Annotated in this window: 58 protein-coding genes and 1 pseudogene (1 of these 59 cut by a window edge); 34 read left to right on the forward strand and 25 right to left on the reverse strand. The window is 42.3% G+C overall.

What is annotated here, in order from left to right:
* Positions 1–274, forward strand: the 3' portion of a protein-coding gene (locus tag LEP1GSC192_RS13080) for a hypothetical protein (RefSeq protein WP_020770322.1). The gene continues 83 nt to the left of window position 1, outside the view; 274 of the gene's 357 nt are visible here — the last part of the coding sequence; its start codon lies off the left edge, out of view; its stop codon occupies positions 272–274.
* A complete protein-coding gene (locus tag LEP1GSC192_RS13085) occupies positions 271–981 on the forward strand; it encodes a lysophospholipid acyltransferase family protein (RefSeq protein WP_020770375.1) in 711 nt (236 codons plus the stop codon). Before LEP1GSC192_RS13080 ends, LEP1GSC192_RS13085 begins: the two co-directional genes overlap by 4 nt.
* Positions 982–997: 16 nt before the next feature.
* On the opposite strand, the gene LEP1GSC192_RS13090 is transcribed toward LEP1GSC192_RS13085, so the two are convergent.
* The 3 genes from LEP1GSC192_RS13090 to LEP1GSC192_RS13105 form a co-directional block, all read right to left on the reverse strand.
* Entirely contained in the window at positions 998–1,630 is a 633-nt protein-coding gene (locus LEP1GSC192_RS13090) for a hypothetical protein (protein WP_036090161.1), read from the reverse strand.
* A gap of 164 nt (positions 1,631–1,794) precedes the next feature.
* Positions 1,795–2,412, reverse strand: a complete 618-nt coding sequence (locus LEP1GSC192_RS13095) for a response regulator transcription factor (protein ID WP_020770395.1) — start codon at positions 2,410–2,412, stop codon at positions 1,795–1,797.
* A 340-nt stretch (positions 2,413–2,752) separates the two neighbouring features.
* Positions 2,753–3,625 (reverse strand): alpha/beta fold hydrolase, encoded by an 873-nt coding sequence (locus LEP1GSC192_RS13105; RefSeq protein WP_036090099.1) that lies wholly within the window; start codon positions 3,623–3,625, stop codon positions 2,753–2,755.
* 90 nt (positions 3,626–3,715) lie between these two features.
* On the opposite strand from LEP1GSC192_RS13105, the gene LEP1GSC192_RS13110 reads away from it, so the two are divergent.
* From LEP1GSC192_RS13110 to LEP1GSC192_RS13135, 6 genes and pseudogenes are all read left to right on the forward strand, one after another.
* Positions 3,716–6,058, forward strand: coding sequence for an ATP-binding protein (locus tag LEP1GSC192_RS13110; protein WP_020770417.1), 2,343 nt, complete (start codon positions 3,716–3,718; stop codon positions 6,056–6,058).
* 22 nt (positions 6,059–6,080) lie between these two features.
* Positions 6,081–7,592: pseudogene (locus LEP1GSC192_RS13115) on the forward strand (response regulator).
* 18 nt (positions 7,593–7,610) lie between these two features.
* Complete coding sequence (locus LEP1GSC192_RS13120) at positions 7,611–8,600, forward strand: phosphotransferase (RefSeq protein ID WP_020770458.1); 990 nt, start codon at positions 7,611–7,613, stop codon at positions 8,598–8,600.
* Position 8,601: 1 nt separating this feature from the next.
* Positions 8,602–9,327 carry an NTP transferase domain-containing protein gene (locus tag LEP1GSC192_RS13125; RefSeq protein ID WP_020770442.1) on the forward strand — a complete coding sequence of 242 codons (726 nt, stop codon included), beginning with the start codon at positions 8,602–8,604 and terminating at the stop codon, positions 9,325–9,327.
* 393 nt (positions 9,328–9,720) lie between these two features.
* On the forward strand, positions 9,721–10,287 hold the full coding sequence (locus LEP1GSC192_RS13130) for an RNA polymerase sigma factor (protein WP_020770498.1): 567 nt from the start codon (positions 9,721–9,723) through the stop codon (positions 10,285–10,287).
* A gap of 12 nt (positions 10,288–10,299) precedes the next feature.
* Positions 10,300–10,878, forward strand: a complete 579-nt coding sequence (locus LEP1GSC192_RS13135) for a ClpP family protease (protein WP_020770366.1) — start codon at positions 10,300–10,302, stop codon at positions 10,876–10,878.
* Positions 10,879–10,881: 3 nt separating this feature from the next.
* Here LEP1GSC192_RS13135 and LEP1GSC192_RS13140 read toward each other — a convergent pair whose 3' ends face one another.
* Positions 10,882–11,781, reverse strand: a complete 900-nt coding sequence (locus LEP1GSC192_RS13140) for a hypothetical protein (protein WP_020770306.1) — start codon at positions 11,779–11,781, stop codon at positions 10,882–10,884.
* A 669-nt stretch (positions 11,782–12,450) separates the two neighbouring features.
* Complete coding sequence (locus LEP1GSC192_RS13150) at positions 12,451–13,791, reverse strand: glucose-6-phosphate isomerase (RefSeq protein ID WP_020770409.1); 1,341 nt, start codon at positions 13,789–13,791, stop codon at positions 12,451–12,453.
* A 135-nt stretch (positions 13,792–13,926) separates the two neighbouring features.
* Here LEP1GSC192_RS13150 and galK point away from each other — a divergent pair, with 135 nt between their 5' ends.
* The 3 genes from galK (at position 13,927) to LEP1GSC192_RS13165 (ending at position 16,376) form a co-directional block, all read left to right on the forward strand.
* The gene (gene galK / locus LEP1GSC192_RS13155; protein ID WP_020770348.1) at positions 13,927–15,105 is read left to right on the forward strand and encodes a galactokinase; all 1,179 of its coding nucleotides are present in this window, start codon (positions 13,927–13,929) and stop codon (positions 15,103–15,105) included.
* A gap of 202 nt (positions 15,106–15,307) precedes the next feature.
* Positions 15,308–15,727, forward strand: coding sequence for an STAS domain-containing protein (locus tag LEP1GSC192_RS13160; RefSeq protein WP_020770403.1), 420 nt, complete (start codon positions 15,308–15,310; stop codon positions 15,725–15,727).
* Positions 15,728–15,737: 10 nt separating this feature from the next.
* Positions 15,738–16,376, forward strand: a complete 639-nt coding sequence (locus LEP1GSC192_RS13165) for a uracil-DNA glycosylase family protein (RefSeq protein ID WP_020770292.1) — start codon at positions 15,738–15,740, stop codon at positions 16,374–16,376.
* Here the strand turns inward: LEP1GSC192_RS13165 and LEP1GSC192_RS13170 are convergent.
* The 6 genes from LEP1GSC192_RS13170 to LEP1GSC192_RS13195 all read right to left on the reverse strand — a co-directional run bounded on the left by LEP1GSC192_RS13170 (position 16,348) and on the right by LEP1GSC192_RS13195 (position 21,459).
* On the reverse strand, positions 16,348–17,106 hold the full coding sequence (locus LEP1GSC192_RS13170) for an AraC family transcriptional regulator (protein ID WP_020770490.1): 759 nt from the start codon (positions 17,104–17,106) through the stop codon (positions 16,348–16,350). The genes LEP1GSC192_RS13165 and LEP1GSC192_RS13170 overlap by 29 nt on opposite strands.
* On the reverse strand, positions 17,099–17,269 hold the full coding sequence (locus LEP1GSC192_RS13175; protein WP_020770350.1) for a pathogenicity locus domain protein: 171 nt from the start codon (positions 17,267–17,269) through the stop codon (positions 17,099–17,101). The genes LEP1GSC192_RS13170 and LEP1GSC192_RS13175 overlap by 8 nt, the downstream gene beginning before the upstream one ends.
* 72 nt (positions 17,270–17,341) lie before the next feature.
* Positions 17,342–17,917, reverse strand: a complete 576-nt coding sequence (locus LEP1GSC192_RS13180) for a hemerythrin domain-containing protein (protein ID WP_020770430.1) — start codon at positions 17,915–17,917, stop codon at positions 17,342–17,344.
* A gap of 134 nt (positions 17,918–18,051) precedes the next feature.
* Positions 18,052–19,965, reverse strand: coding sequence for a B12-binding domain-containing radical SAM protein (locus LEP1GSC192_RS13185; RefSeq protein WP_020770379.1), 1,914 nt, complete (start codon positions 19,963–19,965; stop codon positions 18,052–18,054).
* Between the two features lie 74 nt (positions 19,966–20,039).
* Positions 20,040–20,411 carry a LipL41-expression chaperone Lep gene (lep, locus tag LEP1GSC192_RS13190; protein WP_020770331.1) on the reverse strand — a complete coding sequence of 124 codons (372 nt, stop codon included), beginning with the start codon at positions 20,409–20,411 and terminating at the stop codon, positions 20,040–20,042.
* Positions 20,395–21,459, reverse strand: a complete 1,065-nt coding sequence (locus tag LEP1GSC192_RS13195; protein ID WP_020770427.1) for a lipoprotein LipL41 — start codon at positions 21,457–21,459, stop codon at positions 20,395–20,397. Before LEP1GSC192_RS13195 ends, lep begins: the two co-directional genes overlap by 17 nt.
* 276 nt (positions 21,460–21,735) lie before the next feature.
* On the opposite strand from LEP1GSC192_RS13195, the gene nadA reads away from it, so the two are divergent.
* The 3 genes from nadA to LEP1GSC192_RS13210 are packed head-to-tail and all read left to right on the forward strand — an operon-like array spanning position 21,736 to position 23,658.
* A complete protein-coding gene (nadA, locus tag LEP1GSC192_RS13200; RefSeq protein WP_020770445.1) occupies positions 21,736–22,707 on the forward strand; it encodes a quinolinate synthase NadA in 972 nt (323 codons plus the stop codon).
* A gap of 4 nt (positions 22,708–22,711) precedes the next feature.
* On the forward strand, positions 22,712–23,194 hold the full coding sequence (gene ispF, locus LEP1GSC192_RS13205; RefSeq protein WP_020770496.1) for a 2-C-methyl-D-erythritol 2,4-cyclodiphosphate synthase: 483 nt from the start codon (positions 22,712–22,714) through the stop codon (positions 23,192–23,194).
* Entirely contained in the window at positions 23,167–23,658 is a 492-nt protein-coding gene (locus LEP1GSC192_RS13210; protein WP_020770378.1) for a hypothetical protein, read from the forward strand. Before ispF ends, LEP1GSC192_RS13210 begins: the two co-directional genes overlap by 28 nt.
* Here LEP1GSC192_RS13210 and LEP1GSC192_RS13215 read toward each other — a convergent pair.
* Entirely contained in the window at positions 23,655–24,086 is a 432-nt protein-coding gene (locus tag LEP1GSC192_RS13215; protein WP_020770385.1) for a GNAT family N-acetyltransferase, read from the reverse strand. The two genes, LEP1GSC192_RS13210 and LEP1GSC192_RS13215, sit on opposite strands and share 4 nt — an antisense overlap.
* Positions 24,087–24,180: 94 nt before the next feature.
* On the opposite strand from LEP1GSC192_RS13215, the gene LEP1GSC192_RS13220 reads away from it, so the two are divergent.
* The 9 genes from LEP1GSC192_RS13220 (at position 24,181) to LEP1GSC192_RS13260 (ending at position 36,074) form a co-directional block, all read left to right on the forward strand.
* Positions 24,181–24,528, forward strand: coding sequence for a hypothetical protein (locus tag LEP1GSC192_RS13220; RefSeq protein WP_020770517.1), 348 nt, complete (start codon positions 24,181–24,183; stop codon positions 24,526–24,528).
* A gap of 157 nt (positions 24,529–24,685) precedes the next feature.
* Positions 24,686–25,546: a lipopolysaccharide assembly protein LapB gene (locus LEP1GSC192_RS13225; protein WP_020770509.1), complete on the forward strand. Its 861-nt coding sequence runs from the start codon at positions 24,686–24,688 to the stop codon at positions 25,544–25,546.
* Positions 25,547–25,561: 15 nt separating this feature from the next.
* Complete coding sequence (locus tag LEP1GSC192_RS13230) at positions 25,562–26,518, forward strand: DNA-processing protein DprA (protein ID WP_020770365.1); 957 nt, start codon at positions 25,562–25,564, stop codon at positions 26,516–26,518.
* A 19-nt stretch (positions 26,519–26,537) separates the two neighbouring features.
* Positions 26,538–28,028, forward strand: coding sequence for an HTTM domain-containing protein (locus LEP1GSC192_RS13235; RefSeq protein WP_020770436.1), 1,491 nt, complete (start codon positions 26,538–26,540; stop codon positions 28,026–28,028).
* A 475-nt stretch (positions 28,029–28,503) separates the two neighbouring features.
* The gene (locus tag LEP1GSC192_RS13240) at positions 28,504–34,293 is read left to right on the forward strand and encodes an Ig-like domain-containing protein (RefSeq protein ID WP_020770398.1); all 5,790 of its coding nucleotides are present in this window, start codon (positions 28,504–28,506) and stop codon (positions 34,291–34,293) included.
* Positions 34,290–34,775 (forward strand): hypothetical protein, encoded by a 486-nt coding sequence (locus LEP1GSC192_RS13245; protein WP_020770345.1) that lies wholly within the window; start codon positions 34,290–34,292, stop codon positions 34,773–34,775. Before LEP1GSC192_RS13240 ends, LEP1GSC192_RS13245 begins: the two co-directional genes overlap by 4 nt.
* Positions 34,762–35,142 carry a Bor/Iss family lipoprotein gene (locus LEP1GSC192_RS13250; RefSeq protein WP_020770510.1) on the forward strand — a complete coding sequence of 127 codons (381 nt, stop codon included), beginning with the start codon at positions 34,762–34,764 and terminating at the stop codon, positions 35,140–35,142. The genes LEP1GSC192_RS13245 and LEP1GSC192_RS13250 overlap by 14 nt, the downstream gene beginning before the upstream one ends.
* Positions 35,130–35,444, forward strand: a complete 315-nt coding sequence (locus LEP1GSC192_RS13255) for a hypothetical protein (RefSeq protein WP_020770368.1) — start codon at positions 35,130–35,132, stop codon at positions 35,442–35,444. The genes LEP1GSC192_RS13250 and LEP1GSC192_RS13255 overlap by 13 nt, the downstream gene beginning before the upstream one ends.
* Positions 35,445–35,483: 39 nt before the next feature.
* Positions 35,484–36,074: a DUF2179 domain-containing protein gene (locus LEP1GSC192_RS13260; RefSeq protein ID WP_020770390.1), complete on the forward strand. Its 591-nt coding sequence runs from the start codon at positions 35,484–35,486 to the stop codon at positions 36,072–36,074.
* A 27-nt stretch (positions 36,075–36,101) separates the two neighbouring features.
* On the opposite strand, the gene LEP1GSC192_RS13265 is transcribed toward LEP1GSC192_RS13260, so the two are convergent.
* On the reverse strand, positions 36,102–36,632 hold the full coding sequence (locus tag LEP1GSC192_RS13265; protein ID WP_020770497.1) for an SET domain-containing protein: 531 nt from the start codon (positions 36,630–36,632) through the stop codon (positions 36,102–36,104).
* Positions 36,633–36,790: 158 nt separating this feature from the next.
* Positions 36,791–37,372, reverse strand: a complete 582-nt coding sequence (locus tag LEP1GSC192_RS13270) for a hypothetical protein (RefSeq protein WP_020770329.1) — start codon at positions 37,370–37,372, stop codon at positions 36,791–36,793.
* Positions 37,373–37,554: 182 nt separating this feature from the next.
* Between LEP1GSC192_RS13270 and LEP1GSC192_RS13275 the strand changes: the two genes are divergently transcribed.
* Positions 37,555–37,962, forward strand: a complete 408-nt coding sequence (locus LEP1GSC192_RS13275) for a GreA/GreB family elongation factor (RefSeq protein WP_020770412.1) — start codon at positions 37,555–37,557, stop codon at positions 37,960–37,962.
* Here the strand turns inward: LEP1GSC192_RS13275 and LEP1GSC192_RS13280 are convergent.
* A complete protein-coding gene (locus tag LEP1GSC192_RS13280; RefSeq protein ID WP_020770478.1) occupies positions 37,955–40,186 on the reverse strand; it encodes a SulP family inorganic anion transporter in 2,232 nt (743 codons plus the stop codon). The genes LEP1GSC192_RS13275 and LEP1GSC192_RS13280 overlap by 8 nt on opposite strands.
* Positions 40,187–40,415: 229 nt before the next feature.
* Here LEP1GSC192_RS13280 and msrA point away from each other — a divergent pair, with 229 nt between their 5' ends.
* On the forward strand, positions 40,416–41,048 hold the full coding sequence (msrA, locus tag LEP1GSC192_RS13285; RefSeq protein WP_020770300.1) for a peptide-methionine (S)-S-oxide reductase MsrA: 633 nt from the start codon (positions 40,416–40,418) through the stop codon (positions 41,046–41,048).
* Positions 41,049–41,171: 123 nt separating this feature from the next.
* On the opposite strand, the gene LEP1GSC192_RS13290 is transcribed toward msrA, so the two are convergent.
* Positions 41,172–42,212 carry a PAS domain-containing protein gene (locus LEP1GSC192_RS13290; RefSeq protein ID WP_232421021.1) on the reverse strand — a complete coding sequence of 347 codons (1,041 nt, stop codon included), beginning with the start codon at positions 42,210–42,212 and terminating at the stop codon, positions 41,172–41,174.
* A gap of 406 nt (positions 42,213–42,618) precedes the next feature.
* Here LEP1GSC192_RS13290 and LEP1GSC192_RS13295 point away from each other — a divergent pair, with 406 nt between their 5' ends.
* From LEP1GSC192_RS13295 to LEP1GSC192_RS13310, 4 genes are all read left to right on the forward strand, one after another.
* Positions 42,619–43,248: a glutathione S-transferase family protein gene (locus LEP1GSC192_RS13295; protein ID WP_020770391.1), complete on the forward strand. Its 630-nt coding sequence runs from the start codon at positions 42,619–42,621 to the stop codon at positions 43,246–43,248.
* 77 nt (positions 43,249–43,325) lie between these two features.
* Positions 43,326–44,408, forward strand: a complete 1,083-nt coding sequence (locus LEP1GSC192_RS13300) for a PA0069 family radical SAM protein (protein ID WP_020770457.1) — start codon at positions 43,326–43,328, stop codon at positions 44,406–44,408.
* Between the two features lie 111 nt (positions 44,409–44,519).
* Complete coding sequence (locus LEP1GSC192_RS13305; RefSeq protein WP_020770522.1) at positions 44,520–45,386, forward strand: alpha/beta hydrolase; 867 nt, start codon at positions 44,520–44,522, stop codon at positions 45,384–45,386.
* A gap of 85 nt (positions 45,387–45,471) precedes the next feature.
* Positions 45,472–46,029: a dihydrofolate reductase family protein gene (locus LEP1GSC192_RS13310; RefSeq protein ID WP_020770363.1), complete on the forward strand. Its 558-nt coding sequence runs from the start codon at positions 45,472–45,474 to the stop codon at positions 46,027–46,029.
* 74 nt (positions 46,030–46,103) lie between these two features.
* Here LEP1GSC192_RS13310 and LEP1GSC192_RS13315 read toward each other — a convergent pair whose 3' ends face one another.
* The 3 genes from LEP1GSC192_RS13315 to LEP1GSC192_RS13325 are packed head-to-tail and all read right to left on the reverse strand — an operon-like array spanning position 46,104 to position 47,316.
* The gene (locus LEP1GSC192_RS13315) at positions 46,104–46,520 is read right to left on the reverse strand and encodes a GFA family protein (protein WP_036090105.1); all 417 of its coding nucleotides are present in this window, start codon (positions 46,518–46,520) and stop codon (positions 46,104–46,106) included.
* Positions 46,517–46,999 carry an SRPBCC family protein gene (locus LEP1GSC192_RS13320; RefSeq protein ID WP_036090108.1) on the reverse strand — a complete coding sequence of 161 codons (483 nt, stop codon included), beginning with the start codon at positions 46,997–46,999 and terminating at the stop codon, positions 46,517–46,519. The genes LEP1GSC192_RS13315 and LEP1GSC192_RS13320 overlap by 4 nt, the downstream gene beginning before the upstream one ends.
* On the reverse strand, positions 46,996–47,316 hold the full coding sequence (locus LEP1GSC192_RS13325) for a helix-turn-helix transcriptional regulator (RefSeq protein WP_036090111.1): 321 nt from the start codon (positions 47,314–47,316) through the stop codon (positions 46,996–46,998). Before LEP1GSC192_RS13325 ends, LEP1GSC192_RS13320 begins: the two co-directional genes overlap by 4 nt.
* A 142-nt stretch (positions 47,317–47,458) precedes the next feature.
* Here LEP1GSC192_RS13325 and LEP1GSC192_RS13330 point away from each other — a divergent pair, with 142 nt between their 5' ends.
* Positions 47,459–47,899, forward strand: coding sequence for a VOC family protein (locus tag LEP1GSC192_RS13330; RefSeq protein ID WP_020770516.1), 441 nt, complete (start codon positions 47,459–47,461; stop codon positions 47,897–47,899).
* Positions 47,900–47,948: 49 nt separating this feature from the next.
* Complete coding sequence (locus LEP1GSC192_RS13335) at positions 47,949–48,308, forward strand: DUF2200 domain-containing protein (RefSeq protein WP_020770344.1); 360 nt, start codon at positions 47,949–47,951, stop codon at positions 48,306–48,308.
* 196 nt (positions 48,309–48,504) lie between these two features.
* Here LEP1GSC192_RS13335 and LEP1GSC192_RS13340 read toward each other — a convergent pair whose 3' ends face one another.
* The 4 genes from LEP1GSC192_RS13340 to LEP1GSC192_RS13355 form a co-directional block, all read right to left on the reverse strand.
* Complete coding sequence (locus LEP1GSC192_RS13340; RefSeq protein ID WP_020770394.1) at positions 48,505–49,017, reverse strand: SRPBCC domain-containing protein; 513 nt, start codon at positions 49,015–49,017, stop codon at positions 48,505–48,507.
* Between the two features lie 2 nt (positions 49,018–49,019).
* Positions 49,020–49,358, reverse strand: coding sequence for a helix-turn-helix transcriptional regulator (locus LEP1GSC192_RS13345; protein WP_036090112.1), 339 nt, complete (start codon positions 49,356–49,358; stop codon positions 49,020–49,022).
* 72 nt (positions 49,359–49,430) lie between these two features.
* Positions 49,431–50,768, reverse strand: coding sequence for an adenylate/guanylate cyclase domain-containing protein (locus tag LEP1GSC192_RS13350; protein ID WP_020770295.1), 1,338 nt, complete (start codon positions 50,766–50,768; stop codon positions 49,431–49,433).
* Positions 50,769–50,846: 78 nt separating this feature from the next.
* Positions 50,847–52,052 (reverse strand): hypothetical protein, encoded by a 1,206-nt coding sequence (locus tag LEP1GSC192_RS13355; RefSeq protein WP_036090168.1) that lies wholly within the window; start codon positions 52,050–52,052, stop codon positions 50,847–50,849.
* A 422-nt stretch (positions 52,053–52,474) separates the two neighbouring features.
* Between LEP1GSC192_RS13355 and LEP1GSC192_RS13360 the strand changes: the two genes are divergently transcribed.
* Complete coding sequence (locus LEP1GSC192_RS13360; protein WP_020770419.1) at positions 52,475–53,293, forward strand: hypothetical protein; 819 nt, start codon at positions 52,475–52,477, stop codon at positions 53,291–53,293.
* Positions 53,294–53,338: 45 nt separating this feature from the next.
* Entirely contained in the window at positions 53,339–54,232 is an 894-nt protein-coding gene (locus LEP1GSC192_RS13365; RefSeq protein ID WP_020770397.1) for a hypothetical protein, read from the forward strand.
* A 6-nt stretch (positions 54,233–54,238) separates the two neighbouring features.
* Here the strand turns inward: LEP1GSC192_RS13365 and LEP1GSC192_RS13370 are convergent, their stop codons facing one another.
* Positions 54,239–54,892, reverse strand: a complete 654-nt coding sequence (locus LEP1GSC192_RS13370; protein WP_020770382.1) for a DedA family protein — start codon at positions 54,890–54,892, stop codon at positions 54,239–54,241.
* Between the two features lie 41 nt (positions 54,893–54,933).
* Complete coding sequence (locus LEP1GSC192_RS13375; RefSeq protein WP_020770506.1) at positions 54,934–55,278, reverse strand: hypothetical protein; 345 nt, start codon at positions 55,276–55,278, stop codon at positions 54,934–54,936.
* 142 nt (positions 55,279–55,420) lie between these two features.
* Here LEP1GSC192_RS13375 and LEP1GSC192_RS13380 point away from each other — a divergent pair, with 142 nt between their 5' ends.
* Positions 55,421–56,320, forward strand: a complete 900-nt coding sequence (locus LEP1GSC192_RS13380; RefSeq protein WP_020770474.1) for a prohibitin family protein — start codon at positions 55,421–55,423, stop codon at positions 56,318–56,320.
* Positions 56,321–56,336 lie beyond the last annotated feature (16 nt).

A 56,336-nucleotide genomic window follows, 5' to 3' on the forward strand; every position in this document is an offset into this window, starting at 1 on the left:
GGAACCCGAAGTCTGGATCCCGACTTATCTAACAGTCAGTCTGTTGTATTCCACGGAATGGTATTCCTTTTTTCACGATCAGGGTAGGAGAATATTAATCGCCGGATTAGGAAAATCGGTCGGCATTGGATACTTTGTCTGGGGATTCTACAATTTTTTAGACAATCCTAAGCCGGACCTATATTCCGAAACTTTCAAAAATAGTATAGGACTTGCGTTATCAGCCATCTGGCTTTTTTTATTACCTGTTTTTCAGGGGAAAAATCGAGCATGAAGATCGCAATCTCCTCATTCCTCGCTACGTTAATATTAAAATTTATTTATATGACTGTCCGATGGACCAAGATCCATGTTCCGAAGAAGTCGGAAGAGTTACTTTTACAAAAAAGAGGATTTGTTCTCGCACTTTGGCACAATCAAATTCCATTCATTATAGATTTCACGTATAAATTTTACGTGAAACGTTACGGTTTGGAAGTAATCCCTATGGCGTCCCAATCCAAGGATGGAGAATTGATAACCAGAGTGATAGCTCATTTCGGGATGAAACCAAAAAGAGGTTCCAGTAAAAAAGGAGGGGCCGCCGCATTAAAGGCTTTGGTCCAAGACGCAAGGAAAGGAAGTATTAGTCTAATCACTCCCGACGGTCCTACCGGTCCGGTTTATACTCTTAAACCAGGGATCGTTCAATTGGCGTCCATGACAGGGTTTCCAATACTATCCTACTTCGCTAAATACGATCATTATAGGATCGTACAAAGTTGGGACAGGACGCCTGTTCCAAAATTATTCTCAAAAGCGGAGTTTTTTATATCGGAACCTTTTTATGTTCCGAAATTAAAGGGAGAAAAAGAACTGGAAGTTTGGAGAAAAAAACTCGAAACGTTTATGTTGGATCAAGTAGGTATCTCCCGACAATATGCGGAAAGTTTAAGGGAAGAAGTGAAACTTGCTGCGGAAAATAAAAGAAAGGCAAAGTAAAATTATAAATTCTTAATTAAGCAGCCCTTAATCTGTAAAAACTCCAATGAACTATAAAGATCCTGGACATTAATAAATATAAAGCCTTCCCGTTTTGCTTGGATTCCACTGCCGATTCGAAAGCGGAGATCAATTCCTTTAAAATTTCCCTTTCACCTAAATCCGAAACCTGTGCCAAATCGATAGAAGATAAATTTTCATCTTCGGGAAATCTAAGGTCGTTCGACTCTAAAAGTATTTCTAAAAGTTTTTCCGCCTCTATGAGTATGGATTCTACGGTCTTATCCGGCTCTTCCGGTCCATTCAATAATGAATAGATTCCGTCCGATAATTCTAAAATCAAATCGCCGATCGCAGAATCCTCTCCGTTCTCGAACGTATGATTGACCTCGTCCAGTTTAGCTCTTAATAAGGATCTTACTTGTGAGAAGGAGTTTGCAGCATATTTCATTTCTCCTTCGTCCATAGATTCCTCGAAACCCTGTAGCCAATCAGGCCCAGTAGGCTCGAAGTCGTCCCAATCCGCCCATAATGACTCGCAAGCCAAAAAAACTTGATCCGTAGTACTTCCAACATGTTTATAAGTGGATACTACTACTGCGAGACGAGCCAGAGCTTCGGACCATTCCGTTTCTCGGATCTCCATCATGCCGTATACCATACACTAGTAACAATCCGATGAAAGCAAGTTTCCCTATTATTCCGTATTAACTAACTTTTTATTCCAAGCTCTTAAAAAACTAAACTTTCCGTGTCACAAAAACTAATGCGTATTGTCGCAGTAAAATTAGACCATTCGGATTAGTTATCTTTTTAGAAACGCGAATACTTACGTACCAGGTCCACTCTTGAGTTTACTTGTAACTTTTTGAAAATACTTTTGATCTGTATCCGCACAGTACCTTCTTTCGTTCCAAAGTTACGCGCGATTTCCTTGGTCCTATAACCGTTGATGATATGATTCAGAATCTCCTTTTCTCTCGGAGTTAACGAATGGGTTTCCTTTGTCGGAGATTTCCTGAAAAAAGAAATCACTTTGGCTGCCGCACCTGGAGAAAGTATCCCGCCTTCTCTCATCACCATTCTCGCTACTTCTTTTATATCTTTCAGATCTTTTTTCAAAACAAATCCTACTGCGCCAGCTTTCATTGCCTGTATCAAAGCATCGTCCGTATCTAACGTAGAAAGCATAATGTATTTGGGATCGTTGTCAAAATCGGATCTCTCTTTAATATAATCGATCCCGGATTTACCCGGAAGGATCACATCCATAAATACAAGATCAAATTTTTTTTGGTGACTTTGTGATAAGTCCTCGGTAGAAGAAAAAACTTCCACTTTGTCCACCTCTTCCATCACTGAGAGAGTGTTTGCGCAGTTCAGAGCAAACTCGGAATTGTCTTCAACTATAGCGATTTTTACTTTTTCCATTTTTATCCGCCAACCGGCCCCTTGTATTACGGTTTTTGATTCTAATTTCTATATTCGTTTTTCAAAAAACTCGGACGAAGTTAGGTAGATTTTTTTTAATTTTATAGAATGTGATAAGGAGCAAGAGTTGATCCTTATTTTCCGGAACGATATTATCCGGAATTTTTTTAAATTTTTTCGAATTATAGTGTCTGTCTTTTGTATTTGAGAGATAAATTTTCCAAACGTTAAAACAGCAATAGATCTCATTAGTTAATAATTTATTTCTAAACAAACTTCCTTTTTGACACTACAATCCTTCTCCCCTATTTAAAGAGATGAAGGTCAGGAGTATTAATTTTTAAAGCCAAGAATTGATCTTTTCCGCGACTTCTTTAGGTCTTTCCATATGGAGAGCGTGTTTCGAATGCGGGATCCACACCAATTTACTTTTCTTTAAATATGAATGTAACTTTTTAATCATAGGAGGATCGGTGATCGGGTCTTCCGTTCCGGAGATGATCAAGGTCTTTTGGGAAACTGCAGAAAGTTTTTTACCTAGAAAAATTTCCTTCTCCCTATCCAGAGTATTCTCCGTTAAATATCGGTGAGCCAGATTATTCCACTGACTTAAGAGCGCTCTTTTTGCGAAACCTCCTAACTCCGGAACATTCTCCTGATATAATGCGGTAAGAAGTCTTTCTATTTCTTCCGTTTTAGAAGGGAAAAGTAATTTCCTCATTTCGTCTCTTTGCGGATGAGGGATACCGCCGGGAGAAAGTAGCACAAGTCTCTGCACCCTTTTTTCTTTTTCCGAATCACGTATGGCGATCATCATCGCGATCAGAGATCCCATGGAATGTCCGGAAAGTACCAGATCGTTTAACGCCAGTTTGCGGATCGAACTGTAAAGAAGGTCCGCGAATATGTCCACTTGGTACAAATATTTCACTTTAGGAAGAGGGCTGAATCCGAAACCTGGAATATCCGGTACCAAAAGATTGAAGTCATTTCGTAAAAATGGAGCCAGTCTCCTAAAACCTGTGGCAGAATCTAGAAGTCCGTGGATGAAAAAAAGAGTTTTATCGGAACCTTGGGCAGAAGGCCTCTTCAAAAAGAAAATTTTGTGTCCGCCGAGGTCTACATGGAGGCGCTGAAAACCCAGCTCCTTCTCCATAAATCGAATTTTTTGCCTGGTATAATTTCGAAGAAAAAGTTCGTATACAAAATCCATAGATTGGGCCAATGATTCCATCTCTAGTCGAATCTAGCAAGGAATCCAAATCAATTTTATGATCTGGAATTCCGATATTATATACAATTCATGAAGAATCGGGAATTAGTTCTACTGTTAGAGAAGGCCTTCTTTCCCGCCCAGGAAGGGATTCTAATTTTAGAACCCGGCAGTTACAGTATACTCGGTTCCAATCCAAAGGCTTGTTCCATCTTGGGTTACGATCCTGATGGACTAAAAAAACTAAGCCTCAGTAATTTACTCGCTCGACCGGATAGTATCGGAAGTTACGGGAACGGAGCGGAGGAATTAGGCATCTCTCTTCTCTGGAATTTAAGAAAAAGGGACGGCACACTTCTTCTTGCCGATTTTACGATCAACGCTTTTTCCCAATCCCCTAACTCACCGTTAATTTTTCATATCTACCAAAGATCGGAGATCAGAGAGATAGAACTTCGATTGTATTATCTACAGAGTATCTTGCGAAGTCTCCGGCTTTTAAAACTGAATTTACGATCTCTCCGCTTAAGTTCCGAGAGTACATTATTTCAAAAAATCTGCGATACTCTGAAAGAAAATCCTCATTATAGTTTGGTTTGGGGTTTTTATAGGAAAGAAGACGGATCGGATCAAATACTGATTCAATCCGATCTGGATTCTAAGTGGAGAAAAAATTTAGAGATCGCTTGGGAAGAAAAAAAATCCAAATCTCCATTCGAAACTCTTTTAGACGGAAAGGAACAATTCCATATTCATGAATTCGGTTCTAATCTGTATCCTGAATGGGAAGAAGCGTTAGTCGCCAAAGATTTCAGAAGGTCCTTAAGTTTGATTATTCGCGAAGAAGGTAAAATTATAGGCGGGATCCAGATCATTTCAAGGGAGAACATGGCTTTCGATTCCGGAGAGAACTATTTGTATTTCGAGATAGTGGAAGATCTACTCTCTTCTCTGCAATATTTGCGGATCGAAAAACAAAGAAGAGAAACGGCAAAAATCCTACAATTCCAAGGGGCCCTATTAAATTCGCTGGAAGTCCCTCTTTTGTCGACGGATGACGAAGGATTTATCACTTATGTGAATAATAACATCAGTACCTTATTAGGTATTTCTAAAGAAGAAATCATAGGTGTCCAGGTAAGAGAACTTCTGAAATTGGAACCGGAAGCGATGGATATGATCCTTTTAGGTTCCAGAGCGGAGACCAGGATCACGATCCGAGGCAGACATGAAGTTCCCTTTTTATTAGCTTCTTCTTCCCTAAAAGACGATTATGGGAATAGGATCGGAACCATATTGCTTCTTTTGGATATTTCCGAGCAGAAGAAGAACGAAGAACTGATCCGAGCTTCCGAGATGAAACTCAGGAACTTATTCGCCTCCATGAATAATGGGATCGTAATATTGGATCCACAAGGCAAAGTGTTGGAAGTAGCCCCGATTCTGAAATTTTTCTTATTTCAATTCTTGAACGTTGATGTGGATGACGAATTTCCCTCTCTATTCCCGGAAGAGGCTCAAAAAGGGATCATGATAAAATTAGAGGAATGTATTCGCACTCAAAGAGCGGCCTATTTCGACTTCTCCATGGTATTATTAGGAGAGGAAGAAAATTACTTTTCTATAAAGTTCCTTCCGCTCAAAAAATACCAGGACTTCCCTGTTGCCGCAATGTTAATATTCTCCGACGTGACACAGACCAAAATTTTGGATAGGCAATTGTACGAAACCGCAAAATTCGCATCAATCGGTGAGATCGCTGCGGGAATCGCTCACGAAGTAAATAATCCTCTACAATCCAGTTTATTATATCTGGAAGATCTATTAGAACATGAGGATCCGGATCCTATAGAAAGAAAAAAAGTATACAAAAGAATAGAAGGTGCCGCCTTGCGGATCAGAGATCTGATCAAAGGACTTTTGGATCTAGGAAGAAGGGCTCCGAGAAAAAAGGAACTGGTCTCTCCTTATTTTATTCTCCTGAGAGCATGCGAACTCATCGAGGTAAGTTGTAAAAAGAATGGAATCGAATTGAAACGAGTTACTAATCCGGAACTTCCTCAAATCCATGTAGCTTGGCAAGAGATCGAACAGGTATTGATCAACTGTCTAGTAAATGCAGTTAACGCGATTTCCGAAATGGAACATAAACCGGCAGTTCCGTTGATACAAGTTTCCGCACGAAAAGAATTATATTTGAACGGAGAGATGGTGAGTTTTACCATTCAAGATAACGGCCCCGGAATGAACGCCGAAGTCGCAGAAAAGGCTTTTTTACCTTTGTATACGACTAGGAGAACCAAACAGGGAACGGGACTCGGATTGACTATCTCTCAACGGATCATCACCGATCACGGCGGAACCATTCACTTGGAATCCAATCCTGGACAAGGCACCAAGGTCACCGTCCGAGTACCCGTAGGAAAGATATGATGAACCTATTCATTAAAAATATATGACAAGGGAAAAAAATCCCAACGTCCTGATCATTGACGACGAAGCGGAAATCAGGACCGCTTTGGAACGTGTGATCTCCAGAGAAGGATATCATGTTTTTCTTGCCGAAGATTTCGAATCCGCAATGAGGATCGTAAGGGATTATGCGGTGGATATCGTAATTTCCGATATCCTAATGGGCGGCAAAGACGGGATCGAAGTCGCAAGAGAGATAAAAAAGTATAATTCCAATATTCCGGTCATTCTTATCACAGGCAATCCTCAACTGCATACTGCGGAAGAAGCTCTTAGAAATAAAGTATTCGATTATATTTCCAAACCGGTAAGTAGGCAAAATATCTTAGCGGCGTTGGAGAATGCACGCAAAGAAAAAGAAGACAGAGATAGAAAATCCAAAAAGATCATAAAGGCAGTTCGGGAGAAGACCCATCTCGCACAACAATCTAAAGATTTAAATTATCGTAATAGTTTGATTTTAGAAACTACGGGGGATTGTGTGATCACTCTGGACGAGGATCTACTCATCCGAGGTGCAAACGAAGCTACGATCCGAAATTTCGGATATGATGAAAATGAGATCGTAGGACAAAAGATCACACTTCTAATCTCCGAGGAAAACACGGATGCGTATCTGGAAAGGATCGCACACTTAATGAGCCGTAAATCCGACCATAATATCGCCAGATTACATAACGCGGAATTGGTGAGCAGAAGCGGAGAAAAATTCAATTTTGATATTTCCGTATGTAGATACGAACTAAACGGTAAAACTTATTACACAGGTATAGCAAGAGATATCACTCAAAAGAATATTATCTCCTAAAAATTGATCGATGCGGAGAGAAGAGCATTTTTAACTACGATCGCCTCAAGCATTGGACATGAAATAAATAACGCACTTACTGCTATCCAAGGTTTTATAGAAGTTGCGAGACTTCCCGACGCGGATGAACCGATCAAAGATAAGGCGATCTCCGTTACCTGGAATCAGATCACTAAATTAAAGAACCTGACTTTCAACCTGCTTCAACTCGGAAAACCGGGAGATACAGGCAGAGACAAAGAAACCTTAGACCTGAATGAAGTAGTGGAATCCGTAATTGAAGTTTTTAGAAAGACCACTCGTTTAAAATATTGTGAAATAATTTTTAACAGAAATCCCGACAAAACACCCGTTCATTCTAACGCGGACCAGTTAAGCCTTTTATTCTCTAATATCTTTTTAAATTCTGCGGATGCGACAGATAATAAAGGAAGAATAGAGATCTCCGTGGGAGAAAAAAATCATCATCCAATGGTCAAGATCAAGGATAACGGAGTCGGAATGAGCAAGGATATTTTGAATAAGATCTTCCAACCTTACTTTACGACTAAAAAAACAGGCCAAGGAACAGGCCTCGGAATGTTCGTGGCAAAAGAAATTGCCGACGTATTCGGCATCCGAATAGAAATCGATTCGGAGCCGGAAAAAGGTACCGAATTCCGCTTGGTCTTTCCGGACAAATTGTAGAACTAGCCATACGCGGCTATGAATGAAGTTTTAAGTGAGATAGATTTTCGTTTCCTCTCGATCGAAGGAAACTTTCCGGAAAAAATCGACTCACTTACTCCGGAAGCCTCTGCACGTAGATATTATCGTGCAACATATCCAGATGGAACCACTAAGATCCTGTGCAAGGACCAAGTCTTTCAACACGACTTCCAAGAAGTGGGCCATTTTTTAGAACACCACGGATTTAAGGTCCCTAAAATATATAAGACGGATGTGTTTAACAAGCTCATGCTTCTTTCCGACGAAGGAGATTTGGACTTAAGTTCCGTACAAGACGATGCGGAATATAGGAATTTTTTAGTAAAATCTTTGGAATTATTGGTTTCTCTCCAAAAAACCAGGCCTGAACCTCCCGTTTCGACTCGTGAATTCGATTATGAAAAACTGAATTTCGAGAATAAGTTTACGTATTCTTCATATACCAATTTTTCCGAGATGTTCCGACTGAAGACCAAACTCAGACCGGAGGTCGTTTTTTTCCTGGAAGAATCTTCCGGATTTTTAGCGGAATATAAAGAGAAGGTTTTCTGCCATCGGGATTTTCACGCTAGAAACATCATGCTTTCCCCATCAGGAGAATTGACGTTGATCGATTTCCAAGACGCGAGAATGGGGACCCCGTTTTATGATCTTTCCAGTCTGTTATACGACGCTTATAGACCGATCCCGTTTGCCATGAGACAGGGACTCTTTCTTCTTTTTTTAAAACTGAGCGAGAATAGATTCAAAAAGCCTAAAGAATGTTATTATTTACAATGTTTACAAAGATCCTACAAGGCTCTTGGATCTTATTTCATGTTGGTGGCGGAGAAAAAACAGGACAAGTATAGAAAGAGTATATTCAATTGCTTGGATAATCTACTGGAGATCGTGCAAGTGGGACTATTTCCGGATCAACTCTTCCTATTCTTTCATCTCTTAAAAAAAGAATTATCAAACAATACACTATTCTTGGAAAAACTCTAAGATGAAGGCATTTTTTCCATGCGCAGGTTTCGGGACCAGGATGGGAGAATGGACCGAGTCTCTTCCTAAACCACTATTAAAAATCAATAATATTCCTCTCATTTATTATTCTCTGTTTCACGCCAAATCTTGGGGAGTAGACGACGCGATCCTTAACATACATTATTTGGGAGAAAAAGTAAAAGAAGAGCTAATAGGTTTTAAAAACTTCCAACTACACTTCTCCACGGAATTTCCTGAAATATTAGGAACAGGAGGCGGAATTCGAACAGGAATCGAAAAATTTTGGAACTTACAAGATGACTTTTTAGTTTTAAATCCTGATTTCATTCTGTTCCCGGAACCCGGATTTAATCCTTGGCCGAATCCGGAAGAACAAAAAACATTCGATTGTATATTATATTTATCTAAAATTCCCGAAAATTCGAATTATACCGGTCTGAGTTTAAAGGACGATATGATCCGATTCGAAGCGGGAGGATATTTTTATCTGGGACTTTGTTGGATGAAGGCAGAATGTCTTTCCGATCTGGAGCCGAACCGACCTTATGACCTAGCGGATACGTTCCGTCAACTTTCCGCTGAAAATCGCCTAGGCGGAAAAATTTTCCCCGGAACATTTTTGGATCTGGGAGAAAAGCAGTTTTACGAGAAATACAAGGATACCGATTTTTCGGACAGGCTTTCCAGTGATTGGAAAAAGTTTAGGAAGAGAATTTCTTCTTAAACTTTTTCGAGCTCGCTAATTCAGCCTATTCATTATTTTCGCACGGAGAACACAAAGCACACAGAGTTTTTAATACTTTATTAATCCTCTGTGATCTCAGTGCCCTCTGTGCGAACTTAACCTTTGCGTCTTCGCGGCTCTGCGTGAGTTTATAAAGCACCAAATCGGGTCCGGGGGTTCGCAGGAAAAATATTCCCCGGAGAGGGGGAAGCGAAAGACGAGTGTAACTCGGCTGAAGCGAGGGGGAGACCTCCCCCGCCACATGTAGGAGTTCCAACACCTCGTTCAACACCACATTAACATCCTATCTAGACCAAGGTCAAGAGTCCCGAAAATGCAAAAATAGTTTAGATCCGTACACCCCAAAATGGAAACTGGGACCCTCTAACAGATATGCGCGATTTTAAAGTACTAGTCACAGAAGCTTCCAAAGGAGAAGAACCGGCTTGGACGGAGTTAATGACCCGTTTCGAAAAATACGTAAGTAGCCAAGCCGTCAAAAGAATCCGGGACCAATCCAAAGCGGAGGATCTAAGCCAAGAAGTATTTTTAGAAGCTTGGAAAGTCCTCCCAACGCTGCGGCAGCCGGAAGCGTTTCCGTTCTTACTCAGAAGGTTGGTACTGAAACATTCGGATCGTATCTTAAGAAAAAAAGATCTGCTTGGGACCGAATTAAATCCGGAAATCACCAAGGCCGCACCTCGTTCCGGAGATAGCTGGAGAACGGAAGTGTTAGATGCATTAGAAGAACTTCCTAACGAAGAGAAACAACTTTTGAACCTGAGATATTTCGGCGAGTTGAGCTACGAAGAGATCACCGAAAAAACAGGGATCCCGATCGGCAATTTGAAAAACCGTTTGAGAAGAAGTAGGGAATTATTACGCAGACAACTTTTGAATAAATCGGATAGAAAAGATTGGTTGGAAGTCCTACATGGACCTATGGCAATCGCTTCTTGATTGGAGAGTAGAATGACAGACACTTTAGTTGAACCGATCCAATTTCCGGGACTTCGCCTGGAGGACAACCAGCTCAAAGAGAGGAAAATTTTTCTTTGGGGACAAGTGGACGATCTTTCCGCAAAACATGTGGTGGAGCGTCTATTATATCTTTCTAATCAAGATCCGGAAAAGGATATTACTCTTGTAATCAACAGTCCGGGAGGTGCAAACACTTCCGGTATGTCCATTCTAGATACTATGGATCTGATCCCGAATGATGTGAGTACCGTTTGTATGGGACTTGCTGCAAGTTTCGGTGCATTACTTCTTCTTTCCGGGACAAAAGGAAAAAGGTTCGCGTTCCCACATAGCAGGATCATGCTACACCAACCTCATGTTCCGGGAACCTACCAAGCAAAGGCCACCGATATCGGGATCTTTGCTTCCATGATTGAAAGAGATAAAAAGGAGATCAATCGTATCGTTTCCGAAAGAACAGGTCAACCCTTGGAAGTTGTGGAAAGGGATACCGATCGGGATTTGTGGCTCACACCTTCGGAAGCAAAAATATACGGTGTGATCGACGGGGTATTGGAGAACTGGAAATAGGCATTATAATTTTAAATAGCCTGACAAACACCAAGCACAGACATCTTCCGTAAATGGAAGGTCTTTTGCCTTTGCTACTACGTCGTGTGGGACCGTATGGAAGAAGATCCGATCGTCGACCGACCTTCCGCAGATCTTACAAACCGAAATTTTCCAAGGGGAGATAGTTTCCCCGTCCTTCTCCGCTTGGGAATGGAATCGAAAAGGTCTTATATCCTCGTCGTTTTCCAACTTAGTTCTAAGAGAAAGATATTCTCCATCGAATCCGATCTCTAATCGGAAGACATGTTCTCCTTCCGCCGTATCGAATCTCAGAAGGTTCGGATCCAATCCTATTTCCTTAAATTGTAATATAGCTAATGCGATCCCTATCTCTCGCCCTTCTTCGTCGAAAGGATAATCTTCATAATATTCGGAAAGATCTCGGTAGGATTTTGCTCTGGAAAGATATTCCGTTAGAGCTTCTTCCGCTTCCGACGTAATAGGAGCCAGATTTGCGATCTCTAAAGAAACTCCTGAACCGGAATGGTAGATCGTAGTCCTAAGTATGGAACCTTCTTCTTTTAACCGATCCCTTAATTTTAACGGATTGGAGAAGTCCCAATTGGTCTCGAATTCAGCCTCTCTTTCGGTTAAGGATTCCGAACTGAGAGGATCCCAGCCTTTTTCCAAATAGTAGGAATTCCTACAATTCTCTTTGAAGGCCATTTCCAGGAGTGAATAAATAAGGGAAAGAGAAGGAGGAAGAATGTCCGTCTTTCGGTAATATTCCAAGCAGAACCGTAGATAATTCTCCACATTGGATTTATAATATTGCGAAAGTACCACTCCATGAAGGACGATCTTTTTTCCGAGTTCCATTCCTCGGATCAAACGTTCCTTTTTGGCTAATTCTATTTCCATCCGCTTACGGAGTTTTAGCTCCCCGCAAAAAGTATCGGGAGATTGGGGCCTCTGTCTGCCTTTTTTTATCGATCTATACCTGAAAAAGGAACCGATCCCAGGAAGGGCCTAGGGCCCAAAACCTGGGACCGGTTAAATTGGTGCTATATTGGATGGGAAAATATTGCGAAAACGGATCTCCGAAAATTCTATTTTGAGCGTGAAACTCATGCAACGCTTGGTTGAAAGCAAAGCACGGCTAGAGCCATTTCTCGGCTTTCGAATCTTAGATTAGGAGTTAGAAGGTGGAGGAATATTCAGCAGATGCTGAGATAATAATTTATTGTGTTGGAATTGAAACCTATCCTGTCGGGAAATATCTGAGTTAGAGAGACCTGGGGTGTTTATTTCAGAAGTTAAAAAATCTCCCCAAACCATTTCCGAAGGATCGGTGGTTTCAACGAGATCGCTTAATTCTTCTATATCGGTCTCTTGTCCGATGATTGTCTGTGATTGTTCGGACTTCTTCCCGGGATAAGGGCTGTTGGATGATCCGGAATGCAGAAAAAATAATAGAGTAAATAGGGCTAAGGAAGCCGAAACGAACCTTAGTTTTTTTCCTCTTAGGACCATACTGATCTAATCCGAAACCTAAACGAATCTCTGTCAAGCGTTTAGAGATCCTTTTTCTTAGACCCCTTTTTTGCGAAGAGATTCCCTTAAATTTTCAAACCCTGGTTTTCCGAGTAATGCGAACATATTTTTTTTATACGCTTCCACTCCAGGTTGATCGAATGGATTTACACCCAATACATTTCCTGAAACTCCGCATGCTAATTCGAAAAAATACATCATTTGGCCTAAACTATTCGGGCCTGTGTCTGAAAATAAGATCTCCAAACAAGGTATTCCCCCTTCCGAGTGCGCCACAAGAGTACCAAGAAATGCCTGTAAGTTCACTTCTTCCAAATTTTTGGAAGCTAAAAAATTCAGACCATCCAGATCGTCGCCGTCTTTAGGAATTAAAACTTTTGCTGCGGTGTTTTTGGAATACAGTACCGTCTCGAAAATATTTCGTTCTCCTTCTTGCAGATATTGGCCAAGAGAATGTAGATCCGTAGTCAGTTCTACGGAAGCGGGAAAAATTCCCTTACCTTCTTTACCTTCGCTTTCTCCGAATAATTGTTTCCACCATTCTGTTAGAGTACGGATAGAAGGATTATAATTTGCGATTACTTCTATCTTCTTTCCGGAATTATAAAATAGATTTCTGTAAGCTGAATAAATGCAGGCGGTATTTTTATGAGGAGAACTTTCCGAGATCAAAAAGTCGGCAGCTTCCGAAAACCCTTCCCAAAAAGCGAATATGTCCACTCCGGCGGCTGCGATCGGAAAAAGTCCGACAGGAGTTAAAACGGAATATCGTCCGCCTACATTATCCGGAATTGAGAAGGTGGTAAACCCCAACTCATCGGACATTTTACGTAATGCACCTTTAGAACTGTCGGTTGTTGCTACGATTCTATCTTTCGCCTTTGCACCGTATTTTTTTTTAGCAAGATCCCAAAGTAAACGAAATGCCAAAGCAGGTTCGGTAGTGGTCCCGGACTTGGAAACCACATTGATGGAAAATTCCCTTTTCTCTAGATATTCTAAAAGTTCAAAATGATAACGTGCATCTAAATGATGTCCCGCATAAACGATCTCGGGTGATCCCAAACTAGGAGATTTGAAATACGGTTTGGAAGCCTCTATCACTGCCTTGGTTCCCAGATAAGAACCTCCGATCCCGATCACTACGATCGTTTCGGATTGTTTTCTGAATCTTTGTGCCTCGGAATGAATTCGTTCTAATTCTGATTTTTGGATCTGTTGGGGAAGTCGCATCCAGCCTAAAAATTCGGAACCTGGAGATTTGCCGGACAAAAGATTTTGTAACGCAGAACCCGACTCTTTTAATAAGAGTTCGAAAGATTGGGGATCCGCAAACTCCGAGGCAAATCTATCGTTTATTTCTAAAGAAAAAGCCATCGGTATTCCTCAAAATCGGACATCCGAGACAAATTACTTATGTTAATTGGAATAGCAAGGAAAAACGAAATAATTCAACCTTCTAATTTTCCAAAATCCCTTGTAAGTATTTAGTCTTAGATTTTATTTTCCAGAATGACTCTTTCTATCCGAGAGAATCTTTCTTCTTCTCTTTCCCGTATTTTTACCGATACCCCTGACCTTGGTCCCATTCGTTTTTTCTCCGCCCCGGGTAGGGTGAATATCATAGGAGAACATGTGGACTATGCGGGAGGTCTGGTCTTTCCTGCGGCAATCGATTTCAGAACCCACTTCGCGATCCGAACGAATCAACTCGGACTTTTCCGATTGTATTCTTTGGATTTCCAATCCGAATTTGTAACAAAAGATGTAACCTATTCCGAAGAAAGACCTTGGGCAAATTATATCCTAGGAGTTGTTTCAGAGGCACGTAAATTAGGTTTAAATGTAGAAGGTTTCGATCTTACCTTTACGGGAAATATTCCCCAAGGTGCGGGACTTTCTTCTTCTGCGGCGTTAGAAGTTGGGGTGGCATTTGCACTTTCTAAAATTTTTCACTGGGACATCACCCTAGAAAAGATCGCATTACTTTCGCAAGCCGCGGAAAATCATTTTGTAGGTGTTAACTGCGGGATCATGGATCAGTTTGTGATCGCTGTGGCGAAACCTTCTTCTTGTATTTCTCTGAATACGGAAAGTTTGGAATATTCTTATCACAGTTTGGATCTTCCCGGTTACGAATTCTATCTGATCGATTCTCAGGTCCCGCACAGTCTAAAGGAAAGTGCGTACAATGACAGAAGAAAAGAAGTAGAATCCGCGACTTCGAAATGTAATAAACTCTCTCCCGACGTGCGGACTTTAAGCCAGGCGGACTTCTCCCTTATAGAAAAAGCAGGACTGACTCCCAACGAATACAAAAGAGCAACTCATATACTGGGCGAAAGATCCAGGGCTCAAAACGTTATCCGCTCCTTAAAGGATAAAGACGCGGAGAAGGTCGGAAAAGAATTGTTCTCTTGCCATGAATCACTTTCCAAAAACTTCCAAGTCTCCTGCGAAGAAACGGATTTTATCGTAGAATGGTTCCGTTCTGAAAACGTATTAGGAGCCAGAATGATAGGGGGAGGTTTCGGAGGTTGTGTCCTAGTTTTGGACAAAGAAGGCAGATCTTCTTCCTTATTCTCTAAATTCGAAAAGGAATATTTCCAAAAATTCGGACTAAATGCTAAGCTCTATAAATTCTCTATCTCGGAAGGTGTAAGAGAAGACACTTACGTTCCGCTCCAATAATTAGACCTCATTAAAATATTTAGTCGGGGCCTCAAGAGTATAGGCCTTTGGGGACAGGCTCTTAAGAGATATATTCTTTGGTGTTAGAAACCGGGATAATGCATTCATCTCGCGAGAGCGTGCAAAAAACGGGATAAAATCCTTGCAGAAACCGCTAGTACTTCGATAGTCTTCGCATTCGGTAAAAATAAGCGACCACACTATGGCAGATACTCCTTGGAACCTGGACAGTAAAGATTTCGATCATGACGCACCTGAGTTAGGTGTATTTCTAGACCAGGACAATATTCCGGACGGTCTTCCCAAAGAAGCAGTGGTGGTAAAAATTTCGGGTGAGATCAATTTATATTCAGCCCAGATCATGAAAGAAAGATTCTTTCATCTACTCGATCGTGGATTCATTTATCTTTTAGTGAATATGGAAAGTGTGAAGTACATAGATTCTTCCGGACTGGGAGTTTTTATGGCAACACATTCCAGACTAGTCAAAAGCGGCAAGGGTGGAATTGCGGTGTTCTCCCCTTCTTCCCAAGTGAATAAAATTTTAGAACTTACCAAATTAAAAAGTCTGATCCGAGTCGGCAGTACTTCCAACGAAGCATGGAAACTTTTAGCGCCTTGACCCGTTGGCGATGAACGATTCCAAAAAATTCAAAAACCATTTAGATACATTAATTCATTGCAGACTCTGTCCTGACATGGTGGGCAAACCTGTGCATGGCGGTATTCCCGGGGCAAAAATTATGAGCATAGGCCAGGCTCCGGGCATCCATGAAGAAAAATTCGGAAGACCATTCGCTTATACGGCCGGAAAAACCTTATTCAAATGGTTTTCTTCCATAGGAATAGAAGAAGAGATATACAGATCTAAAGTGAATATGGCTGCGGTTTGTAGATGTTTTCCTGGCAAAGCAAAAAGTGGAGATAGAAAACCGAATCCATTCGAAGTGAAAAATTGTTCCAGATATATTCGTTTCGAAGTGGAATTTAATCGACCTGAATTGATTATCCCGATAGGAAAATTAGCGATCGATCAATTAATGGAGGATCAAAAATACAAACTCGACGATGTCATCGGTAAAAAGTTTAAGAAAAACTTTTATGGAGTGGAATTAGATTGGATCCCTTTGCCTCATCCTTCCGGATTAAATGTTTGGAATCATTCCGCGGAAGCAAAGATACTGATCGCAAAATCCTTGGATTTGATCCGAAAACACCCCGCAATCAAAAGGGAATTTTTTTCTAAAAAGAAAGATCTAAGCCCGAATTAGCGTTTCGGCGAAACCATTGTTTTGGACTGAATCCTGTCTTCTTCTTAAATTCACGGATAAAATGGGCCTGATCGTAATATCCGGCCTCTAACGCAAGTTCAGTCAAGCTGGAAGAAGAATTATAAAATTTGAATATATTCCTAAAACGTATAAGTCCGGTATATTCCTTGGGACTTAAACCGACCCTGGACCTGAAACCTCGTTCTAAACTGCTTTGACTTATTCCCAAATCTTCCGCTAAACCTTTGATCCCGATCTCTCCCAGCGAGGATTTGATCCTAAGAACCGCCTCCCTTATGAATTTTTCCTTTTCTTCTTTTACAGGAAGAAGATGCCGAAATTTTTCCAAGGTCCGAGAAACATCCAGCCCTTTGTAATCCGCCTCTTCACAGTCCGCCATCAATCTAAAGATTACTTCTTTGGGAAACAGATCTTCTAAAGACAAACTTGAATCACTAATCTGGTCCATCGGCACAGTGATCATTCTTGAAAGTAATAAAGGAGAAATATAAACTAAAAGTGATTTTGTATTTTTTTCGGAGAAGAATGTCCTTGGGCCTCTTAAGATCCCTGTGATCCCCGCCTTCGAAAGATTCTTAGACTGTTTTCCTGAATGTAAAAAAATCCTCCCCTTTGTCTGGACACCAATTACACATTCTTCCCCCGGCAGAACCGTATAGGTTTCGGGAGATTCTTTATTGCTCCAAAAAATTCGGATCAGATCAGACAAGCTCTTTGTCCTTCCAGAACCGCCATTTCATTTTTTCCGGTTCTAATTTTGCATGTTCCGCTTTGCTACGAACTCCCAGATCCCAAAGATCCTCCGCAATTACCTTGCCCACCCCGGGAAGAGCGCGAAATTCCTTTAATACCTCGGATTTATCCGACTTCATACACAGAGCTTATAGGAAGTCGACCCAAAAATCAAGCGACTTACTCGGTTTAAAAGAAACCAATCCCGCAGTTCAAGAATAGGTCTTTAACATTTCTTCGAACCTATTTTTGATCGGTGTTGGCACGTTCGGGATCAAATATTTGGCCCAAATTTTTAACTCCTCTCCTTGTAAAGAATTCATGATCTCTTTTTGGTGATCCTCCAATTCCGGATCTGAAAAGTACAAATGTAATCTTACTTGAGTTTCCTCTTCTTCCCTAGTCATATGAGAAAAATAATCCGTTTGGAACCGAATTAGTTTTGTGTAAAATTCCTCCGAGTGGAACTGAACCTGTTCTATTTCCGCTTGGAAGCGATCTAAAAGAGATTCCAGTTTTTCTATCTTTTCTTCCAGATATCTGTGCTCTTCTTTATCTTTGAGAGAAGTTTGAGGATCCTTTTTTTCCAAATGTCTGAGACTGACTCCTTCTTCGTCTCTTGCGTGTATTTTTAACATTTGAAAAACTTCTTTTCCTAATTCGATAAGTTGGAGTGCATCTTTTGGATCGGAATAATCGGTCCTTCCCGATTCTTGTACTAATTTTGAGATCCCATAGCGGATGGCTTTATGAGGGAAATCGTATACTTTTTTACGGTTGGTTTGCATTTTACTCTCCGGTAATGAAGAGATACTAAACGCAATTCAAAGGGAAAAATTGTATAAAATCGTCAGGATCGGATTTTTCTCAGCATCATCCGATTTTTTTTAAAAGAAAATTCGACCTTATTTTCCGAGCAGGTTTATTTCTCCGAATATCCTAAAACTTCCCAACACCAACGTTTTTCTAACGTTCTGTCTGAAAACGTTACCGATTCAGGGTCGGAGTTTTCTTTTAGGATTTTCCAAGCGGCATAGTTCTCGTTTTTAGAAATGATCCTTGCTCCAGGAAATTCTCCTCCGAGTTCCTCGGACTTATTCACCGCCTCTTCCCATTCCATCTCCTGGAAGACGGGGATATATTCTCTGATCTCCGAAACCCATTCTAAAGGAAAAGAAACTCCATAAGGGAGAACAAGAACGATCCTATGCAACATATTCTCCCCTCTATGGGCGAGTGTGCGAGAAAGATAAGACGCAGGGACCTTGGAAAATTCTTCCATTATCTCGGTGACCAGTTCGGGATCGAAAGTAGATCTAGGATATAATACCAGGTCCGTGACTGCAAAAGGATCTTTGTTAAATCTGAAATTTAGTCTATCAAAGAATTCTTTTTTAGATTTTTCTAAATTGTTTCCTCTCCACCAAATCGAAACATGTCTGGCTCCGGAAACGGAAAAATCCTCTAATCCGAATTTTTCGGATAACCCCGGAGAAAAGGAAAATATATCGGGAGCAGCGGGGTCAGGATCGGATAATAAACTGCGGGGAGTTTCATCCAACCTTCTATCCAATCTCTCCTCCGAGCGGAACAAAGTGGAGCTAAGCGCTTCCGGAGTAAAATTGGGAGTTCGGATCACTCTGTAAGGAGGTTTAGGAAGATATATCAATCCTTCGGACTCGGCATCTTTTCTCATCGCAGTTCCGGGTAGAATGGACAATGGAAATACCTGGACCCATTCTCCCAGTCCATGTCCGTAAAAGAATTCGATTCCTTCCATCACATCGTCAGGAGTATCTCCCGGAAGTCCGATGATCAGATCTAGTAAAAGTTCGATCCCTCGATCGGCCAACATTCTAGCGGCTTCCGCTACCTTTTCAGGACTCCCGAAACGTTTTACACGTTTTAAGGTTTCCTTATTGATGGATTGCATGCCGAGTTCTATCCGATTAAAACCGGCTAATGCGAGTTTGTCGGCAATCTTTTCGGTAATACCTTCGGATCTCAATTCTCCGAACATTGTCATAGATCTGTCGGAATTCACATCTATGATCGCGTCTAAAAAATCCTCAAAGCCAGGCCTATGATTGAAGGTCGGATCTAAGAATACCAACTCTTTGGCTCCCTTGTCCTTCAAGCTGGAAAGAAGTTTGATCGTTTCAGGTATATCCAAAGTCCGTAATACATTGCTGCTCTTCGGATAAAAACAATAGGTGCATTGGGATCTGCACCCTCTTACCGTTTCTAAGTACGTAGATCTTGCAGGATCCACAGGCACGAACCCTTGCAGATAGGGAGAAGGATAACTCGTAAGAGGAAAGGAAGCATTCTCTTCTTTGGAAAATATTCCCATCTTTCCATCGAGTTCTCTAACGGCGATATTCGGTAATTTTCTAGGATCTTCTTTTTTGAGAAGAGTCTCCATTAGGGCGAAGAATGTATGCTCCGCTTCTCCCGAGACTGCGATATCGTATCCTGTTTCCGAAAGAACGAACGGATTGTCCGGATTTACTTCAGGCCCACCGATCAGGATTTTAGTGGATGGTGATCTACGTTTTACTTCTTTTGCGAGATGAAGACTTCTTTCGGTATTCCAAAGATAAAGTGAGAAGCCCAAGAACTCAGGCTCGTCTTTTGCGATCCTATCCGCAAGCTGGCTATCCCCTTCCTTGTCGGTGATATCCGGATCCAACACTTCCAGCTCCAGGCCTTTTTTTTCTAGGCCATTCTCCCGAGCAGAAACTGCCAAACAGCCCGCAGCCAAAGGAACGTTCCCTGTAGCGGCAAAGGCCGTCGGAGGAGGAACTGGCAATTGTACTAATTTTAACTTTGCCATAGGAAGTCTTTGAGTACAAAACTTTAGACTTCTCCGGTTTCTACAATCCGGAAATAGTGGGGTAAAAAGGAACCCTAACCTTCACTCTCCGCTCTTTTAGGAGCCAGTTGTTTACAATCCTGTAGATCTACAAACTTTTCCTTAGAGAGTTCGCATTGCACTTGGAGTAAACTTTTGTTTTCTACACAACTTCTAATGATCGCTTCGCTGGTCTCCGGTTTTAGCACGGATCTTAACATCAATGCTTGTACACCTTTTTCCATTGTTTCGTCGTTCGCGATCAGTTTGGATATATGGATCTGAGCATCCGAACATTCTTCCAAATTCGGTTTCGTTCTTTTGCAATCGGACAAGAAGAATACGCTACATAAAAGAAAAGCGGACGTTATCCGCCCGCTTTTCTCGAAACCGAAAGAAAGTTTTACTTTCTTACTTTTCAGTGTCATCAACGGCAGCTGCCGCTTCTACACGTTTACGAAGTTCTCTCACGTAGTTCTTGTCAGCTCCGCTGAGTTTCATCGCATCTTCGTAGTATTTGATAGCCTTTTCAAAGTCTCCGGCCTGGAAGTAATAAGTTCCGAGGTTTGCTTTCGCTCCCCAAGACTTTCCGCCGGCTTTTTTATCGGCCTTATCCCAGTTCTCTTTCGCTTTTTTGAAGCTAGGAGTTTCTCCGGTGATCTCATGGTATCCGTCTTCCAGATACGATGCCACTTCTGGATCTTCGTCTTTAGTGAATACTTCGATCTTCTCAGTTTTAACTTTTGGAGAAAGTCTGTCTTTGATGTAAAGAGCAGCTTCGTCTAAAGCTTTTCCGAAAGAGTCGAGAACGGAAGGGCAATCCAAGTTACCTACTCCTGCGTCTACTTTTGCAGGATTGGAAACTACAGCCTTTTTAACTTCTCCAGTTTCTACTTTGATCAAAGTAGCGTCTAAAGGAATGAGCATATAACGGATACCGGTTTGTTTGCTGATCGGTTGGTTTCCGGTATCAACTTGTTTTCCAGTTGCGATAGAAGCAAGCGCTCCACCAACTTTCAACGCAGCTGCGCCGTAATCCACCATCATCTCGCTTCCGCACTCGGTATATGGCTTTTGATAACCGATATGAAGAATCGCCTCGGCACCTAATTGGTTTCCGAGTTTAACACGACTTTTGGTAATTCCTGTAAGAGTTAAAGATGCTTCGTTGATAGAGTCAGCTCTTTTACTCAGGTCGATCAGTTTGTAATAGGTTTCCTTGTCGAAAGCTTCGAAAACTTTAGAAGGCATTTGATCGATAAAGCTGGAACCTGCTCCGAAAACGGTTTCCCAAAGACTTTTTTGGGGTTTTTCGACTGCTAAACCTACGTTGCGGATAGAGCCGAGGAATTTTTGAAGCTGGCGTCCCTCTTTTGATTTAGGAAAAACAGGGTATTCGACTTCCACTTTTTCGCCGCAGTTGGAAACCGAAAATGCCAATGCTCCTGTGAGGAGCAGAGCAGAAATTTTTTTCATTGGGTTAATACCAATCCTTTATGGATGATTTTTAGGAGTAACTTCGTATTGATCCTTGTATTTCTTTTTCTGTCAATTTATTTTAGAATACCGTCTGTTAGAGGCAAAAATCTGGGAATCGGCAGGGATCAACGACTTGTTTTGGGCATCGAACCGATTATAAACACTTGCAAAACCTAGTTCTTTCGGCAATTTACCATTTAGATTGCCGGACTCTGAAATCCAGGAGTCGAAATTAAAAAGAGATAGAACCGCCAAAAACCGGCTGAGGGCCTAATGAAAACCATAGAGGAAATTCGAAAATCCCTGGAATCCACTTACATGGAGCATGAGATAGAGGAAAAACTCCCTTTGATCCAGGAGATCAACCGTCTCAAAAAAGAAAAAAACGCAGTACTTTTAGGACATAATTATATGACTCCGGACGTTTTTCACGGAGTTTCGGACATCCTGGGGGATTCCCTTTATCTGAGTAAGGCAGCGGCCGAAACAGATGCGGACATTATTCTTTTTAATGGAGTCCATTTTATGGCGGAGACTGCCAAACTTATGTCTCCCGATAAGAAGGTACTCATTGCAGATCTAAAAGCGGGTTGTTCTCTTGCGGAAAGTATCACTCGAGAAGATGTCAAAAAACTTAAAAGCCAATATCCGGGAGTTCCGGTGGTCACCTATGTAAACTGCACTGCAGAAGTGAAGGCAGAGACTGATATTTGCTGCACTTCCGCAAACGCCGTCCAGATCGTAAATTCTTTGGATTCCGATACGGTGATCTTTCTACCCGACGAATATCTGGCGGGGAATGTGCAAAAACAAACCGACAAAAAGATCATTTCCTTTCCTGGGCGCTGCATGGTGCACGAAATGTACACGGCAGAGGATATACTCTCCGTCCGAAGACAATGGCCAGGTGTAACAGTCATTTCCCACCCGGAATGTAACACAGACGTGGTAGAAGTTTCCGATTTCGCAGGATCCACTTCTCAGATGTCCAAATTTATCCGTGATTCAGGAGCTAAGGATGTGTTCTTAGTTACGGAATGTTCCATGGGTGACAATCTTAGATCCGAGTTCCCCGACAGACAATTCGTTTCCTCTTGCAGGACCTGTCCTCATATGAAACGAATTACATTAGAAAAAATTAAAGATGCACTTTTGTACGAACAATTCGAGATCAAGTTGGATCCTGAAATTGTGGAAAAAGGAAGAATGGCTGTCCAAAGAATGCTGGAAGTGAGTTACAAATAGCTTAATGTACAGGATCGGACAAGGATTAGATTTCCACAGGTTAGAAACAAACGAGGCTCGCCCGCTAATCCTGGGTGGAGCAGTGATCGATTCGGAATACGCACTCATCGGTCACTCGGATGCGGATATCGTTATACATGCCTTAGCGGACGCGATTTTAGGAGCCATGGGACTGGGAGATATTGGACAATATTTTCCGGATACGGATCCTTCTCTCAAAAATATGGATTCCAAACTGATCTTAGAAAAAACGTTGGATTTGGCAAAAGAGAGAAGTTTCAGTTTGGTCAATATCGACTGCACTTTGATCGGAGAAAGACCTAAAATTTCTCCTCATAGAATTAAGATCCAATCCTCACTTTCCAATTTGTTGGGACTTCCGGAGGATTGTATTTCCGTGAAAGCGACTACTACAGAAAAAATGGGAGCCTTAGGCAGAACCGAAGGATTGGGCGCAAGTTGCGTGGTACTTTTGCGGAAAAATTAAGACCTTCTCATAAAATCGCGATCAAATCGGCCGCAATTTTATCCGTATTTATTACGATATTCTTATATATCCTCAAAGATCCGTACTTGGAAAATTCTTCTTACCTATTAAGAAGAGAAGTTTTGGATGAATTGCCGCTTGGCAGCTCCAAAAGAAAGGTAATGGATTATATAAAAAGAAAAAAACTGGACCTGGTAGGTTTTCACCAGGGTAAATTTCCGGACGATCCGGAATACGTTTCTGATATTATGGTATTCACCAAAAAAGGAACAGTCCAATCCAACGCGTTCCATTGGGTCCCAACTGAGAATAATTATACCGAAGTTAATTTAGGTATGTATATAAATTTAAAAGAATTCAGATTTTGGAAAAAACCTTTTCCGGTCCGAGTGAGATTATACTTTTTATTTTCGAACCAACAATTAGCGCAGATCAGAGTGATCAAAAGATCGTTTCCCTTTTAGCGGACCTTCTCCATTAAGATCGCGTCCTCACCCGGACCGTAATAAGATTTCCTTCGCCCGGATTCCAAAAACCCTAATTTAGAATATAAAGAAATAGCGGAATAGTTCGAATTAGAAACTTCTAAAATAACCTTCGGGAACAAATCACAAAGAGTATGCAGAATATTTTTCGCTTCTCCTTTTTTACGTTTTCCCGGAAGAATACCGATCCGTAATAACTCCGAAAAATCGTTTAGGTCCATATAAAAAACGTAGCCGACTTCCTCTTTGATCCAAGCCGGATGGCTTTCAATATGACTCTGGATGGAATAATTGGACCAGGAGGATTTACCAAATACTGTTTTTTCCATCTGGATCAAAGTTTGCAAATCTTCGGGCTGTACGATTCTCCAACCTTGGGGAAGATCGTTCTTTTTTCCAGGACCCAATCCATTTTCTCCTTGCGTGAGGCGGAATCATACATACTAATTAACGGTCGCTTTTCGAAAGCAATTTTCGATCAAAGTTGAGGAGAAAATTTTTATGCAAACAATCGGGAAATATGTATACGCAGTCCCGTTCCTGCTTTTTGGGATCAATCATTTTGTAGCCGGTAGCCAAATGGCCGGTATGGTTCCCGTCCCAGGAGGAGTCATTTGGATTTATGTAACCGGAGCCGCGATGATCGCAGCCTCGATCAGCATTTTTATAAATAAAAAAACCAAACTCGCGATGATCTTATTGGCGGTTCTTTTAGGAATTTATATCGCTCTTTTACACTTGCCGGGAGCAATTAAAGGAGATATATCCTCCACCATTAATACGTTAAAGGACCTGGGTCTTTTGGGTGGGGCTTTGGTAATCGCAGGAATTTCTAAAGACAACGCTTAAATGAATAAGGGAGAAGGATCAAACCTTCTCCCTTCCAATCTTAGATTTAATCGTTTTTCCTTTCAAAAAAATCCCTTTTTCAGGATTTTCCGTGGACCATCCGTACACTTCTCGGACATGGTATTTCAAATACGATTTCTTCCCGAGGTAGTATCAAATGAGGACCACTTTCCTTCTCATTCTTCTTTTTGTATTTCTGATTTCCGATTGTAAGAACCTAAGTAAATTTTCCGGTAAGAATACAAAACCTCCCACGGTAGAGGATCTGGAAGCGTGGAAACGCCGTCTGAATATGGACGAATCCGAGATCATCGAGTTAGAAAAGAAGATCCGGGAAATGGCGGCTAAGACCAGATCCGCAGGCGCACTCAGTTGGAAGATCGCGCAAGGATATATGAAGATCGGGGATTACGATCTAGCATCCAAATATTATAATAAAGCAATTCAAGAAGAAGGTTCCGGAAAAACCGAAGTTATCGGTGCCGATGTTCATTTTTTCGAATCTTCCCTACCGTATTTCGATAAGGCGTTACTTCTTATGCCTGTGGACCAACAGCTTCTTTTTGAAACCGCACTCTCCTATGCAAACGCCTCCAAGGATAGAGGCTGGGAACCTAAAAGAAGGCAGATAGCGATCGAAATTTTCCAATCACTTTCAAGACAGGATACCAGAGATTCCAGATTTCCTTACCAATTGGCTCTGATCTTTTTCGATTCTTCCATGGCGGATTCTTCTTGGGAAGGGATCAATGCGGGTTTCCAAGACCAGGAGAAGGCGTTCACACTTTTGGATTCTATCTTAAAAAAAGAACCTCGCAATGTCCCTGTCTTATTCGCAAAGGGGAATTTTTTATACAGATCCGGCAAGGCGCAAGAAGCAAAAGAAATCTATTTACATTTGAAAAATACGATAGAAGGACTTAAAAAAGACGGTTTTATCAAAGAAGATCTATTAGAGAATGAATCTTATAAAAACGTAATAAACAATCTCAAAAAAATGGAATCTTCCGAGAATTAGCACGGAGGATCCACTATGGATTTTCTTTCTCTTTCTTCTCCGAATCTTCATAAGATCTTAAGTAGGTCCAGGTATTTATCCCAGAGTCTCTCCGAGTCGGAGGTTCTCCGGAAAATGGAAGAATTACTGCCCAAAGATCTAAAGGAAAAAGTAAGATCCGATTCTAAAAATTATTTCTCTTCCTTAAAAAAATTAGGAGCGAAAATCGTTTCTTATTTTGACCCGGAATATCCCCCTCTCCTAAAGGAAATCTACGATCCTCCTCCGAATTTATTCTGTTTCGGCAATACAAAACTGTTAAAACTTTCCTATTTGGCGGTTGTAGGAACAAGAAAGGTTTCCCCAATCACATTACATTATTCTAAATTTATTCCTGATTTTGTACATTCAATCGGACTGGAAGGTATCGTTTCCGGTTTGGCATTAGGAGTGGACGCAGCTGCAATGTTTTTAGCCTTAGACCAAGGAATGCCCGTAATGGGAGTAATGGGAACCGGTCCGGAAAAGGAATATCCTCACGAAAATAGGAATTTGTATAAAAGAATGAAATCTTCCGGCAATGCTTTGGTGATCACCGAATGTCCTCCCGGTTTCGAAGTTAGAAAGTACGCATTCCCGAAAAGAAATAGGATCATCACAGGGATCTCCCCTTCTCTTTTGGTAATGGAAGCTCCTTCAAAAAGCGGAGCCCTATCTTCCGCATCCAATGCAATTTCTCAGGATCGTGACGTTTACATTTTTGATCATCCTCTACAAACCCAAAACCAAGGAGGGAAAAAATTACTTTCAGAAGGCGCCAGTTCCGTTTGTTTTGATAATTATCAAAGTGAAGGAGAGTATATTTTTCATTTAGAAGAAATTCTTCCTTCTAACTTCAAAGAAGTTCCCGGAATGCTTGCTCGATTGGGAAAAAACAAATTGAATGGTAATTGGATCGATTTAGGAAACGGTTTTATTCGATCCGTTCAATAAATAGAAAAAGGAATCCAACTTGTCTCTTTGGAATCGATACAAGTCCGAACTGTTCGAACAATCCCCCGCATGGTCCTTGGGATTTTTCAGATTCGGGTTCGGCATTCTATTATTTTTTATCTCGGCCCGTTATCTTCATTACGGTTGGGTGCAAAAATACTTTATAGAACCCGGTTTTCATTTCAAACATTTCGGATTTTCCTGGGTGGGAGTCGCTCCTGGGCCCATATTATATTTTATTTTTATAATATTATGTATTTCTTCCGCGTTTATTTCCCTGGGAGTATTGTATAGGACCTCGATTTTCGTTTATTGGTTGGGATTTTCCTATTTTAATCTTCTGGATGTTTCCACCTATCTGAACCATTATTATCTGGTCTTTTTATTACTATTCCTTTTGTTTTGGATCCCGGCGGATCGTTGTTTTTCAATATCTCATTTTTTAGAAGCGTATCGCAACGGCAGATGGAGTATTCCCAGGGTCCCGAATTGGTCTTTATGGATCTTAAGATTCCAAATAGCTTGTGTTTATTTTTTCGGAGGTTTAGCGAAGTTAGTTCCGGATTGGTTGTTCTCCGCGCAACCTCTCAGGATTTGGTTGGTACGAAACACGGACTTCCCGGTGATCGGAGGTTTTTTTTCTTATCCGATCGCGGGTTATGTTTTCAGTTACGCTGGATTATTTTTCGATCTGTTCGTTCCATTCTGTCTTCTAAAAAAAAATCTAAGGCCCTGGGCCTATAGTTTTGTCCTGATCTTTCATATTCTCACATGGAGACTTTTTCCGATCGGGATGTTCCCTTGGATCATGATCTTCTCCGCTTTGCTCTTTTTTCCTCCGGATTGGCCGATTAAAGTCAGAGGTTTTTTTAAAAAAAGAGGGATTTTTCCCTACGGTGAATTAAGGAACTTATTCAAAACCGTTTGGAATAAACTTCCCGTCACCTTTCGGTTCCTTTCCGCAAAAATTTTACTTATCCTTTTAGGTGCTTTAGAAAAACCGAATATATGGGGAAAACGTATGGAGACCAAGCTCGCTGACTTTACCTCCCGTTTTTCCTCTAAATTCGGAACTTGGACCGTTTCCCTGTATGTTTTGATCCAGGTGTTTTTTCCTCTCAGGCATTTTTTATATCCGGGAAACCATCTTTGGACGGAGCAGGGTTTTAGATTCGCATGGCATATTATGCTGATCCAAAAGAATGGATTCGCTAGCTTCCAATTGGTCAATTTACGGACTGGAGAGATCCAATACGTTTTACCCGAGTCTTATTTGAACGAAGTCCAGAAAACGATGATGAGCACCCAACCGGATCTGATCCTGCAATTCGCTCATTTTTTGGGAGAAAAGGAAAAAAAAAGGACGGGGGACGAGATTGCGGTTTTTGCCGAGGTGAGAGTTTCCTTAAACGGTAAAAAAAGCCTTCCATTCATAGATCCGAATCGCGATTTAATGAAGGTAAAGGACGATTTTTCGCATAAGGACTGGATCCTCCCGGACGTTAGGTGAGATCGAACCCGATATTCTGTCTCTAAAATCATATTACGAAAATCGTACACAAAAAGAATACTCGTATCTGTGGAAAATCCGAGTCAAAGGTCTAAGTAAATTAACTTGGAAAAGGTACAGATATGCCTTCACACAAGCCGCAGAATGTAATTATTCATTTACTTACTTATTTTTTAATTATATTTTCGATCCTATAGTCGAATTTTATAATATTTACGAGTAACCAATCTTGGATGCAAACGGCAGAACAACACTCCCGGATAGTTTCTACCCACTCAAGTGATAGTTTTTAGTAATTAAAACAAGTTCTGCGCATTTTAACTTCTCCCAGGCAACTCCTCGGAGCATGTAAGTATTTACTTACAAAACTAGCCCTTATTATTTATTTTTTCTTGAAATAGTCGTTAGATATGTATCGTCCGATAGAATTAGGTCGATAGTAGAAGAATAGCAACTATCTTCCAAAGAGATATATATGAACTCCGGAATCAACCCCACCAAAAAATTCTACGCCGCGCTAGCGTGTTCATTCTTTCTTTTCCAAGGATGTGTTGCCTGGCCTTTACTTACCGGAGCTGTCGGGCTCGCGGCGGGAAAAAAAGGTGGAGGTGGATTATTCTTCCTTCCGGGTGGAGGAACTCCTACTTTAAGCAGAGTTGAGATCTCTTCTCCTAGTTCCAGTTTTGCCAAGACTACAAGTATGTCATTGGTTGCGACTGCTGCTTATTCCAACGGAACTCATAAAGATATCACTGCAGACGCTCTTTGGAGCACTAGCGATTCCAACATTATTTCTATGGCAGCGGGTGGACAAGCCACAGGTATGAATGTAGGTACCGCGGATATCGGCATCACTTACGAAAATAAAACGGCACAAATTTCTCTTTCGGTTACTTCGGCTCCCTTAAATACAATTTCCATTTCCTGCTTAAATCAAACGGATAGTCTGCCCAAAGGTATTACTAGGCAGTGTACTTTAACCGGTAATTTTGCGGACGGTTCTAACCAAGACCTGACTAACGATCCGAATACTACATGGAGCACGGGAAGTTCTACTGTCGCTACCATTGATTCTTCAGGACTTGTGACTGCAATGGATCCAGGAACTACTACGATCCAGGCTTCTTATAATTCATTAAATGCAACTAATTTATCATTGACGGTTAGTTCGGCTGCTTTGGTTTCTATTGCAGTAACACCTACTAACAATTCTTTAGCTTTAGGAAAAACCCAACAGTACACAGCTACCGGAACTTATTCGGATAGTTCCAATCAAGATATAACGAATTCCGTAACTTGGAGTTCTTCCGATATCACTGTTGCCACTATCAGTAACACTGCAGGATCAAGAGGCTTTTTATCTACGGAAGATACGGGAACTTCTACCATCAATGCTACCTTAAATTCCATAACTGGAAGCACGAATGTAACCGTCACCGCCGCGGTTTTGGAAAGTATTTCTATTACCCCTTCAAACCCGAGCGCTCCTAAGGGGAGAAACTTAAATCTTGTTGCTACCGGTATTTTCTCGGATGGTCATAATGAAACCATCACAGATCAAGTTACTTGGTCCAGCGATGATACTTCTATCGCAACCGTGGATAACGGTTCCGGATTTGAAGGTAGGGCTTCCGGTATTAATGTAGGAACAGTGGATATCACCGCGGAAATAGGTGGGATTTCGGAAACCGTTTCCTTCTCCGTAACAGCAGCAGTTCTAGATTCTATCCAACTGACTGCAGATGATTCTTCCATCGCAAAAGGAACAAGCACCACAATCTTAGCAACAGGAGTTTACTCTGACGGAACTTCTCAAAATATCACCGGTTCCGTTTCTTGGAGCAGCTCTCAGACTTCCGTTCTGCAATTGGGAAGTTTAACGGCTACTCCTAAAAAGCAGGTACATTCTCCTAATAATGGATCCTTAGGAACATCAACCATCACCGCAACTTCAGGAAGTATCAGTGGAACTGTGAATATCACCGTTACTGCTGCAAGCTTGGTCTCCATAGCGGTGACCCCCACAAATCCAAGTGTGGCAAAAGGGCTGACCAGGGACTTTACGGCAACCGGAACATACACAGATAGTTCCACGCAGAACTTGACAACATCCGTTACATGGGCTTCTTCCGATACGAGTAAGGCGACTATCAGTAATGCTTCCGGAACGGAAGGTAGAGCTACTGGTGTGGCGGTTGGATCGTCGAATATCACGGCAACTTTGGGATCGATCACTTCCCCTTCTACCACTCTGACGGTAACCGCTGCGGTTTTACAGTCGATTACGATCACTCCTTCCAATCCGAGCGTTGCAAAAGGTAGATCCGAAAATTTAAGCGCTACAGGAACTTACTCGGATAGCACTACTCAGGATCTGACCACTCAGGTGACCTGGTCTAGTTCCAGCAATTCGACTGTTGGAGTTAGTAACGCAATCGGAACGGAAGGAAGGGGTACAGGCGTTTCCGTCGGATCTGCGACAGTCACTGCAACGTTAGGTTCCGTCTCCAATTCGATCACGTTTACGGTAACTTCTGCGGTGCTGGATTCCATCGAAGTGCATATAACCGATTCTTCCATCGCGAAAGGAACTTCTACCCTTGCGGAAGCTACGGGCACTTATTCGGATGGGACTACTGCGGATATCACCGACCAGGTAGTCTGGGGAAGTTCTCAGACATCCATCATCCAATTGGGAGTTTTGACAGCCGCTCCTAAAAAGACATTAACTTCTCCTAATAATGGTTCTTTAGGAACATCCAATATTTCCGCAACCTTGGGAAGTATTAGCGGTAATACAAATTTGACCGTGACTGCGGCCACTTTAGTCTCTATCCAAGTGGATCCTACAAATCCGAACGTTGCCAAAGGACTCACTCAAAACTTTACTGCTACCGGTACTTACACGGATACAAGTACTCAGGATCTGACTACTTCCGTCACCTGGGCTTCTTCCAATACAAGCAGGGCTACTATTAGCAACGCGGGAGGAAGTCAAGGTCTTGCTACAACACTCTCGACAGGAACCACTAATATCACTGCTACTTTGGGATCGGTCACTTCTCCTGCAAGTGTGTTGACGGTAACTGCTGCCGCGCTTACGAGTATTACGATAGCTCCTTCTCCGACGTTAAACATCGCGAAAGGACGCACTCAAGATTTCACTGCTACCGGTCATTATACCGATAGTACTACTTCGGATCTGACTACTCAGGTGACCTGGAGTTCTTTCGACCAAACTAAGGCAACCGTTAGCAATACTTCGGGGTCAAACGGTAGATTAACCGCTCTACAGGAAGGAAGCACCCAAATTTCCGCAACTTATAACTCCGTGACTAGTACGGATACGGCGGTTACAGTGACTGCTGCAGTCCTGGATAGTATCACCATTACACCAACTAACTCTAGTTTGGCGAAAGGATATACGACTCCGTTTACGGCAAATGGTGTTTATTCCGATGCGACCACATTGGATATCACCACTCAGGTTACCTGGGCTTCTTCCAATACTTCTTCTTCTACGATCAGCAATTCGAATGGCAACGAAGGTGTGGCCACTGCGGTCGCGGTTGGGACAAGTACGATCTCTGCGACTTTAGGTTCCGTATCTTCTTCTACCAACTTTACTGTGACTGCTGCGGTATTGGTATCTATTGCGGTGTCTCCTACGAATAGTAACGTATATACGACTCAAACCAAGGACTACACTGCGACCGGAACTTACTCGGATTCCACAACCCAGAATTTAACCACAAGTGTTACCTGGGCTTCTTCCGATACGAGTAAGGCTACCATCAGCAATGCTTCCGGAACGGAAGGTAGAGCTACTGGTGTGGCGGCAGGAACGATCACTATTTCTGCGACCAGCGGTTCAGTCAGTGGAAATACTCAATTGACCGTGGTATTCTTGGATACCACAGCTCCAATAGTGTCTAATGTGGTTTCTTTGAGCCCGACAACCGTGAGGGTAACATTCTCCGAGTCGGTGGACTCCACTCAAGCAACCACCGCTTCGAATTATAAATTGGCCCTGACCTCTGCGGTAAGCGGTTCATGTTCGGATAATAGTAACTTCTCCTCGACTTCCAATATTTCGGTTTCTTCCGTAAGCGGAAGCGGCGCAATCTATACTTTGACTTTGGCTTCTTCACAAAATTCCGGAACCAACTATACCGTAATCGTGAATAAGAGCGGCATCCAAGACCTTTCCGCAAGTCCGAACAATTTAGGTTGTGCGAACTACGGAGACTTCGTGGGACAAGAGCAGTTGAAAGTCAGCTCCGCTTCTTGCGCAAGCACTGGAACCGTGATCATCAACTTCTCCAAACCGATCAAATCCGGAAACAATGTGAACGGCTCCGCAGAATGTAGCAGTACTTCGGAATGTTCGAACCGTTACGCTTTTGTCGGAACCACGGATCTAGGCACCATCAGTTCCGCTAAGATACTAGATGGTATAGTTTGCGGTGGAGCGGCAGCGGATTCCGCAAAAGTTTGTGTGACTCATAGCCTATTGCAGACCGGCGCACAATATACGATCATAGCCGCGAATAACGTAAACGGTGATGGGTTCGACAATACTTCTTGGGGATCTATCCGTGATTCCGGAGATTCTGAAAACATCCAATCTTCTCCGAGAGACCGGGCTTCCTTCTTAGGTTGTGGAACTTCTCCTGTAAACTTTGAGGACGGTCCGATCTCTATAGACCCGAACGGTTCTACATTCGGATATCTGGCGGACTTCAATAGTAAAATCTATACGGGACCAAACAACGCAGGAAACGGAGCATTACGTTTTGCTTACGACGGTTCCAACCCAGAATCGGTCCAATTCTCCTTTGTAAAAGATACGAATGGTCAGAATTCCGATTCTTCCAACGTTAGTTCCAACTCCGCGACCACTCGCGAGAATAGTATCGCAGTTCCACCTTATGTGACCTTAGGACACTCAGGCTGTACCCAGAACGATGCGACTTTGGCAAACGGTTGTGGTCCGGACAATGAAAGCGGAAGAGGAATTTTCACCACCGGTTCTTTGGCAAGTAACCCTTATATCTTCATCGCGGCAGCAAGAACAGTTCCGAGTGGGTCGAATTACAACTTCGATTATATCTACTATTCGAACGATACTTCCACGAACCTAAATTACAAATACATAGATATGGGCTCTATCACCGGAACTGTAACTGCAGGTACTTCTTCTATTAGCGTTCTGAACGATCGAGTATTCCCCGGTTTTGCTAAACCAAGTAATGATGGAAGTGGAACCGGCGGAGGATTGAATGCCCCTGACTTCGGATTTATCACCTTTAATACGGCAGACACAGGAACAGGAAACTGTACTGCGGGCTCCAACTGCGATGCTTATGATGGTAGTAACGGTAGAAGAATACGTATCGATTATATGCCGTATTTCGGGGGCCCTTCCAACGGAGGAAACGGTAACGTAAACAGCAGTCCGAACTGGGGATATTATATCGGAGTAGATTCTTCCATAGTATTTAAGAATAGGATCTATGCTGCAAATGGCGGCCTTCATGCGGTTGGCCACAACGGTTCGATCATTCGTTCCAATTCGGCAAACCCGACAACCGCTTGTTCCACTAAGAACACTTGTGCGGATTGGACAGAAGTAGGACCAAGATCCAATCAAAAATGGCATAACAGCACCACGAATAATTGGTTCTCTTTGGAACTTGCAAAATTCTACGATCTGATCCCAGCAGATAGAGCATTCGCTCAATTTGCGGAATACAACGATAGACTGTATGTTACTCGAACCATCTGTATCCAAGGAACGCAGGCAACCGGGATTCGCACATCTGCCGGAACCGTAGCAGGATGTACCGACGGAACGGATACGAACCGAAGAGCTCAACTTTGGAAATGTGATCCTACCGCCACCGGGGGCAGCACTGAATGTGATGCCGGGGACTGGACAGTAGTGGGAGATGACGGAAACGGTATCACCAACTTCGGAGATTCCACGAACAAGACGATCACAATGGTGGCTAAAAATGGATCTTATCTTTATGTAGGATTCGATAACCCGAACGGTATCCGTATCTATCGCACGAATACGGCCAACCCTGGATCCGCTTCTAACGTATGGACTCAGGTGGCAAATGGCGGACTTACGGACGCTACCAATGTGCAGCAGATATTTTCGGCTGTTTCCGTATACACCGGCGGAGTTTATTATCTCTATGTGAGTGTTGGAAAGAACAATACTCCCGTCAGAGTATATAGACAACAAAACTTATGAAAAAGATATTAGGCATCAGTTTCGTATGCGGCTTATTCTCTTTGGTACTTCTCTATAATTGTAGGGAAGACCAAAGATACGAGCCGTTACGTTTTGAAAAAGTCGCCAAAGCGGAAACTTCCGCTTTCCAAGCTCAGGTGGACGGGACGATTCTATCCGGCTCTTGGGAATATAGATTTAGGATCAAACAAGCGGATCGGGTTTCCTTAACCATTGAAGTATTAACGGATAAACCGGACCTGGGAGTGTCCTTGTCCAGAAAAGGGATCTTATTCGATTCTAAGATACAATGTGGGGATAAGATCAGCCAACTTTCTCCTTGCAAACTCGAAATAAATAATCCCAAAAAAGGAGATTATTCCTTGGTATTAAACCACCTTTCTACCGATCCATCGGAAGTTCTTTCTTATAGAATATTCGCCGCCGTGCATGGCCCAGGGTATGCCTCGGTAATTTGGGAGGAAGAAGTTGCGCGCAGATAAAATTCTACCAATACTCGGGATCGTACTCTTAAGTTTGGGATTCGGAGAATCTTGCAGACATGCAATGGTCCGTTATCCTCAAAGTCCTCCGGAAGCATGTAGGATCTATCCTACTTCCAGAGAATGTAAACGTGCTTTGGATCTAAGGTCGGCACAGGCGGAACAAGGGGGAGAAGTCCATAAGGTCCAACATACTTACTACTTCTTCGGACTGTATCCGGGAAACCTGGTCTTAGACACTTCTAAATACTGCGCAGAAGGACCTAGATCTGTTCATCAGTACACCAGTTTTTGGAACGGGTTTTGGGAGCAATTGACTCTCGCGATCTATTCCCCCCAGACATTGGAGATAGAATGTTACAGATAACCAAAATTCTAATATTACTTTTGGCCCTTGGATTTTCCGTAACCTGCCACACAACCACAGTGGTACATAAGGGAGAAGATACTCCATACGCATTGGCAAAAGAAACCCCGGGTCCGGATAAAAAAGTGAAACAAGGAAGTACGGTTTTCGGGATCTATTCCACTACCGCACCGATGGAAGTGAACTGCGACAGGAACCATCCTGAAGTGATCATCAAGACAGGATTTGTGGACCTAGTCATTCATACACTGATCGGCCCCTTCTATACAACCAAAACCGTCGAGGTGTACTGCAAACCGTAAATTGCTGGTCAAGCGCTCAGGTTCCTCCAGTATAATCGAATGCCTGACTGGATCTTCGATTATCTAATTTTACCCCTCGGAATTTATTTTGCCAGAATGACGGATGTAAGCATCGGTACTGTCCGCATCATACTCATCTCCAGGGAAAGAAAGATCCTGGCGGCCCTTCTTGGTTTTGTAGAAGTGCTTCTCTGGTTGATCGTAATCACGCAGATCATGAGAAACCTAAGCAATGTATTCTGCTATATAGCTTATGCAGGTGGATTTGCTACCGGCACTTTTTTAGGAATGGTAGTCGAAGAAAAACTGGCCCTAGGACATTCACTCATCCGTATCATCGTTCCGGAAAAAGGAGAAGAGATCGTCCAGAACCTGGCCCAAGCAGGTTATCGCACAACAACCGTGGAAGCCCAAGGAGTGAGAGGACCTGTTAAAGTCATTCTATCCTTATTAAGGAGAAAGGATATACCCGTAGTGCTTGGAATACTGAAAGAAACGGCTCCTGGAGCCTTTTATACGATAGAAAATGCCCGTAAGACAAGCGATCCGGAGCTGTGGAAAACGTCCGGGCAGGAAGGAGAAAGTTTTGCCCGCATCCTATGGAGAAGGCAATCCAGGATCAGAAAATGATCCCGGGTCTAGAAACAAGAAAGTCCCTTAAGCAGGGACTTTTACCAAGATCTTCTTAATTTCCTTATGCATGAAGGTAGGAAAATTGAGATTATACTGAGGTAGTAATAGTCTCCAATCATCCTTACGGATGAATTTGCGGCAGTTGGTCGCACCACAAGCACATTCGAAAGTCTGGTCAAAGTTCACTACGAAGTTACCGTAGTCTATGGTAAGTTCTTCCCCAACTTCTATATCCCTCTTGGCTATAATATTATCCGTTTGATCGTACCACATGTTCGGATCGCAGGAATGGTTCATAAAGTTGGAGTGATTGATAACAAATTCAGGTCCGGAGGGGCCGGTGACTAGGCCAAAGTCTACATCATAGCCGTATTTCATGAAGATTTCCTTCTCCTCTTCCGGAAGTTCATCGGCTTCCGAGACGGAGAGTACTTTCCATCCGAATTCCTCATCTTCGATCCATTCACTGTAGCTGAACAATAATGTTCCCTTAGCGATTGGTTGAGAGGCGAAGATTCCGTTTTCCCCGAACTTGTTCGTGCGTCTTTCGATCATGCAAGATAAACCTGCTCTTCCCCATTAGGGGCAAAATTTTTATCAGTCAAGACCGAGATCGAAAAAACTTCAATTAAAAATATGAAATACCCCCTAGCTGGGCCCCCAAAAAAAAAGACCCGTCCCAACCGGTCCCGATTCATACTTGGAAAAAAATTTCAAACGCCTCTGTCAGGAAGAAGATCAGAAATCAGTTCGTAAGTCCAATCCCCGTACGAATCTTCTTCCCTCTTCTCACTCTTGAGAGACCTCCAGTCCTTTCCCTTTCTTTCCATGACTAAAGAAGAAATTTTGAAGAGAGAAGTACGCCCACTTGCCTCTTCTAGTCTAGAACTATCCCTCCCAATTTCTAGAAAACAAGTCAGAGGAAAAATCCTGCTCCAATTTTCCCCCAAACCTAGGATGGCCTTTTCTAGATCATCGGACCCCGAACCTAGAGTTAGTCTAGTAACATCCACAAAGATAGGAATTTCTCTCCCCGCATGACCGAGAGTACCGGATCGGATCTCTTTGCAGAAGTGAACTGCTTGGGAAAAATTTTCCGCGAAGCCCAACACGGCCGAAGAGTGGTTATTGGAAATTCTGGAGATCATTTTTCCGAAACTGAGTCCGTCTTCGAGACCCAAACTTCCTTTGGGAAGGATTAGTATGGGTCTAACGTCTTTCCGGACCAGACGAAACAGGTATTTAACTAAAGCGAAGGATTTATTTCTAGTCGGCTGGAACAAAGTCAGGAACATGTCTTCTTCTTATGTCGAACAAAACTTATCTTTCGTTTAGTATAATTTATTCTAAAGAATGGAATTCTATGTCGCATAAACGAATGCAATTTTCGTAAAATTCAAGAAAAGGAAAAAGGCTTGAGTACATTTTGCGGATATGTAAGTTTCGGATTTGTTTTATAAGGGAGGCACCGTCCGTTATGAGTGGTAAAAGATTTCTTTCTAAGATTGATCATCAAAAGATTCTCTCCACTCTTGAGGTTTCCGCCCAATCCAAAGTAGTCCAACCGAGCATCTTAGAAATTATACGTAAGACTTTATCTAAAGCCAAAAAGATCGATCAGAACCAAGTTCCCCAAGACCTGATCACTATGAATTCCAAATTCGTGCTCAAAGACTTGGGTAACGCGGAGGCATTCCAATTTACCTTAGTATATCCTGACGAATATACTGAGAATGCCGCTTCTCACGGAAAACTTTCCGTTTTTTCCGCTCATGGTTCCGCAGTACTCGGTGCAAGAGTGGGAGAAGTAGTCCGTTGGGAGATAAACGGAATGGACAAATATCTCAGAGTCCAAGAACTACTCTACCAACCGGCAGCTATTTAGGATAACCGTACAGTCCGCTCAGCTCCTTGTGTAGAATATCCTTATAATCCACCTCGCTGATTTGTCCGTTACGGATATCGTACACCCAACCATGTATTTCCGGAAAACCATACTTAGCCAAAGCCGTCTGGATCATTCCTGTCTTATATAAGTTTACTACCTGTTCCGCAACATTCAGATGAATCAACCTTTCTTCTCTTTTATCTTCCGGAAGAGCATCCAATTCGTCCCTGTGTTTAAGATACACATCCTTAATATGAGTGATCCAATTATCTATAAGACCGGTGGACTTTCCTTGAAGAGCTGCCCTAACCCCACCACAACCGATATGACCGCAAACAATGATATGTTTTACGTTCAATGCATCGATCGCGTACTGGACCACGCTGAATAGGGACATATCGTCGACCGAAACCACATTGGCGATATTTCTGGTTACGAAAATTTCTCCAGGATTCGTCTTAGTGATCACATTTACCGGTACACGTGAGTCGCTACAGCCGATAAACAATGTTTGAGGCCTTTGTCCTTCCGCATGCCTGGAGAAAAACTCGGGGTCTTCCGCAGTCTTCTCCTCAACCCATTCTTGGTTATTTCTCAATAATTTTTGATAAGACTCGCTCATCTCTTTTTTTAAGGATTCGATATCATTTTCCATATTCGGTATCCCTCCTAAAATCACCGTTATTCCTTTACGGTGGGCATTTTTTCTAAAGTCGTGGATCAGTTCTCGAATATCCTGATCCATATGAAGTGTTCTAGTTCCGTCTATCTCCAAGGTGATCCCGGAAGGTTGCTCCTCTAAGACGGCTTTAATACGGGCCTTATGCAAAAATCCGAGAATTTCCCCTAGCATGATCCTTCGAAATCTGCCATGGTTTTCGACCATGATGATAGCACCTTGGTTATCCCTATATAAAGCAAAGCCCAAAGCCACCAAGATCCCGCAGAATGTCCCGATCAGAACGTTCGTGAAGAACGTAACGACTACGGTCACCAAAAAAGGTAAGAACTGGGAATATCCCTTTTGGAACATTAGGCGGAACATCTCCGGTTTTGCGAGTTTGAGACCTGTAAAAGTCAATATCGCAGCAAGAGATGCTAACGGAATGTTATTCATAAATTTAGGAAAAAGTAATACACTTATCCCTATCCAAACTCCATGGAATATTGCTGAAAACTTTGTTTTTGCACCGGAAGAAGCGTTTACGGTACCTCTGACCACCACACTAGTAATAGGAATACCACCTGCGAGTCCGCAGGCCATATTTCCCAACCCTTGGGCAATCAACTCCCGGGACATGGGAGTTTTTCGATTCTCCTCGTCCAGTTTATCCACTACTTCCACAGAAAGTAAGGATTCTAAAGAAGAAGCAAACGCGATGGTTAATGCTAAGAGCCAAACGGGGCTCTGGTCCCAATAGGAGAAGTTCGGAAAATCCAAATGCGCAAACAGTTCTGAGGGATTTTTAAAAATTGGAAGAGTGACCAAATGGTCCTGGCTAAGAGCTCCGCCCGGAAGCAGATACCCTAAAAATAAATTCATGCTCGTACCGATTATGATCGCGAACAACGAAGCAGGAACATATTTGAATTTTTTAGCAAAGTATCTATCCCAAATCCAGAAAGATAAAAGGGATATCACTCCGATCACCAAGACATTGGTTTGTAAATTCCGAAAAGCATGCATGAGCAGCGTCAAAGAGTTTGTTTCCTTTGATTCATGAGGATCGTGGTAGGTTTCGTTAATATCCTCTTTAGTGATATCGAATTCCTCTACTCCGAACTCTTCTACGTCGTAACCGATCAAGTGAGGCAATTGTTTGATGATCAGAAGTAAACCGATCGCGACCGACATTCCTACAACGGTAGCCGAAGGGAGATAAGCGGCTAATGCTCCACTTTTTAAGAACCCAAGCAAAGCTTGGATCATTCCCGCAAGAAACAACGCAAGAAGGAATGCGTCGAAACTCCCTAAGTCTTTGATACCGGAAAGAACGATCGCTGTCAAACTGGCCGTCGGTCCCGATACACTTAAGGCGGATTTACTGAAAGTTCCTACTACGATCCCACCTATAAAACCGGAAATAATTCCGGAAAATAAAGGAGCCCCGGACGCATGAGCGATCCCCAAACAAAGAGGGATTGCTACTAAAAAAACTGCGATACTCGAGGAAAGATCGTAAGGAAGGTTGGAAAGAAATTGTTTCGTTTTTAAATTCATTGATACTCGCATGGTAGGATCCATTCTATTTAGAATAAAAACCGAGAATCGGAAACAGAAAAAATTCCGTAACTTTTTCCGACGTCAGTCGAAAGTATCCATTGGCTACTGAAATTGAAGCAGCTTGTCTTTACCAGACTTTTTTGAAAAAAATCAAAATATGAACAATTGATCGGCGAGAATAGCTATAATAAAAATACGTAAAAAAAATGAAACATAGAGGAACCCGATGGGAATAAATTTGTTCAAACTTATAAGATTAGAATCCATAGTTATAACTTTCATAATATATGGTTTTTCGAATATTGTTTATACTAAAGAAATTCCAAAATTAGAAACAGCCATTTTTGCAGGAGGATGTTTCTGGTGTATGGAGGGTCCGTTTGAAAAACTGCCCGGTGTAATATCCGTAATTTCAGGTTATACCGGCGGAAAAGAAAAAAATCCCACATACGAGGATGTAGGTTATGGAAGAACGGGACATAGAGAATCCGTACTTATCACTTACGATCCGAAAAAGATCGATTACTCAAGACTTTTAGACACATATTGGAGGCAGATAGATCCGACAGATCCGGGTGGACAATTTGCGGATAGAGGTAACCAATATAAAACTGCTATTTATTACAAGAACGAAGCGCAAAAAAAACTAGCCCAAGAATTTAAGGATAAGATAGGAGCTTCCGGAAAATTCTCCTCTCCTATCGTTGTGGAAATATTACCCGCTTCGGAATTTTATCCGGCGGAAGAATACCATCAGGATTATTATAAAAAGAACCCCGCACATTATAAACAATACAGAAAGGGCTCCGGGAGAGAGGATTACGTTAAAGAAGTCTGGGGCGGAGAGACGCAGAGATAAAAGAGGCACTAAGTTTATTCACAAGAGGCACAGAGCCGCGGAGGGAGTTCGAGTATTTAAGATGAATTCTTTCAAAACATTTCTCTGCGTCTTCGCGTCTCTGTGTGAAAAAACTCTGTGTCTTTATTCCCCGAGTAAACGGAAGAGGTAAATTGTTAGTCTTTGTAGTTTGTCTCTTTCCGGACCTGGGATTTCCTTTTCCAGATCGATCGTTTTTCTGTAGATCGATTTGAGATGGTTTTTCATCGTCCCTGGATGGATCCCTAAGTCTTCGCTAATCCGACTCTTATCCTTACCGGAAGCGATTCCCGCACAGATCTCTGTTTCTTTTTTAGTGAGTTTCGTTTTATCTCTTAAAATTCCGATCAGGGCTTCCCTATCCAAACCTTCGTATTTTCTGAAAGTATCGGACGGAGATTTTGCAAAATCCGAATTGTTTCTTACTTCTCCCGACTCTGAAAGCTCGGGATTCGCGAGGATAGTGCTTAAGAAGCTGGAGACCTCTCCATTACGATCTCTAATAGGAATAACGTTTTGTTTCCAGTCTTTTACGAAACCGTTTTTAAGATTCGAGTTAGCGATGGAAACAGATCCTTGCAGGACCGACTCCCAAAACTCATCGTAAAAAGTTTTAGAAGCTCCCATTCCCGATTGGAATGCTTTAGGAGTTTTTCCTATGAGTTCATTCTCTTTTAAGCCGGAAATTTTTTCGAACTGTTTGTTCACCGCAAGGATCACACCTTCTTTATCGGTTAAGAACATTCCATTTTGGGATTGTTGGAACGCTTTGTATAAAGCTTCCTTCTTCTCCGCTTCCGATTCTTTATCTTCCGTGAATACGAACAGATAAGACATCTCCGGCATTAGGTAAGCGTGTTGTTTCGTTTGGAGAAAACTTCCGTCTTTCTTCATTAAATGAAGACCTCTTCCCTCAAACTCTCCCGACTTGCTTACATTAGGTAATATAACTGTTTCGAGATATTTTCGATCCGTTTCGGAAAGAAAATCCGTAAGGCTCATACTTATAGCGGACTCTAGGGTAGCGATGCTAAGGATCTTCCTTCCATTCTCATTAATATGAAGGATCCTTCCGCTCGAATCACAAATTAACAAAATATCGGGCATACTTTCTTGTCTTTGAACAATTTCTTTAACGTTTTCCAAACTTAGGTCCATCCGATTCGTTTTGTATCTAAAGAAACCGCTCGATTCTCTTCGAAAAGATTTCTCTTTTATTCAATAACTTAAGACATGTATTTTTAAAAAAATCCTACAAAGCATTCCTAGAATACTAAGAAGAAGCTTAACTGTTAACTGAAGCTCCTCACAGCTTCGCGGGATTATGTACACTTGATCATAAAAATTCCCCAAGTTAATTGTTGCAAAAGAAAGGCAAACTCATCCTAAGCCTGTGTATCGATCTCTACAAGGCTCCTAATTCCAAAGGATTATTTTTTTACAGAGCCATTATGGCCGGGTCTAAACTGCCTATCCTAAAGGGTCCCGGACTCTTGAAACCCGAAACTAAATACTGATTGATGACTAAAGCTTTAGTACGAATTATAAAGTTATGAGCGATCTGAAACTTGTAATTGGAAATAAAAACATCTCCTCCTGGTCTTTCCGCCCCTGGATCCTACTCACTCAATTCGAAATTCCATTCGAAGAGATCTCCTTAAAACTATTTACACCCGAATATGCGGCCATAATCGATAAGTACTCTCCTTCTAAAAAAGTGCCTGTGCTCAACGACGGAAACCTAAGAGTTTGGGACAGTCTCAGCATTGCGGAATATTTGGCAGAAAAATATGCGGATAAACAACTCTGGCCCCAAGATAAGATCGCAAGAGCCATGGCAAGATCCGTAACGGCAGAAATGCATTCCGGATTCACTGGACTAAGATCTAATCTAAGCATGAATTTTCATGGAAGAAAGTCGGACTTTTCCCCTCCGGAAGATGCAAAGAAGGATATAGATAGGATCCAATCTCTCTGGGAAGAATGTTTGAGCTCCTACGGCGGGCCATTTCTATTCGGTAAAAACTTTTGCATAGCGGATGCGTTCTACGCCCCGGTAGTTTCCAGATTCATAACCTACGGAGTAAAGCTGAGTCCTAAAGCTAGTGAGTATGTACAAACTATTTCCAATTTACCTTCCTACAAATCCTGGGGAGAAGGTGCTAAACTAGAGTTCGCCTAAGGTCCTTGAGGGACTTTGAATAAATACAATCATATTTTTGCTTGTTTTTTGATTAGTATTTTTTAGAATTCCAAGTTATGAATTCTAAAAAAAGAGGTACGGAAGAATTACCTCCCAGCAGATTCGATAAGATCCAAAGAGAAGTCTGGCTAGAAGATAGGATAGATCTGGAGGAGGAGTCATCCCCTTCTACCCAATTCTTTTGGGAAAACTCCAAATCAGTTCTGACTCACAACAAATCTCCGGATATTCCATTCGATTCGAGTATCAATCCATACAGAGGTTGCGAGCATGGATGTATTTATTGTTTCGCAAGACCGAATCATTCTTATGTGGATCTTTCACCTGGGTTGGACTTTGAAACGAAAATATTCGTGAAAAAAGAGCCCGCCAAACTTCTAGCGGAAGAATTAAGAAAGAAAAGGCAAGCTCTCGCACCTATCACAATTGGGACTGCCACGGATCCTTACCAACCGGGGGAAAGGATCTATAAGAACACCAGATCTTTGTTAGAGGTGTTGTTGGAATTCAAACAGCCGGCTGCTATCATCACCAAGTCATCCCTCATACAAAGGGATACGGACATTCTTACCGAAATGGGAAAATTAGGAATATTGAAAGTGTTTCTTTCGATCACTACTTTGGATAAGGAGCTTTGGTCCAAGTTAGAACCTAGAGCCCCGGCTCCCGCAAGAAGAATTGAAACTCTGCGTAAATTGACCGATGCTGGAATTCCAACAGGAGTATTATTCGCCCCTGTGATCCCTTTTATCAATGATTTTGAAATGGAAAATTTATTGGAACAGGCATCTTTATCGGGTGCGGAATCCGCAGGAATGGTATTTGTCCGATTGCCGCTCGAAGTAGCACCTCTATTCGAAGAATGGCTTACTAGACATTTTCCTCTTAAAAAAGAAAAAGTCCTAAAAGTAATCTCGGAAGCCAGAGGAGGAAATTTATACAAAGCAACCTGGGGAGAAAGAATGAGAGGGAAGGGAAATTATGCGGAGCTTCTCCAAAAACGATTTTCGATCTCTATTAAAAGATTCGGGCTTACAAAAAGAAGAGAATTAAGGACCGACTTGTTTGCGGTACCTTCTCGTTATCTTATGAAAAAGAAAAAACACGAGGAATTCCTACCTGGACTCTTCCCGGAATAAGGACCAAAATGTTTATTTCAGCCATTACGTTCGTTCGAAATAGTAGAAAGAAAGGATCGATCGGATAGAAATTTCCTTCCCCATTTTTCAGACAGATCGGATATTTACCGAATGAATTGGGAACAAAACTACCATCTGGAAGACGGAACCTTTGTAGGAGCAGGCGACGTATCCATCTATTATAGGGCCTACCGAACAAAAGAAGCAGCCAATCCTAAGACCTTAGTGGTCCATCACGGGATTGGAGAACACGGAAAAAGATACGACAATTTACTCGAAGCACTTTCCGGAAAAGGATATAATGTTTATCTAATTGATGCAAGAGGTCACGGAAAATCCGGAGGAAGCAGAGGAGTAGTCACTCATTTTAACCAATTTTTAGCGGACCTGGATAGACTAATCGGCATCGCAAAACAAAAAGAAGGGGTCAAACAAGTCACTCTGATGGGACATTCCATGGGAGCATTGATCTCTTTATTCTACGCGGGAGAACCTTCTCACCAGGCAAACTTAGATAGGCTCGTACTCAGCGGATTACCTATCGCGGTAAAAACGGACTTGGTTATGAATATTAAAAAAGGTGCAGGAAGTTTACTCGCAGGAGCATTCCCCACTCTAACTGTTCCAACCGGATTAGATGTAAACGCATTATCCAGGGACAAATCCGTTGTCGAGGCTTACAAAAAAGATCCTTTAGTTCATGGTTCTGTCGGAGCTTACTTGGGAGACTTTCTTTTGAACTCGAAAGAAAAAGCTTTGGAGAAAGCGGCTCGGATCAACTTCCCAGTCTATCTATTCCACGGAAAAGAAGATTCAATTGCACTCTCCGTCGGAACAGAAGAAGCATTTAAAGTCATTCCATCCTCGGACAAGACCATCAAAATTTATGACGGTCTGTACCACGAGACCATGAATGAACTTCCGGAAGACAAAGCAAAAGTTTTGAGTGATTTAGTGAACTGGCTGCAGACACATTGATGAAACGAGAAGATTCTCCTTTTTTGAATTAGTTCCGAGATTATGCCTGGTTAAGTTTTTCGGCTGACCCCACTTAAATAGATCAATGAGAAAAATTATTTTTGGGATCAATAGTACTGCCAATGGATATTGCAGTCATACGGACGGTATCGCCGACGAAGAACTGCACAAATACTTCACGGATCTTTTGCGTACTGCAAGTATCATGCTTTACGGCAGGGTCACATACCAACTTATGGTACCCTTTTGGCCCGAAGTTGCTAGAGACCAATCAATGTCGGAAGTAAGCAATGAGTTCGCTCGTGTGTTTACTTCCCTCGACAAGGTTTTATTCTCCACTACATTGAAAGACGCTGAAGACAAGAATACTAGACTTGTGCATGGGAACCTCACAGAGGAAGTGCTTAAATTGAAACAACAGCCTGGAAAAGACATCTTAGTGGGTAGTCTAAGCCTAGCGTCTCAGCTTTCAGAGCAACATCTGATCGACGAGTATCATTTCGTAGTTCATCCGGTTCTTGCCAGCAAGGGACCCCGGTTATTTGATACTGTGAAACTACAAGAGACTCTTAGGCTTGATTTTCTCGGTTCTAAAACTTTTCAGTCCGGCGCCATTGCTCTTCATTACAAAAAACGTATATGAAATGAACTCGATTCAGCTTAAGACCTGGCCCGGCTAAACCCAACGACACATGGACGAACCTTCACCAATGTGTTTCAACCCGCCGGCATTTTATCAAATGTTTTTAAGGAAGGATCGATTGTATCCCATACAAATCCGCGAACATTGTAAGTAAGCGTATGAGGAGCAAATCGATCCGGTTCATCTAGGCTTCCCGCATGTACTGCGATCAGGTCCGGCATTGCGACAAAGCGCAAATAAACCGGAGTCCCACAGACAGGACAGAAGGAGTGAACCTTCACATTGCCGCTGTCTCCCTTTACTTCCCAATGACTAGCTTCACCGGTAATCGTCATCTCAGCCCGCCCTGGAAAAGTCAGATAGGATCCATGTCCAGTACCGCTTCTCTTTTGGCAGTCAAGGCACTGACAATGGTTCTGAAAGATCGGTTCTTGCTTAGTCGAATATCGGATCGCACCGCAAGCGCATCCGCCTGTGTAAGCCTTGGTCATGAAAGACTCCCACTTGAAGCTGACTTCGGCTTCGCAAATACGTCGATACCCTGTCCCGTTTCAAGCAAGGACTTCAGACTAGAAAGAACGATCGGCCAACCTTGCTGGATTCCTTTTGCCATTCCGCTTCCGGCTTCGAGTTCATCGTGAGTGACAGTTAATCGTACCATATCCTCATATTCCTCAACATTGAAGGTCACACGACTATAGCTGTTCGGATCAGATGTTTGGGAAGGACTTGCCCAGCTGATGACCAAACGTGTCGGCGGTACAACTTCGATTACCTTACCAGCTATATTAACCGTGTGCTCCTCATTAGTACGCACATGCTCCCATGTTGAACCTGGCTTCCAATCGGAGATATTCTCATGGCCCCAATAACGTTTCGTTATCTCAGGCTTAGTGATTGCTTCGAACACCTTCTCCGGTGTCGAACGGATATAGGTCACGTAAACAAAGCTTGTCTTTTCTTTACTCATTCTTTCTCTCCTTCAAGTTCCTTCTTCAAATCATGCAGAAGGTTAAGCCGTTGGCGTTCGAACTTTCTCACCCATCGCTCATAGACCTCATGCAACGGTACCGGATTAATAAAATGCAATTTTTCACGACCACGCCAAACAGTGCTGACCAAATTGGCCTCCTCGAGTATCCCAAGATGCTGGCTGGTCGATTGTCTGGCCATATCCAGATGCTCGCAGAGTTGGTTCAGAGTCTGGCCGTTCTTCTCATAGAGAAGGTCGAGAAGCTTTCTGCGTGTTGGATCTCCTAAAGCCTTAAATACATTATCAGCATCCATTCGTTGCGGTTATAAGAATATGCAGGCAAATACCTGCATGTCAAGCAAAATACTCGAAAAATAACCGACCATTCGATTGATAAATGGATCGCTCGTATGGACAATAGCGAGGCAATAGGGGCCAAATGGAGAATATTTAAAAATGGCAGTGAAACGAATGGATAATGTCGGCATCGTTGTCGAAGATCTCGAGGCTACGATCGCTTTATTTACCGAACTCGGTTTAGAGTTAGAAGGACAGATGCGAGTAGAAGGCTCTTGGGCGGATTATGTCGTAGGACTTGAAGGAATGCAAGTTGAGATGGCAATGATGAAAACACCAGACGGACATAGCCGCTTGGAATTATCAAGATTCATCAGGCCAAAGGTCATACATCCTGAACCCAAGAATGCTCCCGCAAACACTTTAGGGTATCTTCGTGTTATGTTTGCTGTGGACGATATTAAGGACACGATTACTCGGCTTGAAACTCACGGAGTCAAACTCGTAGGCAAACTGGAACGGTATGAGGATAGCTATTTACTTTGTTATTTGCGCACCCCCGAAGGTTTTATTATAGCGCTTGCCGAAGAACTTAAATAAGACTTAAACTACTTAACATAATATTAATAAACAAATAAGGATAGATCAAATGGAAAATTCGAAAATATTTGCCATGTCTTTTGCCAAAGTTTATCCAATGTACATCCAAAAGGCAGAAAGGAAAGGACGAACAAAAGCGGAAGTTGATAAGATCATCTTTTGGCTCACCGGATACGATTCGAAAAGTTTTCAAAATCAATTGAAGAATGAGGTCAGTTTCAAAGAATTTTTCGATCAGGCGCCGCATATCAATGATAATGTTTCCCTGATTAAGGGTGTTATCTGCGGCTATCGGGTAGAAGAGATCGAAGACAAACTTATGCAAAAAATCCGTTACCTAGATAAGCTGATCGACGAATTAGCAAAAGGAAAGGCGATGGAAAAAATATTACGCGGATCTGCCCAGTGAATCATTTTTTGCAAAATGGCAAATGTCCTTCTGCATTCGAGCTATCGGAAACTCCCGAATGGTATGGATGATTATGCAATCATCCTCAGCGGTAAAAAGAAACCGACCTCATTTGCGCATAGACGAATTTCGCCCATGCGCGTAACAAACAGTCTCATTCGCTCCCTTACTAACACGAAATACTGTCGATTTAGATTTACCCTAAGAGCTCTGCCAATAGTTTATCCAATACTATACAAAGTTCCTTCCAAGCTTCAACTGCACCGATTTCCATTTCGCGTACTTCGGCAGAAGCAAATTTGACCACGTGAGTCATAAGAGTTAGATTGCCCTCGGTTGTAAAGGTGCGCGACTCTACAGTAGCATCCGGATTTTGCGGACCATCCGGATTAAACGTGGACATGTCTGTCGCATAATTCTCGTCATTCGCTACTTTCTCGGGCACGATTACTTCCAAGAACTTTCCATAAACACCCATTTTGGTTCCTTTTTGATCCACAAAGACGTATAGGTATTTGCCTCCAACCCTAAGATCATTCTCAATAGTTGCAAGTGTCCAACCTTCCGGTCCGGTCAACCAACGACGCATCAGCTCGGGTTTAGTGAAACAATCGAATACCAATTGTCGAGGCGCGGCAAAATACCGTGTAGCGACAACTTCTCTTTCTCCTCGAAGCTCTACCTTCAGTTCTTTTAGATCTGCTTTCATTTCTATTCGTCTCCTATTGTTTGCATCGTCTTCAATTCTTCGAGAAGCCCATCCAGCGAATGATAGCGTTTCTCCCACATCTGGCGGTATTTCTCAATCCAATCCGTGGCTTTTTTGAGAGGAGCAGTCTCCAATCGGCGCGGTCGCTCTTGTGCACGGATCGTAGTCGAGATAAGACCTGCGTCCTCCAAAACCTTGAGATGACGTGATATTGCCGGCTGGCTCATTTTGAATGGTTTAGCGAGTTCCATGACAGTTGAGTCACCTTTGGCGAGACGCATAAGTATCGCACGGCGAGTCGGATCGGCAAGTGCAGCAAAGGTAGAATCGAGAGTTTGCATATCTACGTTATTATATAATCATATAGTTATATAAAGACGAAATGTCAAACCTTTTTTAGCCCCTTTTTTTCCTTACAGAAGTTTGTATCGTCTGCGAAACTCTTCGTTCGGGATCCGTTCTTCCCCAGCTCGTTGGAGATCCGCCAAGAGTCCATTCACAAAATACATTTCGATCTCTCCTTTGTTTTTAGCAGGTACAGCTCCCCTGTATTCACAATCGAAGAAATTTTTTACCAATTCATAAGTAGTGCTGGAGATATTGATGCGACCGGGAATACCGGATGATTCACATCTGCTTGCAGTATTGACCGTATCGCTCCAAACGTCGTATGCAAACTTCTTTTCGCCAATTACACCTGCAATCAAATCGCCTGAATGGATGCCGAGCCGAAGCTCCCAGTATGGTAGGCCCTGGTTTGCTTTGATTTCTTTCATTTGATTCATGAATGCCTGGATCTCCAGGGCTGCCATCACGCAGTCCACCGCGTGTGTCCTATTCGATTCCGGGATACTACCTGCAAACATGTAGCTGTCCCCAATCGTCTTAAGTTTCTCTAAATTATGCCTGTCCATTACACTATCAAAATATGAAAAGCAGCGGTCAAGCTCGGCGACAAGCTCTGTCGGCGATAAAGTCTCCGCAATCTGAGTAAATCCCTTAAAGTCGGTAAAACAAACCGTTGCATTGCGATGCAAGCGAGGTTCTGAAACTCCCTTCTCTTTCAACTCTTGAGCGATTTCTTCCGGCAATATGTTAAGAAGTAATTGTTCCGACTTTTCATGCTCTTCCGTCAACTTTGCTTCCGCGAAATCTACCGCTTTCACAAATTGGTAAACAATAAGAACCAAAAGAATACATAGAAGGGTTAGAGGGGGCATAAGATACTCCGCCGGCACTACCCATTTCGGTTGGCCAAATATCGCATTCGCACCTAAAACTTTATAATAATACTGGCTAAAAAGAAAAAGACCTAAAGGCAAAATAGAAATTATGATCCTAACAACATTAAACTTCTTAGATATCATAAGAAATGACAAAATGGAAGTAAGTAGAAACCCTAAAGGAGCAGGATCATCCGCTTGGGCCATTGTCAGCGCGAAAAGGTGATAATTAACAGCGACTAATGTAATTACCGCCGATAAATTATAATAACGTAATCTTAATAAATAAAATGCAAACAGTAAGGGAATAACAAGCAGGAAATAATGAACAAAAGAGAAAAGATGGGTTTCGGGAGGTTCGTTATAATATATCGAAACAGTTAGCAGTGTCGGAATCGCAAACATACTTATTTGAGTATAAAAAGTAGTTCGGACCGGCCTTGATTCGGATTCGGTCAGACCGCTAGTAATTTTTTTACCCTGAAACCATTCTTGTATTGCATAACGTAAGTCATTTACTTTTTTCATTCCGAATCCGCCTTCTTTCCATCCCCTATTGTTCCCGGAACAACAATTTTTATTTCAAATAAGTCCAGACGTTTGCGACTAACGGGAGAGGTCCTGTAATTGTTTCACCTTCTGATCCTTCTCCGGAGACTCGTACGCTTTTAAAGAGAATGTATTCAGATTATATTCCTTAGTAGCATAGTTTTCCTTGTACGGACCGACTAACTCTTTATCCGGCTCCGTCGTCTTTGCGGCCAGGATCTTCCTCATCCCCTCTTCCCCTTGTCCGAACCAATCCGGATCCACAGCAAGATTGACCCTATGACCTCTCAATTGGGTCAAAGCATAAGGTCCCTCATATCCGCTTTCTCGAATCAACTTTCCGAAAAATAAAAATTCCACCTCTTGCCTTCCGGCGTTCAATTTTCCATCAAAACTTGCCCAAGCGATTGGATCTCCATTTCCCGCATTTACAAGATTTGCTTCTAAATGATAATTCCCCGCCTTGAACACATTTACCCCGGCCTTTATACTCAAAGAACCGTCTCTTGGAATATCCAAAAAATAACCGCTCCATTCCGCAGGTTGATAGGGTGAAGAGAAGAAGGAAGATAAAGCTTTACCCTGTTTCTTCTCCTTACCATACTCGAACTCCACTTCTAGGAACATGTCCCCCCAATCTTTATAAGTAGGTCTCCATTCGAATGTAAAAATATTGTCCTTGGCCTGAGCATCCCCGTCTATCCCCTTGTCGTTCCCATCGGGAGGCAAAGCGACAAACTTATTTCCGTCAAATTCTTTCCAAAGCTTTACATTACGAATATTTAATGGAACTTTTTCGAAATTATTCGTATTAAAACATTCTAAGGTGATATGAAGAGGTTCCTTCACACCTATCGCAGCCCATTGTAATGGTTGTAATTTACAGGAGTAACCGTTCGGTTTTTTATCTTCCGGATTATCCACCATCGCAATCGGCGATATTTGGATAAAATAAGGATTTGTTAAGTCTTCGTTATATTTAGTTAATGGCCTGGAGTTAGGCGGATACTCGGACCATTCCAAATAATCTTTTAGAATTTTTTCCGGAGGAATAGATTCGTCCAAACTTTCTAAAAAGTTAGAATTGTCCGCTGTGGAACTCCCGCCAGGAGGACTTCCTTTCGCCATCCATTCCGCTTTCGTTTTTTTTTCCTCTTCCGATAAGAACCAACCGTTCTCTTCAGCCTCATCCCTTAATAGATAGAAAACCAAGCCTGCGGCGATCGCAAGGCCAAGGTAGATAAAAATTTTTTTTTGACTCATCTCTAGTTTTTCAATGCCCAGTACAGGCTCACCTGTATATGAAATAGGGAGGCCTTTCTCAACCTTTATTTTAAAGATTTCTAAAAGAGAAATCAACTAATCCTTTTGGACTAATTTAATTAGAACAGATTCTTTTCAGTACTATTATAAGGTTTGGCAATCTTCTTATATCTTACTTACAAATGTTCGTAAGAATAGTTTGGAAATAAATTGTAACTAACACTGCACGCTACTGTAGCGGCCGCTATATATTATAATTTACTAATATAGATGTCTGCATCTGTTCTTTTTTTACATTCGACCTGTTATGTTAAAAAAAGTCCAATCACTTGACTCAAAAAGGCACTTAGCTCATACTTGTAGACCGGGAAAATCGAAAGCTTAAACTTTGGGTTTTCCCAAAAGATCGGAGAATAGAGAAGATGAAAAATTGGAAAAGTATGGTATTGGGATGTGTTTTCGCATCGTTCTTTGCTGGTTCGCTTTCTGCGCAAACCTATACGGTTTTCGTTCACGGAAAGTCTGGCAGCAACCACAACGGAGTGGGAACTACTGACGTGAATAACTATTGGGGAAGTGCACCGAACTCTGTGTCCGGAGCTAAAATTTTCGTCGGTTACGACGGAACTACCGACCCAAGAACGTATGGATCGTCTAGAGCTCAGACCAATATCACTACGGGCTTGAATACATATTGTAAGGGTTCCAACTCCTGCAAGATCGTATGTCATAGCGCGGGTTGTTATGCGATTGAGTATTGGTTATCTAATCTGGGAGCCACAGCATCTAGCAAAGGTTATAACTTAACAAAAGTTACTGCTTTAGCTTCTGCTTCCGGTGGATCCGAGCTTGCTTCTGCACTGAATGGTGTTACATTCGGATTCGGCGGCAACGCAATGGATAAATCCCTGATCGTAGGGACCGCACGCGGCGCTTACAACCACAACAACACTGCAGGTATCACGGTATACCAAGTACCAGGTTATAAAGGTATGGCTGGTGCTTCCCTGATTCTTCCTGGCGAGGACGATTACGCAGTCGCTTATCATTCTTCCTGTGCTTATAACAAGGCGGGTGGAGTAAGCAAATGCCAGTCTTCGTTGACTCAGAGCGAAGGTATTTGGCCGTTCAACTCGAACGTAACCTATACTCAGTTCCAAGGTCATACGAGAGCTCCTTCCGTAGGATCTTCGGGGTTATACTTGAACCACAGTGAATTGAAAAACGAAGGCTGGAGATAATCCAATCCAGAATAGCGCGTCGAAAAACCGGCGCGCTATCGTTTTATGAAAATCTTAACCGTTTTTATCCTCTTATCCACATTCCACTGCTCTCAAATCCAATGGAGACCCGCTAGTCTTGCGCTTGAAAGAGGCTGGTCGGAGACCGGTAAAAACATAGTCCAAACGGAAGTGATCTACGAAGAAAAGGATGCATGGAATCCTTTGAACGGGACCACACACAAAAAAAATTACAGAACTAAATTCAGGATCTATGAAATTTCGGGAACCGGAAATGATTCCGGAGATCCACCAATCTATTCCTATGAAATAGGCTCTTGGACATTACCTGGATCCGTTTACTTTCATTCCGCAACCAATCGTTTATTTTGGATACAAGGTGCAAACGACGAATACGGCGGATCCACCCGTTTTCCTGCGGTTTGGTCCCCGAAAGGATTTCATTCTTTTGAACCTAAAAATTTCCAAAGAGAGGACCAGACTATCTTTCAATTCGTACCTTCTCCGGACGGAGGAAAGGCGGCAATTATATTAGGAAAGTTGAAAGCAGATCTGGAGATAGAGTCCCCGATCTTGATCATAGCGGATGTGAACGGACAATCTTCCTCCTATGATAGGTCGTATTTCGAGTTTCCATTAACAAAATGGGAAGAAACTCCCGAATTCAAGATCCGTTGGTCGGAGAATTCGAATCTTCTTTATGTTCGGATTAAGGACCATGTTTTTAGAACGAACGAAAAAACCAGGAAATTAGACGAAGCAAAAGAATTTCCAATTTGTTTCTATCCTGCGTCTAGTTTCGGCCCTGTGGGGATCAGCCCCGGAGGAAGAGGAGGAGACTCGAATATCGCCAGGGATATGGAGCCTCCTCTATACAAACGTTTTAAGGATAGACCCTTGGTCAAAAGTTTACGTCAGACCAAGGATTGTAGCCAATAAGAAAGTTTACTTATCGCGGGCGAGTGCCTTTCTTCTTTCTCTAATGAACTCGATCACTGCAGGCATTATCGAAATGATTATAATCGCAAGAATGACGATCTTGAAGTTCCTTTGAACGAATTCCAGGTTTCCGAACTTATAACCGCCAAAAAGGAAGATAGCGATCCAAACTATTCCTCCCACTATATTATACAAAATGAATTTAGTATAGGTCATACTTCCGATCCCGGCTACAAAAGGAGCAAAAGTCCTTACAATCGGAATAAATCTTGCGATAATGATCGTCTTTCCGCCGTACATCTCGTAAAAACGGTGGGCCTTTTCTAGATGTTTTTTATTTAAGAAAGGGACTTTCTCTTTTGCAAGGATCTGTTCTCCCGCCAAATGACCGATCGCATAATTGACTGTGTCGCCTAAGATCGCAGCAACGATCAGAAGGATGAGTAATGTCCCTAGATCCAAACTGCCTCTCGCGGCAAATGCGCCCAAAGCAAAGAGCAAGCTATCTCCCGGAAGTATAGGAGTTACAACAAGACCGGTTTCGCAGAAGATGATCAAGAATAAGATCAGGTAGATCCATGTGCCATAAGCTATGATTAAAGCATCCAAATGATGTTCCAGATGCAAAAAGAAGTCTAAAAGATATTTGATAGTTTCCAATTTCAGCTCCGAAAGTCAGAATCAAGGGTTAGCCAGGGAAGTCAAATGTTAGAGCGTACTTCGGGGAACAGACCTGCCTGGTCCGGGCCTTGTTTATAAATTTTTGTAGGATAATTTAAACGGATTTTTCCGGAGGAAACTCCTCTTTTATCGGGTCGTATTCTGGCGTCGAATTCAACAGGATCTCCCTGTTTCAGATTCTGCTTTCTAAAACGGTAAGAATAATAAAAATCCTGAGCGTATATCACCTTTCTACCGGAAACCAGCAGTTTTATGTCTTTGATCAAGATCCTCGCTTTTTCCGGATTGGGATCGATTGAGATAGATTCCACAATCCCTCTGAATCTGGTCCTGATTTTAGGCAGGTTTTGGAGATTGTCTTCCATACCATCCATCGTTAGACCAGTTCAAATCAAAAGAATACTTTCGTACATTCGTTTTTCATTGTCGCCCATTCCGATTTCGCAAGATCGGGAAACGTTCCGAATCAGAACTTGGTCCTACTATAGACAGGCCTAGGAGATTTATATGACCAGGTTTCAATTTTTCGGTAAAAGTTTGAGTTTGTTTGCCCTTGTTTCTTTGAGCTTACTCACGGGAACGGGTTGTTATACGAATATTCGCCCGGGAGAGGCAGGACTCAGATATCACCCCTTAACCAGCGGTCTCCAAAAGGACCTATTAACGAATGCTATTTATTTCTATGCTCCATGGAATGACGTGGTATTGTACCAAACCCAATGGACCTCGTATAAGGAAAAAGTGGACGTTCTTACCAGGGATGATTTGACCATCAACGTTGTGGCCGCAGTCATCCTAAGACCGGTAAATTCGGAGATCTATAATCTTCAGATAGAGATTGGCCCGGATTATTACGAAAAAGTGGTTCGTCCTCAATTCAGGACATCCGTTCGTAATGCACTATCATCCTATAGTATGATACGGATCTCGAAAGAAACTCCTAAAGTTTCTCAGGATATTCGCCAAGCTTTAGGAGAAAAGTTAAGAGGGAAACATATCGAAATAGATGATGTGATCATAGACGATATAGAATACAGTCGTCCGATACTGACTGCGATTGAAGGTAAACTTACCAAAGAGCAAGAGCAGGAACAAATGAAGTTCGAGATCAATATAGCTAAAAAGGATGCGGAGATAACGGTCATTCACGCGGAGGCAAAGGCAAAATCCACAGTGATAGAAGCGGAAGGAGCCGCTCAAGCTACCGTGATCGAAGCACAAGCAAAAGCGAAAGCCCAGAAAATGATCGCAGCTCAATTGACAAAACAATATCTCCAACTAAAAGCATTCGAGAATCCGAATACAAAACTTCTATTCGTTCCGACCGGAAAAGACTCTCTTCCAATGATCATAAATACGCCGACAGATAGTCCGAAACCTATGGATCTTCCCTCCGGAGATAAATAAAAAAGAAGATCTTTCA

This window comes from Leptospira sp. B5-022 (genome assembly GCF_000347035.1).
GTDB lineage: Bacteria > Spirochaetota > Leptospiria > Leptospirales > Leptospiraceae > Leptospira_B > Leptospira_B cinconiae.

What these genes read in the sequence shown, in the direction of transcription:
- nadA (WP_020770445.1), top strand. Translation starts at nt 21,736, where the DNA reads ATGAAAACCATAGAGGAAATTCGAAAATCCCTGGAATCCACTTACATG.
- LEP1GSC192_RS13085 (WP_020770375.1), top strand. Translation starts at nt 271, where the DNA reads ATGAAGATCGCAATCTCCTCATTCCTCGCTACGTTAATATTAAAATTT.
- LEP1GSC192_RS13110 (WP_020770417.1), top strand. Translation starts at nt 3,716, where the DNA reads ATGAAGAATCGGGAATTAGTTCTACTGTTAGAGAAGGCCTTCTTTCCC.
- LEP1GSC192_RS13365 (WP_020770397.1), top strand. Translation starts at nt 53,339, where the DNA reads ATGAAAATCTTAACCGTTTTTATCCTCTTATCCACATTCCACTGCTCT.
- LEP1GSC192_RS13305 (WP_020770522.1), top strand. Translation starts at nt 44,520, where the DNA reads ATGAATTGGGAACAAAACTACCATCTGGAAGACGGAACCTTTGTAGGA.
- LEP1GSC192_RS13150 (WP_020770409.1), bottom strand. Translation starts at nt 13,791, where the DNA reads ATGGCTTTTTCTTTAGAAATAAACGATAGATTTGCCTCGGAGTTTGCG.
- LEP1GSC192_RS13315 (WP_036090105.1), bottom strand. Translation starts at nt 46,520, where the DNA reads ATGACCAAGGCTTACACAGGCGGATGCGCTTGCGGTGCGATCCGATAT.
- LEP1GSC192_RS13220 (WP_020770517.1), top strand. Translation starts at nt 24,181, where the DNA reads ATGCAAACAATCGGGAAATATGTATACGCAGTCCCGTTCCTGCTTTTT.
- LEP1GSC192_RS13335 (WP_020770344.1), top strand. Translation starts at nt 47,949, where the DNA reads ATGGAAAATTCGAAAATATTTGCCATGTCTTTTGCCAAAGTTTATCCA.
- LEP1GSC192_RS13325 (WP_036090111.1), bottom strand. Translation starts at nt 47,316, where the DNA reads ATGGATGCTGATAATGTATTTAAGGCTTTAGGAGATCCAACACGCAGA.
- lep (WP_020770331.1), bottom strand. Translation starts at nt 20,411, where the DNA reads ATGACACTGAAAAGTAAGAAAGTAAAACTTTCTTTCGGTTTCGAGAAA.
- LEP1GSC192_RS13095 (WP_020770395.1), bottom strand. Translation starts at nt 2,412, where the DNA reads ATGGAAAAAGTAAAAATCGCTATAGTTGAAGACAATTCCGAGTTTGCT.
- ispF (WP_020770496.1), top strand. Translation starts at nt 22,712, where the DNA reads ATGTACAGGATCGGACAAGGATTAGATTTCCACAGGTTAGAAACAAAC.
- LEP1GSC192_RS13195 (WP_020770427.1), bottom strand. Translation starts at nt 21,459, where the DNA reads ATGAAAAAAATTTCTGCTCTGCTCCTCACAGGAGCATTGGCATTTTCG.
- galK (WP_020770348.1), top strand. Translation starts at nt 13,927, where the DNA reads ATGACTCTTTCTATCCGAGAGAATCTTTCTTCTTCTCTTTCCCGTATT.
- LEP1GSC192_RS13160 (WP_020770403.1), top strand. Translation starts at nt 15,308, where the DNA reads ATGGCAGATACTCCTTGGAACCTGGACAGTAAAGATTTCGATCATGAC.
- LEP1GSC192_RS13125 (WP_020770442.1), top strand. Translation starts at nt 8,602, where the DNA reads ATGAAGGCATTTTTTCCATGCGCAGGTTTCGGGACCAGGATGGGAGAA.
- LEP1GSC192_RS13310 (WP_020770363.1), top strand. Translation starts at nt 45,472, where the DNA reads ATGAGAAAAATTATTTTTGGGATCAATAGTACTGCCAATGGATATTGC.
- msrA (WP_020770300.1), top strand. Translation starts at nt 40,416, where the DNA reads ATGGGAATAAATTTGTTCAAACTTATAAGATTAGAATCCATAGTTATA.
- LEP1GSC192_RS13330 (WP_020770516.1), top strand. Translation starts at nt 47,459, where the DNA reads ATGGCAGTGAAACGAATGGATAATGTCGGCATCGTTGTCGAAGATCTC.
- LEP1GSC192_RS13225 (WP_020770509.1), top strand. Translation starts at nt 24,686, where the DNA reads ATGAGGACCACTTTCCTTCTCATTCTTCTTTTTGTATTTCTGATTTCC.
- LEP1GSC192_RS13135 (WP_020770366.1), top strand. Translation starts at nt 10,300, where the DNA reads ATGACAGACACTTTAGTTGAACCGATCCAATTTCCGGGACTTCGCCTG.
- LEP1GSC192_RS13320 (WP_036090108.1), bottom strand. Translation starts at nt 46,999, where the DNA reads ATGAGTAAAGAAAAGACAAGCTTTGTTTACGTGACCTATATCCGTTCG.
- LEP1GSC192_RS13300 (WP_020770457.1), top strand. Translation starts at nt 43,326, where the DNA reads ATGAATTCTAAAAAAAGAGGTACGGAAGAATTACCTCCCAGCAGATTC.
- LEP1GSC192_RS13185 (WP_020770379.1), bottom strand. Translation starts at nt 19,965, where the DNA reads ATGGCAAAGTTAAAATTAGTACAATTGCCAGTTCCTCCTCCGACGGCC.
- LEP1GSC192_RS13280 (WP_020770478.1), bottom strand. Translation starts at nt 40,186, where the DNA reads ATGAATTTAAAAACGAAACAATTTCTTTCCAACCTTCCTTACGATCTT.
- LEP1GSC192_RS13265 (WP_020770497.1), bottom strand. Translation starts at nt 36,632, where the DNA reads ATGATCGAAAGACGCACGAACAAGTTCGGGGAAAACGGAATCTTCGCC.
- LEP1GSC192_RS13130 (WP_020770498.1), top strand. Translation starts at nt 9,721, where the DNA reads ATGCGCGATTTTAAAGTACTAGTCACAGAAGCTTCCAAAGGAGAAGAA.
- LEP1GSC192_RS13230 (WP_020770365.1), top strand. Translation starts at nt 25,562, where the DNA reads ATGGATTTTCTTTCTCTTTCTTCTCCGAATCTTCATAAGATCTTAAGT.
- LEP1GSC192_RS13270 (WP_020770329.1), bottom strand. Translation starts at nt 37,372, where the DNA reads ATGTTCCTGACTTTGTTCCAGCCGACTAGAAATAAATCCTTCGCTTTA.
- LEP1GSC192_RS13360 (WP_020770419.1), top strand. Translation starts at nt 52,475, where the DNA reads ATGAAAAATTGGAAAAGTATGGTATTGGGATGTGTTTTCGCATCGTTC.
- LEP1GSC192_RS13355 (WP_036090168.1), bottom strand. Translation starts at nt 52,052, where the DNA reads ATGAGTCAAAAAAAAATTTTTATCTACCTTGGCCTTGCGATCGCCGCA.
- LEP1GSC192_RS13140 (WP_020770306.1), bottom strand. Translation starts at nt 11,781, where the DNA reads ATGGAAATAGAATTAGCCAAAAAGGAACGTTTGATCCGAGGAATGGAA.
- LEP1GSC192_RS13175 (WP_020770350.1), bottom strand. Translation starts at nt 17,269, where the DNA reads ATGAAGTCGGATAAATCCGAGGTATTAAAGGAATTTCGCGCTCTTCCC.
- LEP1GSC192_RS13255 (WP_020770368.1), top strand. Translation starts at nt 35,130, where the DNA reads ATGTTACAGATAACCAAAATTCTAATATTACTTTTGGCCCTTGGATTT.
- LEP1GSC192_RS13350 (WP_020770295.1), bottom strand. Translation starts at nt 50,768, where the DNA reads ATGAAAAAAGTAAATGACTTACGTTATGCAATACAAGAATGGTTTCAG.
- LEP1GSC192_RS13105 (WP_036090099.1), bottom strand. Translation starts at nt 3,625, where the DNA reads ATGGATTTTGTATACGAACTTTTTCTTCGAAATTATACCAGGCAAAAA.
- LEP1GSC192_RS13245 (WP_020770345.1), top strand. Translation starts at nt 34,290, where the DNA reads ATGAAAAAGATATTAGGCATCAGTTTCGTATGCGGCTTATTCTCTTTG.
- LEP1GSC192_RS13090 (WP_036090161.1), bottom strand. Translation starts at nt 1,630, where the DNA reads ATGATGGAGATCCGAGAAACGGAATGGTCCGAAGCTCTGGCTCGTCTC.
- LEP1GSC192_RS13120 (WP_020770458.1), top strand. Translation starts at nt 7,611, where the DNA reads ATGAATGAAGTTTTAAGTGAGATAGATTTTCGTTTCCTCTCGATCGAA.
- LEP1GSC192_RS13375 (WP_020770506.1), bottom strand. Translation starts at nt 55,278, where the DNA reads ATGGAAGACAATCTCCAAAACCTGCCTAAAATCAGGACCAGATTCAGA.
- LEP1GSC192_RS13345 (WP_036090112.1), bottom strand. Translation starts at nt 49,358, where the DNA reads ATGCAAACTCTCGATTCTACCTTTGCTGCACTTGCCGATCCGACTCGC.
- LEP1GSC192_RS13165 (WP_020770292.1), top strand. Translation starts at nt 15,738, where the DNA reads ATGAACGATTCCAAAAAATTCAAAAACCATTTAGATACATTAATTCAT.
- LEP1GSC192_RS13275 (WP_020770412.1), top strand. Translation starts at nt 37,555, where the DNA reads ATGAGTGGTAAAAGATTTCTTTCTAAGATTGATCATCAAAAGATTCTC.
- LEP1GSC192_RS13340 (WP_020770394.1), bottom strand. Translation starts at nt 49,017, where the DNA reads ATGAAAGCAGATCTAAAAGAACTGAAGGTAGAGCTTCGAGGAGAAAGA.
- LEP1GSC192_RS13295 (WP_020770391.1), top strand. Translation starts at nt 42,619, where the DNA reads ATGAGCGATCTGAAACTTGTAATTGGAAATAAAAACATCTCCTCCTGG.
- LEP1GSC192_RS13380 (WP_020770474.1), top strand. Translation starts at nt 55,421, where the DNA reads ATGACCAGGTTTCAATTTTTCGGTAAAAGTTTGAGTTTGTTTGCCCTT.
- LEP1GSC192_RS13180 (WP_020770430.1), bottom strand. Translation starts at nt 17,917, where the DNA reads ATGCAAACCAACCGTAAAAAAGTATACGATTTCCCTCATAAAGCCATC.
- LEP1GSC192_RS13260 (WP_020770390.1), top strand. Translation starts at nt 35,484, where the DNA reads ATGCCTGACTGGATCTTCGATTATCTAATTTTACCCCTCGGAATTTAT.
- LEP1GSC192_RS13240 (WP_020770398.1), top strand. Translation starts at nt 28,504, where the DNA reads ATGAACTCCGGAATCAACCCCACCAAAAAATTCTACGCCGCGCTAGCG.